General features: G+C 72.1%; 60 protein-coding genes (2 of these 60 only partly in view). 42 read left to right on the top strand and 18 right to left on the bottom strand.

What is annotated here, in order from left to right; all coding sequences use genetic code 11:
- The 13 genes from ABZ342_RS23445 to ABZ342_RS23385 form a co-directional block, all read left to right on the top strand.
- A protein-coding gene (locus tag ABZ342_RS23445) for a sugar transferase (RefSeq protein ID WP_360476571.1) crosses the window boundary here: on the top strand, positions 1-291 show its end. Its footprint begins 1,236 nt before the window's first position; only the last 291 of its 1,527 coding nucleotides appear in the window; the start codon falls outside the window, past its left edge; its stop codon occupies positions 289-291.
- Between the two features lie 203 nt (positions 292-494).
- Complete coding sequence (locus tag ABZ342_RS23440) at positions 495-1,109, top strand: malonic semialdehyde reductase (RefSeq protein WP_360476568.1); 615 nt, start codon at positions 495-497, stop codon at positions 1,107-1,109.
- A 141-nt stretch (positions 1,110-1,250) separates the two neighbouring features.
- The gene (thrS, locus tag ABZ342_RS23435) at positions 1,251-3,278 is read left to right on the top strand and encodes a threonine--tRNA ligase (RefSeq protein ID WP_360476565.1); all 2,028 of its coding nucleotides are present in this window, start codon (positions 1,251-1,253) and stop codon (positions 3,276-3,278) included.
- Complete coding sequence (locus ABZ342_RS23430; protein ID WP_155549589.1) at positions 3,275-3,817, top strand: HIT domain-containing protein; 543 nt, start codon at positions 3,275-3,277, stop codon at positions 3,815-3,817. The genes thrS and ABZ342_RS23430 overlap by 4 nt, the downstream gene beginning before the upstream one ends.
- 63 nt (positions 3,818-3,880) lie before the next feature.
- Positions 3,881-4,411 carry a MarR family transcriptional regulator gene (locus tag ABZ342_RS23425; RefSeq protein WP_360476561.1) on the top strand — a complete coding sequence of 177 codons (531 nt, stop codon included), beginning with the start codon at positions 3,881-3,883 and terminating at the stop codon, positions 4,409-4,411.
- An 89-nt stretch (positions 4,412-4,500) separates the two neighbouring features.
- A complete protein-coding gene (gene pgsA, locus ABZ342_RS23420; RefSeq protein ID WP_360476558.1) occupies positions 4,501-5,127 on the top strand; it encodes a phosphatidylinositol phosphate synthase in 627 nt (208 codons plus the stop codon).
- Entirely contained in the window at positions 5,124-6,041 is a 918-nt protein-coding gene (locus ABZ342_RS23415) for a phosphatidylinositol mannoside acyltransferase (protein ID WP_360476555.1), read from the top strand. The genes pgsA and ABZ342_RS23415 overlap by 4 nt, the downstream gene beginning before the upstream one ends.
- An 18-nt stretch (positions 6,042-6,059) precedes the next feature.
- The gene (locus ABZ342_RS23410; RefSeq protein WP_360476583.1) at positions 6,060-7,205 is read left to right on the top strand and encodes a glycosyltransferase family 4 protein; all 1,146 of its coding nucleotides are present in this window, start codon (positions 6,060-6,062) and stop codon (positions 7,203-7,205) included.
- The gene (locus ABZ342_RS23405) at positions 7,202-7,684 is read left to right on the top strand and encodes an NUDIX hydrolase (protein ID WP_155549593.1); all 483 of its coding nucleotides are present in this window, start codon (positions 7,202-7,204) and stop codon (positions 7,682-7,684) included. The genes ABZ342_RS23410 and ABZ342_RS23405 overlap by 4 nt, the downstream gene beginning before the upstream one ends.
- 1 nt (position 7,685) lies before the next feature.
- A complete protein-coding gene (locus ABZ342_RS23400; RefSeq protein WP_360476551.1) occupies positions 7,686-7,955 on the top strand; it encodes a hypothetical protein in 270 nt (89 codons plus the stop codon).
- Complete coding sequence (locus ABZ342_RS23395; RefSeq protein WP_360476548.1) at positions 7,952-8,209, top strand: hypothetical protein; 258 nt, start codon at positions 7,952-7,954, stop codon at positions 8,207-8,209. The genes ABZ342_RS23400 and ABZ342_RS23395 overlap by 4 nt, the downstream gene beginning before the upstream one ends.
- 32 nt (positions 8,210-8,241) lie before the next feature.
- Positions 8,242-8,505, top strand: coding sequence for a hypothetical protein (locus ABZ342_RS23390; protein ID WP_360476545.1), 264 nt, complete (start codon positions 8,242-8,244; stop codon positions 8,503-8,505).
- A 12-nt stretch (positions 8,506-8,517) separates the two neighbouring features.
- A complete protein-coding gene (locus ABZ342_RS23385) occupies positions 8,518-9,027 on the top strand; it encodes an XdhC family protein (RefSeq protein ID WP_360476542.1) in 510 nt (169 codons plus the stop codon).
- A gap of 276 nt (positions 9,028-9,303) precedes the next feature.
- On the opposite strand, the gene ABZ342_RS23380 is transcribed toward ABZ342_RS23385, so the two are convergent.
- A complete protein-coding gene (locus ABZ342_RS23380) occupies positions 9,304-11,412 on the bottom strand; it encodes an elongation factor G-like protein EF-G2 (RefSeq protein ID WP_360476539.1) in 2,109 nt (702 codons plus the stop codon).
- Between the two features lie 129 nt (positions 11,413-11,541).
- Here ABZ342_RS23380 and ABZ342_RS23375 point away from each other — a divergent pair, with 129 nt between their 5' ends.
- From ABZ342_RS23375 to pdxS, 3 genes are all read left to right on the top strand, one after another.
- A complete protein-coding gene (locus ABZ342_RS23375; protein WP_360476536.1) occupies positions 11,542-12,984 on the top strand; it encodes an FAD-binding oxidoreductase in 1,443 nt (480 codons plus the stop codon).
- Between the two features lie 32 nt (positions 12,985-13,016).
- Positions 13,017-14,000, top strand: a complete 984-nt coding sequence (locus ABZ342_RS23370; protein WP_360476533.1) for a DUF5937 family protein — start codon at positions 13,017-13,019, stop codon at positions 13,998-14,000.
- Positions 14,001-14,090: 90 nt separating this feature from the next.
- A complete protein-coding gene (gene pdxS / locus ABZ342_RS23365; protein WP_196425944.1) occupies positions 14,091-15,011 on the top strand; it encodes a pyridoxal 5'-phosphate synthase lyase subunit PdxS in 921 nt (306 codons plus the stop codon).
- Positions 15,012-15,075: 64 nt separating this feature from the next.
- Here the strand turns inward: pdxS and ABZ342_RS23360 are convergent, their stop codons facing one another.
- Positions 15,076-16,113 (bottom strand): DUF2235 domain-containing protein, encoded by a 1,038-nt coding sequence (locus ABZ342_RS23360; RefSeq protein ID WP_360476529.1) that lies wholly within the window; start codon positions 16,111-16,113, stop codon positions 15,076-15,078.
- A 183-nt stretch (positions 16,114-16,296) separates the two neighbouring features.
- Between ABZ342_RS23360 and ABZ342_RS23355 the strand changes: the two genes are divergently transcribed.
- On the top strand, positions 16,297-16,578 hold the full coding sequence (locus tag ABZ342_RS23355) for a holin (RefSeq protein WP_360476526.1): 282 nt from the start codon (positions 16,297-16,299) through the stop codon (positions 16,576-16,578).
- Here the strand turns inward: ABZ342_RS23355 and ABZ342_RS23350 are convergent.
- From ABZ342_RS23350 to ABZ342_RS23340, 3 genes are all read right to left on the bottom strand, one after another.
- Positions 16,478-17,626 (bottom strand): NAD(P)/FAD-dependent oxidoreductase, encoded by a 1,149-nt coding sequence (locus ABZ342_RS23350; RefSeq protein WP_360476523.1) that lies wholly within the window; start codon positions 17,624-17,626, stop codon positions 16,478-16,480. The two genes, ABZ342_RS23355 and ABZ342_RS23350, sit on opposite strands and share 101 nt — an antisense overlap.
- Complete coding sequence (locus ABZ342_RS23345; protein WP_360476520.1) at positions 17,623-19,089, bottom strand: LodA/GoxA family CTQ-dependent oxidase; 1,467 nt, start codon at positions 19,087-19,089, stop codon at positions 17,623-17,625. Before ABZ342_RS23345 ends, ABZ342_RS23350 begins: the two co-directional genes overlap by 4 nt.
- A 96-nt stretch (positions 19,090-19,185) precedes the next feature.
- Positions 19,186-21,807 (bottom strand): CHAT domain-containing protein, encoded by a 2,622-nt coding sequence (locus ABZ342_RS23340; RefSeq protein WP_360476517.1) that lies wholly within the window; start codon positions 21,805-21,807, stop codon positions 19,186-19,188.
- A 235-nt stretch (positions 21,808-22,042) separates the two neighbouring features.
- On the opposite strand from ABZ342_RS23340, the gene ABZ342_RS23335 reads away from it, so the two are divergent.
- From ABZ342_RS23335 to ABZ342_RS23320, 4 genes are all read left to right on the top strand, one after another.
- A complete protein-coding gene (locus tag ABZ342_RS23335; protein WP_360476514.1) occupies positions 22,043-23,017 on the top strand; it encodes a S8/S53 family peptidase in 975 nt (324 codons plus the stop codon).
- Positions 23,018-23,043: 26 nt separating this feature from the next.
- Complete coding sequence (locus ABZ342_RS23330; protein WP_360476511.1) at positions 23,044-23,613, top strand: sigma-70 family RNA polymerase sigma factor; 570 nt, start codon at positions 23,044-23,046, stop codon at positions 23,611-23,613.
- Positions 23,614-23,618: 5 nt separating this feature from the next.
- The gene (locus ABZ342_RS23325) at positions 23,619-24,074 is read left to right on the top strand and encodes a hypothetical protein (RefSeq protein WP_360476508.1); all 456 of its coding nucleotides are present in this window, start codon (positions 23,619-23,621) and stop codon (positions 24,072-24,074) included.
- A gap of 81 nt (positions 24,075-24,155) precedes the next feature.
- Positions 24,156-25,244 carry a hypothetical protein gene (locus ABZ342_RS23320; protein WP_360476505.1) on the top strand — a complete coding sequence of 363 codons (1,089 nt, stop codon included), beginning with the start codon at positions 24,156-24,158 and terminating at the stop codon, positions 25,242-25,244.
- Between the two features lie 40 nt (positions 25,245-25,284).
- Here ABZ342_RS23320 and ABZ342_RS23315 read toward each other — a convergent pair whose 3' ends face one another.
- Positions 25,285-25,848, bottom strand: coding sequence for an XRE family transcriptional regulator (locus ABZ342_RS23315; protein ID WP_155549608.1), 564 nt, complete (start codon positions 25,846-25,848; stop codon positions 25,285-25,287).
- Positions 25,849-25,917: 69 nt separating this feature from the next.
- Between ABZ342_RS23315 and ABZ342_RS23310 the strand changes: the two genes are divergently transcribed.
- From ABZ342_RS23310 to ABZ342_RS23290, 5 genes are all read left to right on the top strand, one after another.
- Positions 25,918-26,610 carry an AzlC family ABC transporter permease gene (locus tag ABZ342_RS23310; RefSeq protein ID WP_360476502.1) on the top strand — a complete coding sequence of 231 codons (693 nt, stop codon included), beginning with the start codon at positions 25,918-25,920 and terminating at the stop codon, positions 26,608-26,610.
- Complete coding sequence (locus tag ABZ342_RS23305) at positions 26,610-26,930, top strand: AzlD domain-containing protein (RefSeq protein ID WP_155549610.1); 321 nt, start codon at positions 26,610-26,612, stop codon at positions 26,928-26,930. The genes ABZ342_RS23310 and ABZ342_RS23305 overlap by 1 nt, the downstream gene beginning before the upstream one ends.
- A gap of 250 nt (positions 26,931-27,180) precedes the next feature.
- Positions 27,181-27,801 (top strand): pyridoxal 5'-phosphate synthase glutaminase subunit PdxT, encoded by a 621-nt coding sequence (gene pdxT, locus ABZ342_RS23300; RefSeq protein WP_360476498.1) that lies wholly within the window; start codon positions 27,181-27,183, stop codon positions 27,799-27,801.
- Positions 27,802-27,842: 41 nt separating this feature from the next.
- On the top strand, positions 27,843-28,598 hold the full coding sequence (locus tag ABZ342_RS23295) for a YebC/PmpR family DNA-binding transcriptional regulator (RefSeq protein ID WP_155549612.1): 756 nt from the start codon (positions 27,843-27,845) through the stop codon (positions 28,596-28,598).
- A gap of 191 nt (positions 28,599-28,789) precedes the next feature.
- Complete coding sequence (locus ABZ342_RS23290) at positions 28,790-29,341, top strand: DUF4262 domain-containing protein (protein WP_196425947.1); 552 nt, start codon at positions 28,790-28,792, stop codon at positions 29,339-29,341.
- Here ABZ342_RS23290 and ABZ342_RS23285 read toward each other — a convergent pair.
- Positions 29,338-29,778 carry a cupin domain-containing protein gene (locus ABZ342_RS23285; RefSeq protein WP_360476494.1) on the bottom strand — a complete coding sequence of 147 codons (441 nt, stop codon included), beginning with the start codon at positions 29,776-29,778 and terminating at the stop codon, positions 29,338-29,340. The genes ABZ342_RS23290 and ABZ342_RS23285 overlap by 4 nt on opposite strands.
- 74 nt (positions 29,779-29,852) lie before the next feature.
- Here ABZ342_RS23285 and ruvC point away from each other — a divergent pair, with 74 nt between their 5' ends.
- The 8 genes from ruvC to ABZ342_RS23245 all read left to right on the top strand — a co-directional run bounded on the left by ruvC (position 29,853) and on the right by ABZ342_RS23245 (position 38,993).
- Entirely contained in the window at positions 29,853-30,470 is a 618-nt protein-coding gene (ruvC, locus tag ABZ342_RS23280; RefSeq protein ID WP_360476491.1) for a crossover junction endodeoxyribonuclease RuvC, read from the top strand.
- Positions 30,467-31,060: a Holliday junction branch migration protein RuvA gene (ruvA, locus tag ABZ342_RS23275; protein WP_360476487.1), complete on the top strand. Its 594-nt coding sequence runs from the start codon at positions 30,467-30,469 to the stop codon at positions 31,058-31,060. Before ruvC ends, ruvA begins: the two co-directional genes overlap by 4 nt.
- Positions 31,061-31,068: 8 nt before the next feature.
- Positions 31,069-32,136 carry a Holliday junction branch migration DNA helicase RuvB gene (gene ruvB / locus ABZ342_RS23270; protein ID WP_196425948.1) on the top strand — a complete coding sequence of 356 codons (1,068 nt, stop codon included), beginning with the start codon at positions 31,069-31,071 and terminating at the stop codon, positions 32,134-32,136.
- Positions 32,137-32,256: 120 nt separating this feature from the next.
- The gene (yajC, locus tag ABZ342_RS23265) at positions 32,257-32,664 is read left to right on the top strand and encodes a preprotein translocase subunit YajC (RefSeq protein ID WP_196425949.1); all 408 of its coding nucleotides are present in this window, start codon (positions 32,257-32,259) and stop codon (positions 32,662-32,664) included.
- A 218-nt stretch (positions 32,665-32,882) separates the two neighbouring features.
- Positions 32,883-34,694, top strand: coding sequence for a protein translocase subunit SecD (gene secD / locus ABZ342_RS23260; RefSeq protein WP_196425950.1), 1,812 nt, complete (start codon positions 32,883-32,885; stop codon positions 34,692-34,694).
- A gap of 1 nt (position 34,695) precedes the next feature.
- Positions 34,696-35,925 carry a protein translocase subunit SecF gene (secF, locus tag ABZ342_RS23255; protein ID WP_360476477.1) on the top strand — a complete coding sequence of 410 codons (1,230 nt, stop codon included), beginning with the start codon at positions 34,696-34,698 and terminating at the stop codon, positions 35,923-35,925.
- Between the two features lies 1 nt (position 35,926).
- A complete protein-coding gene (locus ABZ342_RS23250; protein WP_360476474.1) occupies positions 35,927-36,445 on the top strand; it encodes an adenine phosphoribosyltransferase in 519 nt (172 codons plus the stop codon).
- Positions 36,446-36,644: 199 nt separating this feature from the next.
- Positions 36,645-38,993 (top strand): bifunctional (p)ppGpp synthetase/guanosine-3',5'-bis(diphosphate) 3'-pyrophosphohydrolase, encoded by a 2,349-nt coding sequence (locus ABZ342_RS23245; protein ID WP_155549620.1) that lies wholly within the window; start codon positions 36,645-36,647, stop codon positions 38,991-38,993.
- Here ABZ342_RS23245 and ABZ342_RS23240 read toward each other — a convergent pair.
- A complete protein-coding gene (locus ABZ342_RS23240; protein ID WP_360476470.1) occupies positions 38,990-40,258 on the bottom strand; it encodes an amidohydrolase family protein in 1,269 nt (422 codons plus the stop codon). The two genes, ABZ342_RS23245 and ABZ342_RS23240, sit on opposite strands and share 4 nt — an antisense overlap.
- Before the next feature lie 45 nt (positions 40,259-40,303).
- Here ABZ342_RS23240 and ABZ342_RS23235 point away from each other — a divergent pair, with 45 nt between their 5' ends.
- Positions 40,304-40,726 carry a MarR family winged helix-turn-helix transcriptional regulator gene (locus tag ABZ342_RS23235; RefSeq protein ID WP_155549622.1) on the top strand — a complete coding sequence of 141 codons (423 nt, stop codon included), beginning with the start codon at positions 40,304-40,306 and terminating at the stop codon, positions 40,724-40,726.
- Here the strand turns inward: ABZ342_RS23235 and ABZ342_RS23230 are convergent.
- Complete coding sequence (locus ABZ342_RS23230; RefSeq protein WP_360476466.1) at positions 40,723-41,124, bottom strand: DUF1304 domain-containing protein; 402 nt, start codon at positions 41,122-41,124, stop codon at positions 40,723-40,725. The two genes, ABZ342_RS23235 and ABZ342_RS23230, sit on opposite strands and share 4 nt — an antisense overlap.
- Positions 41,121-41,537 carry a cupin domain-containing protein gene (locus ABZ342_RS23225; protein ID WP_360476463.1) on the bottom strand — a complete coding sequence of 139 codons (417 nt, stop codon included), beginning with the start codon at positions 41,535-41,537 and terminating at the stop codon, positions 41,121-41,123. Before ABZ342_RS23225 ends, ABZ342_RS23230 begins: the two co-directional genes overlap by 4 nt.
- 87 nt (positions 41,538-41,624) lie before the next feature.
- On the opposite strand from ABZ342_RS23225, the gene ABZ342_RS23220 reads away from it, so the two are divergent.
- The 3 genes from ABZ342_RS23220 to ABZ342_RS23210 all read left to right on the top strand — a co-directional run bounded on the left by ABZ342_RS23220 (position 41,625) and on the right by ABZ342_RS23210 (position 44,763).
- Positions 41,625-42,647, top strand: coding sequence for a helix-turn-helix transcriptional regulator (locus ABZ342_RS23220; protein WP_360476460.1), 1,023 nt, complete (start codon positions 41,625-41,627; stop codon positions 42,645-42,647).
- A 95-nt stretch (positions 42,648-42,742) separates the two neighbouring features.
- Positions 42,743-44,422 (top strand): hypothetical protein, encoded by a 1,680-nt coding sequence (locus ABZ342_RS23215; protein WP_360476457.1) that lies wholly within the window; start codon positions 42,743-42,745, stop codon positions 44,420-44,422.
- Positions 44,422-44,763 carry a hypothetical protein gene (locus tag ABZ342_RS23210; RefSeq protein ID WP_155549627.1) on the top strand — a complete coding sequence of 114 codons (342 nt, stop codon included), beginning with the start codon at positions 44,422-44,424 and terminating at the stop codon, positions 44,761-44,763. The genes ABZ342_RS23215 and ABZ342_RS23210 overlap by 1 nt, the downstream gene beginning before the upstream one ends.
- Here ABZ342_RS23210 and ABZ342_RS23205 read toward each other — a convergent pair.
- A complete protein-coding gene (locus ABZ342_RS23205; RefSeq protein WP_360476454.1) occupies positions 44,756-45,592 on the bottom strand; it encodes an alpha/beta fold hydrolase in 837 nt (278 codons plus the stop codon). The two genes, ABZ342_RS23210 and ABZ342_RS23205, sit on opposite strands and share 8 nt — an antisense overlap.
- 73 nt (positions 45,593-45,665) lie before the next feature.
- Between ABZ342_RS23205 and ABZ342_RS23200 the strand changes: the two genes are divergently transcribed.
- Positions 45,666-46,445 (top strand): enoyl-CoA hydratase-related protein, encoded by a 780-nt coding sequence (locus tag ABZ342_RS23200; protein WP_360476451.1) that lies wholly within the window; start codon positions 45,666-45,668, stop codon positions 46,443-46,445.
- 46 nt (positions 46,446-46,491) lie between these two features.
- Here ABZ342_RS23200 and ABZ342_RS23195 read toward each other — a convergent pair whose 3' ends face one another.
- From ABZ342_RS23195 to ABZ342_RS23180, 4 genes are all read right to left on the bottom strand, one after another.
- Positions 46,492-47,055, bottom strand: a complete 564-nt coding sequence (locus tag ABZ342_RS23195) for a hypothetical protein (RefSeq protein WP_360476448.1) — start codon at positions 47,053-47,055, stop codon at positions 46,492-46,494.
- Between the two features lie 106 nt (positions 47,056-47,161).
- Positions 47,162-47,971 (bottom strand): hypothetical protein, encoded by an 810-nt coding sequence (locus ABZ342_RS23190; RefSeq protein WP_360476445.1) that lies wholly within the window; start codon positions 47,969-47,971, stop codon positions 47,162-47,164.
- A gap of 111 nt (positions 47,972-48,082) precedes the next feature.
- A complete protein-coding gene (locus tag ABZ342_RS23185) occupies positions 48,083-48,862 on the bottom strand; it encodes an aminotransferase class IV (protein ID WP_155549632.1) in 780 nt (259 codons plus the stop codon).
- The gene (locus ABZ342_RS23180) at positions 48,862-49,737 is read right to left on the bottom strand and encodes a peptidylprolyl isomerase (protein ID WP_155549633.1); all 876 of its coding nucleotides are present in this window, start codon (positions 49,735-49,737) and stop codon (positions 48,862-48,864) included. Before ABZ342_RS23180 ends, ABZ342_RS23185 begins: the two co-directional genes overlap by 1 nt.
- Before the next feature lie 148 nt (positions 49,738-49,885).
- Here ABZ342_RS23180 and ABZ342_RS23175 point away from each other — a divergent pair, with 148 nt between their 5' ends.
- Together ABZ342_RS23175 and ABZ342_RS23170 are read left to right on the top strand one after the other, a co-directional pair.
- Positions 49,886-50,452: an MBL fold metallo-hydrolase gene (locus ABZ342_RS23175; RefSeq protein ID WP_360476580.1), complete on the top strand. Its 567-nt coding sequence runs from the start codon at positions 49,886-49,888 to the stop codon at positions 50,450-50,452.
- Positions 50,453-50,454: 2 nt separating this feature from the next.
- Complete coding sequence (locus ABZ342_RS23170) at positions 50,455-51,105, top strand: hypothetical protein (protein WP_360476441.1); 651 nt, start codon at positions 50,455-50,457, stop codon at positions 51,103-51,105.
- Here the strand turns inward: ABZ342_RS23170 and ABZ342_RS23165 are convergent.
- From ABZ342_RS23165 to ABZ342_RS23155, 3 genes are all read right to left on the bottom strand, one after another.
- Positions 51,077-51,322: a hypothetical protein gene (locus tag ABZ342_RS23165; protein ID WP_155549635.1), complete on the bottom strand. Its 246-nt coding sequence runs from the start codon at positions 51,320-51,322 to the stop codon at positions 51,077-51,079. The genes ABZ342_RS23170 and ABZ342_RS23165 overlap by 29 nt on opposite strands.
- Positions 51,323-51,395: 73 nt before the next feature.
- A complete protein-coding gene (locus ABZ342_RS23160) occupies positions 51,396-52,997 on the bottom strand; it encodes a YibE/F family protein (RefSeq protein ID WP_360476438.1) in 1,602 nt (533 codons plus the stop codon).
- 221 nt (positions 52,998-53,218) lie between these two features.
- Positions 53,219-54,196: a GlxA family transcriptional regulator gene (locus ABZ342_RS23155; protein ID WP_155549637.1), complete on the bottom strand. Its 978-nt coding sequence runs from the start codon at positions 54,194-54,196 to the stop codon at positions 53,219-53,221.
- Positions 54,197-54,293: 97 nt separating this feature from the next.
- On the opposite strand from ABZ342_RS23155, the gene ABZ342_RS23150 reads away from it, so the two are divergent.
- Positions 54,294-54,805, top strand: the 5' portion of a protein-coding gene (locus ABZ342_RS23150) for a DJ-1/PfpI family protein (protein ID WP_360476435.1). It continues 193 nt past the right edge of the window; only the first 512 of its 705 coding nucleotides appear in the window; its start codon is at positions 54,294-54,296; its stop codon lies beyond the right edge, outside the window.

Here is a 54,805-nt window from a genome sequence, read left to right as displayed (position 1 = left end):
CTCGACGAGGTGCCCCAGCTGTTCAACGTCGTGTCCGGGAAGATGTCGCTCGTCGGCCCGCGGCCGCCGCTGCCGGAGGAGACCGCGCAGTACGCGCCGGACGCCCGCCGCCGGCTGCTGGTGAAGCCGGGCCTGACCGGGCTCTGGCAGGTGAGCGGACGCAGCGACCTCACGTGGGCGGAGAGCATCCGGCTCGACCTGCGCTACGTGGAGGACTGGTCGCTGGCGCTCGACCTGGTGATCCTCTGGAAGACCTTCCGCGCGGTGATGGGCGGTCAGGGCGCCTACTGACCCGTCCGACGAGCCGCGCACGCGCACCGCGGCCGCCGATCCCCGTCGAGGGGGTCGGCGGCCGTGTTCGTGTACCCGGTCGGGTGAGGGTCCGTCGCGACTCGTGTGCGGCGCTGTGATCCACACAACTGGTTGAACGCGAAATAGTTCAACGCTCAACTGGGTTGGACCGGGTACCTGACCAACGGAAGGAACCCAGCCCGATGACCACCTTTGCCGAGCAGACCGAAGGCCTCCAGGTTCCCGCGGACGTCCAGAACCTCCTGTTCCGCGAGGCGCGCACGGCCAACAGTTTCAGCTCCGAGCCGGTGACCGAGGAACAGGTCCGCGCGATCTACGACCTCGTCAAGTGGGCCCCGACGTCGATGAACACCCAGCCGCTGCGCGCGCTGGTGCTCCGGACCGCCGAGGCGAAGGCCCGCCTGCTGCCGCACATGGCCCCGGGCAACCGGGACAAGACCGAGGCCGCGCCGCTGACCGTCGTGCTCGCCGCCGACGTCGACTTCCACGAGAACATCCCCCAGGTGTTCCCGCACGCCCCGCAGGTGAAGGACAACTTCTCCGACGAGCAGGGCCGCGTCGAGTTCAGCAAGCTCAACTCGCTGCTGCAGGTCGGCTACTTCATCATCGGCGTCCGCGCCGCCGGCCTGGCCGCCGGGCCGATGACCGGCTTCGACGCCCAGGGCGTCGACGACGAGTTCTTCGCGGACAAGAAGTGGCGCTCGCTGGTCGTCGTCAACGTCGGCAAGCCGGGCGAGAACCCCTGGTTCGACCGCCTGCCGCGGCTGGACTTCGAGCAGGTCGTCGAAACCCTCTGACGTCCTGGTCCCCGATCGGGCAGGCCGCTTCCGGACCCGGAGGCGGCCTGCCCGATCGTTCGCGGACGCGCGTGAGGCCCGCGCGAGCCGACGACTAGCATCGTCGGAGTCATCTCCGTCACCCCAGTCCGAGGAGCCATCGTGTCGCAGTCGCCCCCCGTTTCCCCCGTGGCCACCTCCCGCGTGGTGGTACCGGCGGGCACTACGGCGGGCGCGGCGGTCCGCGAGGCCGGCCTGCCGACCAAGGGGCCGGACACGGTCGTCGTCGTGCGCGACGCCGAGGGCAAGCTGCGCGACCTCGCCTGGGCGCCGGAAACCGACGCCGAGGTCGAGCCGGTCGCCGCGAACACCGAAGACGGCCGCAGCGTCATCCGCCATTCGGCGGCCCACGTGCTCGCCCAGGCCGTGCAGCAGCAGTTCCCGGACGCCAAGCTGGGCATCGGCCCGCCGGTGAAAGACGGTTTCTACTACGACTTCGCCGTCGACACTCCGTTCACCCCGGAGGACCTGCAGGCGCTCGAAAAGCGCATGAAGCAGATCGTGAAGGGCGCCCAGCAGTTCTCGCGGCGCGTTTTCGACTCCGTCGACGAGGCGAAGAAGGAACTGGCGGACGAGCCGTTCAAGCTCGAGCTGGTCGACCTCAAGTCCGAAGTGGACACCGCCGAGGTGATGGAGGTCGGCGAGGGCGAGCTGACCATCTACGACAATCTCGACCCGCGCACCAAGGAACGTGTCTGGAGTGACCTCTGCCGCGGTCCGCACGTGCCGACCACGAAGTTCATCCCCGCGTTCAAGCTGACCCGCGTCGCCGCCGCGTACTGGCGGGGGAGCGAGAAGAACCCGCAGCTGCAGCGGATCTACGGCACCGCGTGGGAGTCGGCCGAGGCGCAGGACGCCTACCTGGAGCGCATCGCCGAGGCCGAGCGCCGCGACCACCGCAAGCTCGGCGCCGAGCTGGACCTGTTCTCCTTCCCCGAGGAGATCGGCTCCGGCCTGCCCGTGTTCCACCCCAAGGGCGGCATCATCCGCCGGGAGCTGGAGAACTACTCGCGCCGCCGCCACGAGGAGGCGGGCTACGAGTTCGTGAACACCCCGCACATCAGCAAGGGCGAGCTGTTCCACACCTCCGGCCACCTGCCCTACTACGCGGACACGATGTTCCCGCCGGTGCAGTTCGACGAGGAGAACTACTACCTCAAGGCCATGAACTGCCCGATGCACAACCTGATCTTCCGCTCTCGCGGGCGGTCCTACCGGGAGCTGCCGCTGCGGCTGTTCGAGTTCGGCACCGTCTACCGCTACGAGAAGTCGGGCGTGGTGCACGGCCTCACCCGCGTGCGCGGCCTGACGATGGACGACTCGCACATCTACTGCACCAAGGAGCAGATGCCGGGCGAGCTCCGGTCGCTGCTGAAGTTCGTGCTCGACCTGCTGGCCGACTACGGCCTTTCCGACTTCTACCTCGAGCTGTCCACCCGCGGGGACTCCGAGAAGTTCATCGGCGAGGACTGGGAGTGGGAGGAGGCCACCGAGACGCTGCGGCAGGCCGCCGTCGACTCCGGCCTCGAGCTGGTCCCGGACCCGGGTGGCGCGGCCTTCTACGGCCCCAAGATCTCGGTCCAGGCCAAGGACGCCATCGGCCGCACCTGGCAGATGTCGACCATCCAGCTGGACTTCAACCAGAACAAGCGGTTCGAGCTCGAATACACCGCGCCCGACGGCACGCGCCAGACGCCGGTGATGATCCACCGCGCGCTGTTCGGCTCGATCGAGCGGTTCTTCGGCGTGCTGACCGAGCACTACGCGGGCGCGTTCCCGGCGTGGCTCGCGCCGGTGCAGGTGGTCGGCATCCCGATCACCGCCGACCAGGTCGGGTTCCTGCAGGACGTCGAGAAGGCGTTGCGCGCCCAGGGGATCCGCGCGGAGGTCGACGCCAGCGACGACCGGATGCAGAAGAAGATCCGCACGCACACGACGCAGAAGGTGCCCTTCATGCTGCTGGCCGGTGCGAAGGACGTCGAGGCGGGCGCGGTGTCGTTCCGCTTCCGCGACGGCGGGCAGATCAACGGCGTCCCGGTGGCCGACGCCGTCGCCGCCATCGCCGGCTGGATCGAGCGCCGCGAAAACGCGTCGCCGTCGGCCGAAGCGCTGGAGACGGTCGTTCGGTGAGTGAAGGTCCCGAGCTCGTCGAGCAGCAGGGCGCCGGGGTCCAGGACGCGTTCCACCGCCTCTGGACCCCGCACCGGATGGCCTACATCAAGGGCCAGGACAAGCCGGACGACGACGAGGACACCGGCTGCCCGTTCTGCCGGATCCCGTCCCTGGACGACAAAACGGGGCTGATCGTCGCGCGCGGCGAGACGGTGTACGCGGTGCTGAACCTGTACCCGTACAACCCCGGGCACCTGATGGTGGTGCCGTACCGGCACGTCGCGGACTACACCGAGCTGACCGTCGAAGAGACGCGCGAGGTCGCGGAGTTCACCCAGCACGCGATGAAGGTGATCCGCGCGGTGTCCGGTGCGCACGGGTTCAACATCGGCCTCAACCAGGGCGTGATCGCGGGCGCGGGCATCGCGGCGCACCTGCACCAGCACCTGGTGCCGCGCTGGGGCGGCGACGCGAACTTCATGCCGGTGATCGGCCAGACGAAGGTGCTGCCGCAATTGCTGGGCGAAACGCGGGACCTGCTGTCCGACGCTTGGTGAAACGCTCGAATGCCGTAACCGGCAAACCGTAATTGAGTGTTCAACCGAGGGTATGATGGGCGTATGTCCGAAACCCGATGGCTCAGCGACGACGAGCAGCGCGTCTGGCGTGAGTTCAACGCGGCCACCCGCATGCTCAGCGCGCACCTCGAGGGTCAGCTGCAGCACGACTCGGGCATGCCGCACACCTACTACGAAGTCCTCGTCGCGCTCTCGGAAGCGCCCGGCCGGCGGCTGCGGATGAGTGAGCTCGCCGACGCGCGCCAGGCGTCCCGCAGCCGCCTCTCGCACGCCGTCGCGCGCCTGGAAGCCAACGGCTGGGTGCGCCGCGAAGCCTGCCCGACCGACAAGCGCGGCGCCTGGGCGGTGCTGACGGACGCCGGCTTCACCGCGCTCGAGGCGGCCGCACCCGGGCACGTCGAGGCCGTCCGCGAGAGCCTCTTCGACCCGCTGACGCCGGAGCAGGTCGCCGCGCTCGGTGAGATCAGCGCCGCGATCCGGCAGCGCCTCTCGCCCAAGTGCGCCGCCGCGCAGGCCGCCGAAGAGGCGCGGGAGTACCCCGGCGAGGTCGTCCGGCTGCCGAAATCGGGCTGACCCGGGGCGGCGCGTCGGGTTCACCGGAGCGGGTCGATAGGCTGCCCTCGCCCACCCGATCCTCGTAGCCAGGTGTCTCAGACGAACCGATGCTCAATATCTTCGCGCGTGCCTCCGTTTCCCGCGTCACCGATCCGATCGGCCAGGCGCTGGTCCGCGTCGGGCTGACCCCGAACGCGATGACCGTGATCGGCACCGCCGGCGCGGTCATCAGCGCTCTCGCCTTCTTCCCGAACGGCTACCTGCTCTGGGGCACCTTCACGGTGTGGGGCTTCGCCATGCTCGACCTCCTCGACGGCGCCATGGCCCGCGCCCGCGGCTACGGCACCCCGTTCGGCGCGGTGCTCGACGCCACCTGCGACAGGCTGGTCGACGGCGCGCTGTTCGCCGCGATCGCGTGGTGGTGCTTCGTCGTCGACGACAACCACCCGGCGGCCGCCGCGGCACTGCTGTGCCTGGTCCTCGCCCAGGTCATCTCCTACGTCAAGGCCCGCGCCGACGCCTCCGGCCTGCCGGTGGACGGCGGGCTCGTCGAACGCGCCGAGCGGCTGATCATCGCCCTGGTCGGCACCGGCCTGCACGGCTTCGGCATCCCGTACACCGTGGACGTGACGCTCTGGCTGCTGGCCGTGCTGTCGGTCATCACCCTGCTGCAGCGCTTCGCCGGCGTCGCGAAGGCGGCCCGCGAGGCCGCCGCCGGGGAGCAACCCGCATGAGCGCGCTGTCGGAACGGCTGAGCGCCTTCGGCTACGCCGCCGGGTGGCGGCTGGCCGGCTGGCTGCCCGCCGGGTTCGGCAGCACGGTGTTCTCGCTCGGCGCCGACCTCGCCGTCCGCCGCGACGCCGGGGGCGTGCGGCAGCTGCGCACCAACCTCGCCCGCGTCGTCCCGCAGGCGGACGAGGTCGAGATGGACGAGCTGACCCGGCGGGCGATGCGCTCGTACGCCCGGTACTGGCACGAGACCTTCCGGCTGCCGTCGATGGACCAGAAGGCGGTCAGCGAGAAGGTCGCGGCCTCCATCACCGGCGTCGAGAACCTCGACGCCGCGCTGGCCGAGGGCAACGGCGCGGTGATGGCGCTGCCGCACAGCGGCAACTGGGACATCGCCGGCGTCTGGCTGGCCGACTACCTCGGCGGGTTCACCACCGTCGCCGAGCGCCTGAAGCCCGAGTCGCTCTACCGCCGGTTCGTCGAGTACCGCGAGTCGCTCGGGTTCGAGATCGTGCCGCTGACCGGCGACAGCTCGGCGATGCGCGTGCTGCTGAAGCGGCTGCGGGAGAACAAGGCCGTCTGCCTGGTCGGCGACCGCGACCTCACCACCAGCGGCATCCCGGTGAAGTTCTTCGGCGAGCAGGCCCGCTTCCCGGGCGGCCCGGCGCGGCTGGCCGCCACGACCGGCGCGGCGCTGATCCCGGCCGGCTGCTGGTTCACCGAGGACGGCTGGCAGATCCGCCTGCACCCGCGCATCCGCGTCACCGCGCGCGCCGAGGTCGCGGCCGCCACCCAGGCCCTCGCGGACATCTTCGCCGGCGACATCGCCGCGCACCCGGCCGACTGGCACATGGTCCAGAAGTTCTGGCCGGCCGACCTCGAGGGCGACGAGCGGGTCGACCTGGAAGAAGCGAGCTGAGACGTGGCCACGCGTCCGATGCGGGTCGGGATCGTCTGCCCCTACTCCTTCGACGTGCCCGGCGGGGTCCAGGGGCACGTGATCGACCTGACGAAGGCGCTGCTCGCGCGCGAGCACCAGGTGTCCGTGCTCGCCCCCGCCGACGACGACGCCGACCTGCCGGAGTTCGTGCACCCGGCCGGCAAGGCGCTCGGCATCCGATACAACGGCTCGGTCGCGCGGCTGCAGTTCGGCCCGGTGTCCTACGCCCGGGTGCGCCGCTGGATCCGCGACGGCGACTTCGACGTCCTGCACCTGCACGAGCCCGCCGCGCCGAGCCTTTCGCTGCTGGCGCTGCTCATCGCGGACGGCCCGATCGTCGCGACGTTCCACACCGCGACCACGCGCTCGCGCACGCTGTCGGCGTTCCAGCCGGTGCTGCGGCCGCTGCTGGAGAAGATCACCGCGCGGATCGCGGTGTCCGCGCTGGCCCGCCGGGTGCAGGTGGAGCACGCCGGCGGGGACGCCGTGGAGATCCCCAACGGCGTCGACGTCGAGTTCTTCTCCTCGGCGACGCCGCTGCCGGGCTACCCGCGGGCCGGCGGGACGGTCGGCTTCGTCGGCCGGTTCGGCGAGCCGCGCAAGGGGATGGGCGTCCTCCTGGAGGCACTGCGGCGGATCCTGCCGGAGTTCGAGGACCTGCGGCTGGTCGTGGTCGGCCGCGGTGACGAGGACCAGCTGCGCCGCGACGCCGGTCCCGCGCTGGCGCCGCACCTGGAGCTGCTCGGGCAGGCCGACGACCACGTGAAGGCCCAGGCGCTGCGCAGCGTCGACGTCTACTGCGCGCCCAACACCGGCGGCGAGAGCTTCGGGATGATCCTCACCGAGGCGATGGCGGCGGGGACCCCGGTGCTGGCCAGCGGCCTCGACTCGTTCCGGCGGGTGCTCGACGACGGTCACGCCGGGATGCTCGTCGACACCGGTGACCCGGCGGCGCTCGCGGACGGGCTGCGCGAGCTGCTCGGCGACCCGGCGCGACGGGCGTCGCTGGCCGCGGCGGCGGGGGAGCGGGTGACGATGTTCGACTGGTCGGTGGTGGCCACGCAGGTGCTGCGCGTCTACGAGACGGCCGTCGCCGCCGACCCGCGGCGCGTCGCGGCGCCGGAACGGGAGCCGGCCCGGTGAGCGTGCTCGGCTGGCTGCTCCCGGTGCTGGCGCTGGTCGTCGTGCTGGGCGGGCTCTTCCTGGTGGCGACGGCGAACCGGCTCGACCGGCTGCACGTCCGGATGGACGCGGGCTGGGCGGCGCTCGACGCGGCGCTGGCCCGCCGCGCGGTCGTGGCTCGCGCCGTCGCGGTGGTGCTGGGCGACACCGGACTGCGGACGCTCGCCGAGCGTGCCGAAGCGGCCCCGCGGCCCGACCGCGAGGGCGAGGAGAACGAGCTGACGCTGCGGCTGAGCCGCGTCGACCGGGCGGGTCTGCCGGCCGAGCTGGCCGAGGAGCTGACCGACGCCGAGCACCGGGTGGTGATCGCCCGGCGCGTCCACAACGACGCCGTGCGCGACACGCTGCGGCTGCGTCGGCGGCGGAAGGTGCGGTACTTCCGGCTCGCGGGCACCGCGCCGCTGCCGGAGTACTTCGAGTTCGCCGAACCGGAGGTCTGACGTGTGGTGGGTGATCGTCGAGGAGCAGAGCGGCGGTGGTGACGCGCGCACCTGGAACGTCACCAAGACGAAGCCGGCGGGCGGGGACCGGGAGCACGCCGACGAGGTGGCGCGGCGGGTGGCGTTCGAGCACCGGCCGGTGCACCCTTCGTCGGTCAAGGAGCGGAAGGTCCTGCGGGTCGGCGACGGCTACCTCGTGATCGCGACCGGCCGCACCGCGACGTTCCACTTCCGCGTCACGCTCGGCGAGACCGTGGCGGAGCCGGCATGAGCTGGTGGGTGGTCGTCGAAGAGCAGCGCGGGAGCGGTGACGGCCGGAACTGGTCGCTGTCGGAGACGTTCCGCTACGACGACCAGGCGACCGCCGAGGCCGAGGCGCTGCGGCTCGCGCGGGAGTACGAGCCCGCCCACCCGTGGTCCCCGAAGGGGCGGAGGGTCCTGCGCGGCCCCGGCGGCTACGTGGTGATCGTGGAAGGCCAGATGTCGACGTTCCACTTCCGGCTGAGCGTGCTCGAAGAGATCTGAAACCTTTTGCCGGCCGCCCGCGTCGGACCGGCATGAGCGCGACGTGGTGGGTGGTCATCGAAGAGCAGGGCGGCATGGGCGACGGCCGGGGCTGGGGCGTCGCGGAGGCGACGCCGTACCCGGACCGCGACAGCGCGTACGACGACGCCTACCTGCTCGCCAAGCAGCACCGGCCGCCACGGCCGTCGTCGCCGCAGAACCGGCTCGTGCTGCGCGTGACCGACGGGTACCTGGTGCTCGTGAAGGGCAAGACCGACCTGTGGCAGTTCCGCGTGACTGTCGGCGAGCAGGCCTGACAGACTGGGCGCATGACGGAGCCCGATGCTTGCGAGGTCGCCCACGGCACGGTCGCGGTCGATCCGGCCGTGCGGACGCTGGTCGCCGTGTTCGCGTCGCCGGTGTCGCGGTACCTGCTGAAGTTCGCGAAGGACCTCGGCTACCACGTCGCGCTGTTCGAACCGGACGCCGCGCGCGCCACCGACGGGCCCGACGGGATCGAGGCGGACACCACGCTGCCGCCGCTGGACGCCTCGGCGGACGTCGTCGTCACCGACCACCACCGGCCCGAACTGGGCGAGGTGCTGAAGGCCGCGCTCGACGGGAACCCGCGCTGGATCGGCGTGCTCGGCAACCCGCGGCACCCGGGCCCGCACGTGACGGCGCTGCGCGGGCTCGGCGTCGCGGAGGCCGACATCGCCCGGGTGCACCGGCCGGTGGGGCTCAACATCGGCTCCCGCACGCCGCCGGAGATCGCGATCGCGACCCTGGCGGGCCTGCTCGCCGACCGCAACGACCGTCCGGGCGGCTTCGACTTCTGACCGGCTCGACCCACCGGCGGTCCCTCGCCGCACGAGTCACCAGCCTCGCGCACTCCGGCCGGGCTGACACCCACCCGGACGACTCGCGTACGCAGGCGGACGACTCGCGTACGCAGGTGGACGACACGCGTACGCAGGTGGACGACACCCGTACGCAGGGGGACGACACGCGTACACAGGCGGACGACACGGGACGCCGGGCCGGCCTTCGCCGTGTCGTCCATCCAGGTACGGGTGTCGTCCGCCCGGGTACGCGTGTCGTCCGTTCCGGTGCGGCTAGTGGACCGCCATCCCTTCCGGCATCGGCTCGAACCTCGCGTGGCGGCGGGTGAACGTCGCTGTCCCGGAGCTCATCGAGCGCAGGTCGATCAGGTAGCGCAGCAGTTCCGTCGCCGGGACCTCCGCCCGGATCACCGTCCGCCCGCCTTCGCCGGCTTCGGTGCCCAGGACGCGGCCGCGGCGCGAGGACAGGTCGCCCAGCACCGTGCCGAGGTGCTCGTCCGGCAGCCGGATCGCCACTTCCTCCAACGGCTCCAGCATCGTGATGTGCCCGTTCGCCGCGGCCTCCCGCAGCGCGAGCGCGCCCGCGGTCTGGAACGCCGCGTCCGACGAGTCGACGCTGTGGGCCTTGCCGTCGACCAGCGTCACCTTCACGTCGACGACCGGGTGGCCGTCGGCCAGCCCGCGCTGGAGCTGGGCCCGCACGCCCTTCTCCACGCTCGGGATGAACTGGTGTGGCACCGAGCCGCCGACGACCTTGTCGACGAACTGGAACCCGCTGCCGCGGGGCAGCGGCTCGACCTCGATGTCGCAGACCGCGAACTGGCCGTGCCCGCCGGACTGCTTGACGTGCCGCCCGTGTCCCTTGGCCGGCTTGGCGAAGGTCGCGCGCAGGCTGATCTTCACGGGTTCGGTGTCGACGTCCGCGCCGCCCGCCCGCAGCCGCGAGAGGACGACGTCCGCGTGGGCCTCGCCCATGCACCACAGCACCAGCTGGTTGGTCTCGGCGTTGCGGTCCAGCCGCAGCGTCGGGTCGCCGGCGACCAGGCGGGAAAGGTTGCGGGCGAGGGTGTCCTCGTCGCTGCGGGTCTTCGCGACGACCGCCACCGGCAGCAGCGGCTCGGGCATCGCCCACGGTTCCATCAGCAGCGGTTCCTCCGGGGAGGAGACGGTGTCGCCGGTCTCCGCCGAGCCGACTTTCGTCAGCGCGCAGAGGTCGCCCGCGACGCAGTAGGGCACTTCGCGCAGGTTCGCGCCGAGCGGGGAGTAGAGGTGGGCGACGCGCTCGTCGGCGTCGTGGTCCTCGTGCCCGCGTTCGGTGAGGCCGTGCCCGGACACGTGCACCGGCCGCTCCGGCCGCAGCGTCCCGGAGAAGACCCGGACGAGCGACACCCGGCCGACGTAGGAGTCGACGGCCGTCCGGACGACCTCCGCGGCGAGGGGGCCCTCGGGGTCGGCGGTGATGGCGGTGTGCGCCTCACCGTCCGGCGTCGTGACGTCGGGGGGCTCGTGCTCGAGGGGGGAGGGGAACGCCCGGACGATCCCGTCGAGCACCTCGGCCAGGCCGATCCCGCTGGTCGCGCAGACCGGGATGACCGGGTGGAACGACCCGCGCGCGACGGCGGTCTCGAGATCGGCGATCAGGGTCTCCTCGGCGATCTCCTCGCCGCCGAGGTAGCGCTCCATCAGGGACTCGTCCTCGCTCTCGGCGATGATCCCTTCGATGAGCTCGTTGCGGGCCTCGGCCATCCGCTCGAGGTCGGCCGGGTCGGGCGCGCCGATCTTCGGCGGGTGCCCGCCGGAGTAGTCGAAGTACCGCTGGGTGATCAGCCCGACGAGGCCGTCGCCGGCGGGCAGGTACAGCGGCAGGACGCCGGCGCCGAACGCGGCCTGGCAGGCGGCGATCTCGGCCATCGCGTCGGCCCGGTGGTGGTCGAGCCGCGAGACGACGACCGCGCGCGGCATCCCGACCGCCGCGCACTCTTCCCACACCGCGACCGTCGCCGCGTCGACGCCTTCGGCGGCGCAGACGACGAACAGTGCCGCGTCGGCCGCGCGCAGCCCCGCCCGCAGCTCCCCGACGAAGTCGGCGTACCCGGGCGTGTCGATCAGGTTGATCTTGTGGCCCTGGTGCAGCACCGGCGCGACCGAGAGGCCGACCGAACGCTGCTGGCGGACCGCCGCGGGGTCGTGGTCGCACACCGTCGTCCCCTCGACCACCGAACCCGCGCGCGGGACGGTGCCGGACGCCGCGAGGAGGGCCTCCGTGAGGGTCGTCTTCCCGGAGCCGGATGGGCCGACGAGCACGACGTTGCGGACCTTCGCGGGGTCGTTCACAGCGACGGCGGCCCCGGTGTCGGCGTTCTTGGCCTGTTTGTCTGCCATGACGACTCCTCGGCGAACGGCTCGTGTACGGGATGTGTCCTCGATCACACACCCGCTACCCTGGTCACGGCAAGGCAGGGCTTCCCGGACCAGCCGAATGCCCGGGGGAGCACGGGGCAGGGGGAGAGCGTGGACAGGCGGACTTTCTTGCGGGTTTCCGGAGCGGTGCCGGTGGCGGGGCTGGCGGGGTGGCCTCCGCCGGACGATTGGGAGCGGCTGCGACGACGGCTTTCCGGGCCGCTGTTCCGGCCGGGCGACCCCGGTTATCCGGAGGTCAAGCAGGGCTTCTTCACGATGTACGACGATCGGATGCCGGCGGCCGTCGTCGGCGCCGCGCGCGTCGAGGACATCCAGGCGGCCGTCGCTTTCGCCGCGCGGCACCGCTTGCCGGTGGCGGCCCGCAGCGGCGGGCACAGCTATCCCGGCTACTCCACTGTGGACGGCGGGATCGTCGTGGACCTGAACCGGTTCTCGGGCATCGAAGCGCGGCCGGACGGCCGGGCGGTGATCGGGGCCGGCGCCCGGCTGGGCCCGATCGCGACGACGCTCGCCGCGGCCGGGCGGGTGCTGCCGGCGGGCAGCTGCGGCACGGTCGGCATCGCCGGGCTCGCCCTCGGCGGCGGCGTCGGCGTCCTCGACCGGAAGTACGGGCTGACGTGCGACCACCTGGAGGCGGCGCGGATCGTCACGGCCGACGGCCGGGTGCGTACGGTGTCGGCCACCGCCGAGCCGGACCTCTTCTGGGCGCTGCGCGGCGGCGGTGGCGGGAACTTCGGGATCGTCACGGGCTTCACCTTCCGGACGGTGCCGGTCGCCGACGTCGCCACCTTCGCCCTCGAGTTCCCGCCTGCCGCCGGAGCCGCGTTGCTCGCCGCCTGGCAGGAGTGGCAGCCGGTGGCGCCGGACGAGCTGTGGTCGGGGATGGGACTGGCCTGGAACGAAGCCACGCTCGGCGGTACCTTCCTCGGCCCGCGGGCGCGGATGCACGCGCTCCTCGAAGACCTCGTCCGCCGCGTCGGCACCGCGCCGACGGTGTGGAACGAGGGTGTCCAGGACCACCTGAGCGCGATGCGGTCGTTCGACGACCAGGAGTCCCGGCCGTCGGCGGCCGCGAACCGGGGGACCTACATCGGCACGTCGCGGATGCTCACCCGGCCGCTCGCCGACCCGGGCGCGGTCGTCGGCGTGCTCACCCGCGACCGGGGCGTGCGCACGATCGGCGACTCGGGCGGAGGCGCCATCGCGCGGGTGGGCGCCCGCGAGACCGCCTTCCCGCACCGGACGGCGCTCGCCAGCCTCCAGTTCCTGCACGGCGCGGCACCGGAGGAAGGCGGCGAGGCCGGCGCGCGGCGCTCGCTCGCGGCCGTGCGCGACGGGCTCGGACCGGAGTTCGGCACCACCGGCTACGTCAACTACCTCGACCCCGAGATGCCGGACTGGGCCGAGGCGTACTACGGACCGAACCTGCCGAGGCTGCGCGCTGTCGCCCGAAAGTATGACCCGCGAGGAATTTTCGCCTTCCCGCAAGGACTTTCGGTGCCCCACTCGACTGTCCACATCGGAAAGACTTAGACTGGGCGGAACCCGGAGCGGAGAGGCGGCGCGTGCTCGACCTGGCATTCTCCACAGAGGACCTGGCGCACACCCGGTTCGCGTTCTCCCCGGCGTGGGAGGTCGTGGCGAGCGTCCGCGTCCTGAACCAGCCGGGGGAGCACGCCCTGCACCTGCCGTGGGTCAAGCGCGCTACCGCGGCGATCCGGGAAGCCGGGCTGGACATCGGGCTGCTGCGCGACCTCGTCCCGCTGCGGCACCTGCCCGGGTTCCTGGCCGGCACGCCGTCGACGCCGCTGCCGGAGCTCGCCGACGAGCTCGCCGACCTGCGTGACGTGCCCGCCCGGCTCGTCCGGCGCGAGCTGGACGCGATGGCCGGGCCGCGCACGCCCGCGCTGCACCGCTTCCACCGCGACCCCGAAACCGGTCTCGACCGGCTCGCGACGCTGATGGAGACGTACTGGGGCCTGGTGCTCGCCCCGGACTGGCCGCGGATCCGCGCGCTGCTCGAGGCCGACGTGCTGCACCGGTCGCGGCTGCTGGCCCAGGGCGGTGCCGCCGAGCTGTTCAACGACCTCACCCCGCTGGTCCGCTGGCAGGGCGGGACGCTCACGGTCGCCCACCGCCACCTGCACGCGGCGGTGCCGCTCGACGGGCGCGGCCTGGTGCTGGTGCCTTCGGCGTTCGTCTGGCCGCGGGTGTTCTCCAAGACCGACCCGCGGTGGCAGCCGGTGCTGCGCTACCCGCCGCGCGGGATCGCCACGCTCTGGGAGACCGGCACCGCCGTCGCGCCCGGCGCGCTGGCCGCCGTGGTGGGCCGCGGCCGGGCCATGCTGCTGACCGAGCTGACCGCGCCGGCGTCCACCGCCGAGCTGGCTCGCCGGACCCGGCTCAGCGCCGGGGCCGTGTCGCAGCACCTCGGCATCCTGAAGGCCGCGGGCCTGGTCAGCGGGCATCGTGCCGGACGTCACGTGCTGTACGCACGCACCCGCGCTGCGGAAGTCCTGGTCGCGGGGGTGCCGGAAGTGGACTCCTGAGATAGCCGCGAACTGGCCTGCTTGAAGGGTCCACCGCCGACCTACGCTCGGAGTCGTCACCCCCTGTTCTCCTTGTGGAAAGGCCCCGTCGTGTCCGAGCAGCAGACCACCTCCAGTGGCACCGTCCAGTCCGTCACCGGCACCGCCAAGGTGAAGCGCGGCATGGCCGAGATGCTCAAGGGCGGCGTGATCATGGACGTGGTCACCGCCGAGCAGGCCAAGATCGCCGAAGACGCCGGCGCGGTCGCGGTGATGGCGCTGGAGCGCGTGCCCGCCGACATCCGCGCCCAGGGCGGCGTGGCGCGGATGAGCGACCCCGACCTGATCGACGGCATCATCGAAGCCGTTTCGATCCCGGTGATGGCGAAGGCCCGCATCGGCCACTTCGTCGAGGCGCAGGTGCTGCAGTCCCTCGGGGTCGACTACGTGGACGAGTCCGAGGTGCTCACCCCGGCCGACTACGCCAACCACATCGACAAGTGGGCGTTCACCGTCCCCTTCGTCTGCGGCGCGACCAACCTCGGCGAGGCCCTGCGCCGCATCACCGAGGGCGCGGCGATGATCCGCTCCAAGGGCGAGGCCGGCACCGGTGACGTCTCCAACGCCACCACGCACATGCGGCAGATCCGCGGCGAGATCCGGAAGCTGACCTCGCTGCCCGAGGACGAGCTGTTCGTCGCGGCCAAGGAGCTGCAGGCGCCGTACGAGCTGGTCCGCGAGGTGGCCCAGGCCGGCAAGCTGCCGGTGGTGCTGTTCACCGCGGGCGGCATCGCCACCCCGGCCGACGCCGCGATGATGATGCAGCTCGGCGCCGAGGGCGTGTTCGTCGGCTCCGGCATCTTCAAGTCCGGCAACCCGGCCCAGCGCGCGGCGGCGATCGTCAAGGCGACGACGTTCCACGACGACCCCGACGTCCTCGCGAAGATCTCGCGCGGCTTGGGCGAGGCCATGGTCGGCATCAACGTCGAAGAGCTCCCGGAGCCGCACCGCCTCGCCGAGCGCGGCTGGTAACGCCACCTCGATCGCACGAGAGAGGCGCCGTTCACGGGGCCACTCTCGTGCGACGGAATGCGGCCTACACCGTCATGGTGTGGTGCGCCGCGAGGTAGGTGACGAGGTTGCCGGGCTGGTACGGCGGCTGCTTGTACTTGTGGCGGTCCACCGCGGTGGACGCGGCGAACTCGGACCGCGGATCCACCGTGCCGATGGGGCGAACCATCGAGCCGAACAAGCCGAAGAACCCGGTGAGCGAATCGTGCAGGTCGCCGAGGGGTTTGCCGGGGTACAAGCTGGTGAAGGCACCCGGTTCGAATTCGAGGCCGCAGTGGTGCGCCCGGTCGGTCATCCAGCGCAGGGCGAGGTCGGAGAGGTCGGACACCGGATGCCCGCCGCCGATGTCGGAGTGATCCCCGGCGAACCAGACTTGTTCGCGCTCCTGGTTGGCCTCCGACGGCTTCCAGACCGCCGGTTCGAACGACGGCCGATGCTCGTCCACGGCCAGGGCCTGGAAGGCCGACTGCACGATCGAGGACAGCTGCGTGTCGTGGAACTGCCACCGCCGGTTCAGCAGGTTGAGCAGGCGGCCGCCGCTGAGCGGGATGCCCAGCGCGCCGACGGTGTCCCAGACCCCGATGAACCGGATGGGCGTCCGGTCTTCGTGGGCGTGTTCCCGGCGGAACTTCTTGGGCTCCGGGCTGTCCGGGGTGGTCGAGGGATCCCGGTCGCGATAAAGCCGGTAGGCCTCTTTGATGAGGCCTACATTCTCGAGGCGCAGAACGCCGCAGTTCCGGATGAATCCCACGGTACTGCGCGCGGTGAACGCGCCGCGGCTGAAGCCGAAGAAGAAGAGTTCGTCACCGGGTTCGTAGTTCCTGACGACGAACTCGTAGGCGGCCCGCACCTTGGCCGAGAGTCCCGCGCCGAACGCGCCGCCGGTGAGGTGGTCCCACAGGTTCGTCCCGGTGCCGACGCCGTCGCCGTGGTAGGCGATCTGGCGTGTGCCAACGGAGTCCGTCGCGGCGATGAGGTTCTTGACTTTCCCCACGTTCGTGGGATGCGGCTGGCCGAGTTTGTTCCAGGTGCCGTCGCAGCAGATCACCAGACGTTTCGCCATGTTTCCTCCCGGCGCCGGATCATCTTGAGTCGCACCTGAACAGTGGGTGTCGCGCGCGGGAAAATACAAAGCCCGCCGTGGTTTCCCGATTTCCGAAATGACGTCCGGGCGGTGATTTCTCCTCGCCGGGCAAGTCCGTATCACGGCCGCCGGCGGGCGCTCCGTCCTGGCGGAGGTGTCATCATGTGGACTGTCGGATTTTGGAAAGACGCGTTCGAACGGTCGGTCCGGACCGCCGCACAGGCGGGGGCGTCGATGTTCGTCGCGGCCGGGTCGGGGCTGCTCGACATGCACTGGCTCACGTTCTTCTCCACCGTGGGCACGGCGACGGTGCTGTCGCTGCTGATGTCGATCGGCGGCGTGATCAAGACTCCGGACGGGACCGCGGCCCTGTACCCGAAGAACAAGAGCGACGAGAAGCCGCCGGCGGCCGACGTGGTTCCGGCGACGTCGTCGAGTTCGTGACGCCGGGCAGGCGAGCCCGCCAGAACTCCGACCCGGGGAACCGGCGCTCCCAGCCGTAGATCTCCGAATAGCGGGCGAAGTAGTCGGCCGCCATGCCGTCGACGAGCGCGACGTAGTGCGCTCGGTCGCCGGCGGTCAAGGCGTCCGCCGCGGCCGTCGCCATGCGCAACGCGGAAGTCACCCCGCCGGACGAAAGCGGATCCGTCGCGAAGGCGGCGTCCCCGACCGCCAGCCAGCCCGGTCCGGCCGCGCCGGGCCGCAGCCGATGGCCGGCGGCGGTGACGACCCGGACGGGGCTCCCCGCCCGGCCGCGGACGAACTGCCGGACGTGGGTCGTGGCCGCCAGCGCCGCGAGCCAGCCGGCGGGCGTCGCCAGCCCGGCCCGCGCCGCGATGGGCGCGTCGGTGAAGCAGGCCACGATCCGGTGCCCGTCCGGCAGGGGCGCCGAGTACCACCAGCCGTCCGCCACGGCCTCCACGAAGGTGTCGCAGAACGGCTCGTCGCCGCGGCGGGGGACTATCCGGGCCGCGCAGACCAGCCGGTCGTGCCGGGCCGGCCGGGCGCCGAGCTCGCGGGAGATCCGGGCCGCCCGGCCGGTGGCGTCCACCACCGCGTCCGCGTGGGCGGGGATCGCCGCGTCGACGGCGAAGCCACCCACGATCCGGTGCACCCGACGGACCCGCGACGGGAACACCGTCGCGCCCGCCCGTGCCGCGGCGGTCGTGAGCATCTCGTCGAAGCGGGTCCGGTCGACGTGCCAGCCGGTGCCGTGGGGACTGAACAGGAACGACTGCGACGACACCTCGCCGGTGCCCCAAGCGCCGGACGTCCCGTACGACGGCAGCGCGCCGAGCGCGGCGAAGCCGGCTGCGACACCGAGCTCGTGCAGCACGGGGTTGACGGCGGGCGGCAGGGACTCGCCCAGCCGCGGCCGCTCGTGACCGGGGGCTGCGTACAACCCGACGTCGGCCCCCCGGCGCGCCAGCAGGAGCGCGGTCGCCGAGCCGGCCGGGCCGCCGCCGAGCACCGCGACGTCGAGGTGCTTCACCGGTTCTGCGTTTCGCCGTCGGTCTCGACGAGTCCTTCGTCCTGCCGCGTGACGAACCCCATCCTGGTCCAGCCGCCGGCCACGAACACGGGCCTGCTGTATCCCCGGTTCCACTGAACCGGCTCGGCGCCGGGCGGGGAGCCGGCCGGCACGACCTGGCCGGGCCGGGGCGCCGGCCACCAGAGCGGGTTGCAGGCGTGGAAGTCGGCCTGCCACGGCAGCGACATGCCCGCGGTCACCTCACCGGGTTCGACCCGGGCGTGGTCGAGCCGGAACGACGGCTGCCCGTTGGGCGTCTCGATCGGCCCGTACCGCGCGGGGTCGAGGAGGAGCTCCCCGGCCTCGATGCCGGGGCGGAGCGCCCCGCCGACGCAGTTTTCCAGTGCGGCCTTGTCCATTCCGTCGGGAGTGACCGCGTCGGCCACCGGTGGTCCGTCCACCCATGCCGCATCCCAGGCGGGGTCCGGTTTCCTGGCCACCCACGCCTGCATCCTCTGTTTCTGGGTCGGGGTCAGTGGCAGGTCCAGCGCGTCGCCCCGGCCGGACGCGAGCCGCGGCATGTGCCACCTTCCGTCGAGTTGCTCGACGAACCTGAGGATCTGCCCCGCGGTCTGCCCCGAGGGTGGCACGGGGTGCCGGAAGCGGTGGTGCCGCCGGGCGACCGCGGCGACCGCGCCGGAGTCGATCGCGGCCTGCAGGATGGGGTAGATGTCGTCCACATAGGACGGCGGCGCGGATTTCTGCTGCCCGGTCGCGAGCGCGTCGAACAGCGCGTCCCAGAGCCGGATCGCGTTGCCGACCGGCGGCGCGAACTTCGGGGGTGCGGAGATCACCCAGGAGCCTGCCACCGGATGCTCCGTGCCGTTGATGCGCACGGTCGCCTCGACCGGGCCGTCGGCGATGTCGTCGTACCAGTCGTCGCTGTCGTCCTGGACGGACAGCGGCGTGCCGGCGGGGGACCCGGCGGCACCGGCCCCGCCGAAGACCAGCAGCCGCCCTTCGTCGTCCAGCCGGATTTCCCCCAGCGGAACCCGCTGGGGCCGGCGCCCCCTAAGGGTGAACTCCCCGGTGTCGAACTCGGCGCGACGACGGCGCCGGTCGACGGTGCGCGGTCCGGGATCGATCACCAGGTCGCCGAGCGCGTCTCTGGAATAGCTCCGGTTCCGCGTCGAATCGGGCCGGAACAGCCGGGCGGCCGCTTTCGCGTTCACGAGGTGGACGGTCCAGGTGATCTCGACGCCGGGCCCTTCGACCAGTTCCGAGGGGACGCCGCGTTCGTCGTAGGCGAACAACCGGAACCGCGCGACCTGGCGCTTGATCCGGCCCGAGCCATCCTTGTAGGAACCGTCCTCCGGTGCCGAACGATCCCACCGCCGCTCGGGACCGATGAAATGACCTTCCGGGCTGTTCCCCACGCGCGCGATACCGATCGCCGGGTGAATGCGTACTTCGACCACGCCCATTCGATCTCACCTCGACAGAGAATCACGAGAACCGCGGTTTCGCGCCGTATCGACCTCTTGAGTCGCGGCCGGGAAAAGAACGTTACAAGAGCGATTTCAATGCCCGGCGCCGAAACAGCCGAATCCCGCGGCGGCGACGAGCGCTTCGAGCCCGTTGCCGCGCAACGACTTCTGGGCGTCCGCCAGCGCGGCCGCCGGCGCGGCGCCGTGCGCGAGCGCCCGGTGGAATTCGACCATCAGCGGCCGGGTTTCCGCGTCGGGCACGGGCACCACCGACGCGATGAGGTGGACCGTGCCCGATCCCATGAACGTGGCGCTGAGGCCGAGGAGCTCGTCCCCCGTGCACACCACCGACCGGCCACTGTCGCAGGAAGCGAGCACGACGGTCTGCGGCACCCGGTCGAGCCGTTCCAGGTCGTGCACGACGAGCGGGCCGTCGTGCAGCCGCAGGTCGGAGAACAGCGGCTGGTCCACGGCGAGCCTGCCGTGCGCGGCCAGGTGCACGGTGTCGGCCGTGCTGACGGCTTTCAGCACGGCCTCGACGGTGGCGGCTTCGCCCACGAGCGGGGTGACGCCGTGCAACGCCGCCACGGCCTGTGCTTCGTCGTGGGCGCCGGCCAGGCCGGGCCCGGCGGCGACCGCGACCGTGCCGGGGACCTCGTCGCGGCGTTCGGCGGCCGCGTGCCACAGCGTGGCCGATGGCGATACCGTAACCGGGCGCCCCGAGCAGGACGGCAGCACCGACCACGGCACGCTGTGCAGCGACCCGGTCGGCACCAGGATTAGCGGCCGGTCACCGATCTCCGGCAGCAACCCGAAGAGGGTCCGGTCCAGCACCTCCGCGGTCCGCTGCAGCAACATCAGCGCGGCGGCCCGTGACTGCGCGCTGCCGGTGCGGTGCGCGAGGCGCCGGAGGGCGAACGCCAGCCGGGCCACCCGGTCGGCGACGTCTTCGTCGGCGCCCAGCGCCCGGAGCCGCAGCCGCCCGTTGACCAGGCTCAGTGCGTGCAGCGCGCCGTCCACCTGCGCGAACTCGACGAGCGCGCGGTCGCCGAGGTCGAGGTCGCCGACCTTGACCGGGGTGGTCGGCGGCTGTCCGGGCGCGCCGGGGTAGAGCCGCGTCCGGTCCCGGATCCGGCGTTCGAGCACGGACTGCCGGTGCCGCAGTTCCGGCGCCGTGTGCCCGGGCTGGTCGATCTCCCGGACCGTCGCGCGCAGCTCGGCGAGCAGGGCGGCGAGCTCCGGGTCGTCGGGCGGGCGCACCGGCGGGTGGGCGAGCCGGCCGGCCCGGCCGCGCTCGGCCCACTCGAAGACCCGTTCCGGCGCGCCGGAACGGAGGGCGAGCCGCAGCCCGAGCTCGCTCAGGTCGCTGCGGTGCGCGGCGGAATGGGCCCGCAGGTCGGTCGCCCCAAGCGCCGCGGCGTGCTCGTCGAGGATGCGCAGCCCGGCCCGCACGGCCCGGTCCGTGGCCTGTGCGTTCCCGTCGTCCCAAGCCAGCCGGGCCCGCGCGTACCAGCCGCGCGCACGGAGCGCGGCCGGCCCGCGCCGGGCCGCGGCGCCGGCGCGGTGGAGGTGAAACCGGCTTCGCTTGGCTTCGGCCCGGGAGCCGGCCAGGATCGCGGCGGCGAGGTGGGCTTCGAGGGCCGCGGCGGGCCAGCCCGCCGAGCTCAAGGTGGCCACCATGGTCTCGGCGTCCGCACCGGAGATCGGCGTGTCGAGACCCAGCGCCAACTGGGCCCGCAGTACGCCCAGGCGCGCCAGGGCCGCCCATTCCGCGCGCTGCTGGCCGACGAAGTCCTGGTGGGCCTGGCTCGCCTGGTCCAGCGCGGTCGTCCAGTCGCGGCCGAGCGCGGCCGCCTGGGCGAGCAACAACCGCGCGGCCGGCACGAGCAGGTGCCGCTGGTCCTGTTCGAAGGCGAGGACGGCTCGCTGGGCGGCGTCGGCGGCCTCGCCCCGCGCGCCCACCGACAGCAGCAGTTCGGCCTGGTCGGAGAACACCGGGCCGAGCTGGCCGCCCAGTTCGCCGATCGCCTGCTCGGCCTGGCCGAGCCGGGCGAGCGCGGCGGGCACGTCGCCGCGCAAGGTCTCGAGGAAGCCGAGGTTCTCGTCGATGATCGCGGTGGCCAGTTTCCGGCCGAGCCGCTCGGCCAGCTCGCGGGCCTCTTCCAGGTCGGCCTCGGCGGCGGCGAAGACGTACCGCTCGGTGTGCAGGATGCCGCGGTTGACCAGCGCGCGTTGCAGGTTCAGGAGGTCCTCGCCGTCGCGCAGCAGCGAAATGGCGGACTCGTACTCGGCGTGGGCCTCGGTCAGCCTGCCGATCTGGTGCAGGATGTCGGCGCGCTGGGCGCGTGCCCTTGCGTGCCCGGCGCCGGTGAGCGAAGCGACGGCGTCGTCGATGTTCCGCACCGCGTCGTCGGGTTTTCCGCGCTGGAGCAGCGCCGCCGCGAGCGGGATCCGCGTTTCGCCGGCGAGCGACGGCGAGCCGGATTTCTCCGCGAGCTCCACAGAATTTCGCAGGTGATCGATCGCGCTGTCGACGTTCCCGCATTGCAGCAACGCGCGGCCCCACGCCCGCTCGGCGATCGAAGCCGCGGCGTCGTCACCATCGGCTTCGGCCTGGCGTTTGGCCCGTTCCGCGACCGGCGCCGCGCGACCGGCGTCGACGTCGGCGCGGCGCAACGCCTCGAGTGCCTGATCCAGGGCGGCGGTCGGGTCCATGCCTGAAAGCATGAACCGTCTTGGCGGTACCCGGAACTGTTTTTCCGATGTTGGAATCAAATGGGTGAGGGACGCCTCCGTCGAACAGGGATCGAGGACGAGCGGAAGGCAGATCATGACTGTGCAGACCGAGCTGATTGTCGACTCCCGATACGTCGAAGACGTGGGAAACAAACTGAAGGAACTCAGGGTCTGGGCGGGGGCAACGGAACCCGAGTCCGACGAAGTGCTGCAGTTGTCATTGATCAGGGACCTCGCCGGAATTCCGGAGTTCGCGACGAAGACCCGTGCGAAGTATTGGCACGAGATCTCCGCGCTCGAGCGTCGCAGCGGCCGCCGGTTCACCGATCTCGACGTGCTGTTGTACGAGGTGCGCAACCAGTTCGCGTACGAAGACGGAGCCGTTCCGGCGATCGGGAAGAACCGGGACACGCTGATCGGCTACCCGCAGCACAAGGGGGTCGGTGACCCCGACTTCGGTGACCCGATCGGCTCGCCCGGCGGCAGCTACGAATCGACGGTCGAGAACCCGGTCCGGGTCGGCATCGTGGACACACCGCTGTACTGGCACCCCGAATTCCCGAAAGGCCGGATCATCCCCGAACCCGACGTCGAGGCGGAGCCCGACCGGAAGGGCGTCTATTCGGTCTGGGCCGGGCACGCCACCTTCGTCGCCGGGCGGATCTGGCAGTGCGCGCCGCACGCGCAGATCATCGTCAAGGCCGCGCTGAACGACCGGACGGGCGACGGCACGTCCTGGGACACGGCGCGGAAGATCGCCGCGTTCCGGGACGAAGGGATCCAGGTCCTCAACCTGTCCTTCGGCACGGCGACGGCGGACGGGGAACCGCCGATGGCGCTCCGCCGGGCCATCGACGTGCTCACCGCGGCCAACAAGGACCTGCAGATCGTGGCCGCCGCGGGCAACCTCGGCCACATCGCCCGGCCGCCGTGGCAGATCTGGCCCGCGGCGATGAACGGTGTCCTCGCCGTGGGAGCGACCGGCGCGGACTTCAGCATGAAGCGGGACTGGGTCGACACCGAGGACGACGGCCTGCGGGTCAACGGCTACTACCTCGACAAGCCGGTCCGGCTGTCCGATGCGTCGGAGCAGAACTTCGAGGGCTACGCGCGGTGGAGCGGGACGTCGTTCGCCGCGGCCGCCGTCACGGGAAAGATCGCCCGCGAGCTGGCGTCCGTCAAATCCTGACCGGCCCTTCGACCCGAGGTGGTGCCATGCGGGACGACCCTGCCGTGATCGCGCTGGTCAAGCGGGCGCGCGACGGTGACAGCCGGGCCTGGGACCAGCTCGTCGAGCGGTACGCGCCGCTGGTCTGGTCGATCTGCCGCCGGTACCGGCTGTCCCCGGCCGACTGCGACGACGTCGGCGCGAGCGTGTGGCTCAGGCTCGTCGAAGGCCTGCCGTCGTTGCGTGAGCCGGCGGCGCTGCCGGGCTGGGTCGCGACCGTCACCCGCCGGGAATGCCTGCGGTTCCTGCGGGAGCAGCAGCGGACGCAGCTCGTGCCCGACGACGGCGGGCTCGCCGACGAGGCGGCTCCGGATGCCGATGCCGAGCTGCTGAAGCAGGAGCGGTTCATCGCGCTGCGCCAAGCGTTCGCCGAGCTGCCGTCCCGCTGCCGGGAGCTGCTTACCCTCCTGTTCCACGATCCGCGGCTGCCCTACGCCGAGATTTCGGAGAGACTGGACATGCCGGTCGGGGGGATCGGCCCGTCCCGCTCGCGGTGCATCGCCGCACTCCGCCGGAGCCGGGCATTGGCGTCGTTCGTCGGTCCCGAGGAAGCGTGAAGGCCATGGCGGATCACTGGAGTGGCGAGGAAGAGCTGCTCGCCGAGCTGGGCGAGGCGGTCCGTTCCGCGCGGGAGGTGCCTGCCCGGTTCGTCGAGGCGGGCAAGGCCGCGTTCTCGTGGCGCGATCTCGACGCCGAATTCGCCGCTCTTTCCTACGACTCCGTCGCCGCCGCGGGGCCGACGGGGGTGCGCGCCGATGCGGCACCCTTGCGAGCGCTCACCTTTTCCGGCCGCGACTTCACGATCGAGCTCGAGGTCGGCTCCAGCGATCTGCACGGACAGGTCGTCCCCGCGCAGCCGGGTGAGCTCGACGTCGAAACCCGGGACGGGACCGTCCTGACCGTGCCGGTCGACGACGTCGGCTGGTTCGCCGTCCGGCCCAAGCCGGCGGGACGGTTCCGGCTGCGCCTGCGCACCGGGTCGGGACACGTCGTGCTCACGGACTGGACGACGGTCTAGCCGTTCCGCCACGTATCACGGCCGCGGTTCCTCCCACCGTTCGACAACGGCGTGAACAGTGCCGGAAACGGAGGAGGAAACGTGACTGTGGAAGAGAAGAAGCACCCGGCCGAGGGGGAGAAGCGGAAAGACCGCGGTGATTGTTCCGGCTGTGGCGGCGGATGCGAGGAGCCGATCCCGGGCGAATGCGGCGGCCCGGCACCGGTTCCCTGGCTGCCCTACGACCGGGCGCAGTACTTCTACGAGGGCCGGGTGTTCGCCCTCGACCGGTTCGACCAGGGCCGGCTGGAGATCAGGATCACCTACCAGCACTCGCTCAGCCTGATCGGCAGGCAGCAGGGGCCGCTGCTGTACACGGTCACCCTGCTGCCCGGTGAATCGGTGGAGGTTTCCGAATTCGACCGGTATCGCCGGGTGCGAGCCGCGGAGCAGCGGCTGTCGGTGCATTCGTCGTTCCGGCAGACGATGAGCGCGCTGTCCGAGACCAGCAGGTTCTCGTCGGCCTCGGCGTACACGAACAGCCTGGTGGACATCCGCACGCGGGCCGACACGTCGGTCTCCGCGGGCGGCGGGCTCGCCGGCTTCTTCGGCGCACCGCAGGTACGCGGGGAATTCGGGGTCGCCACCGAGACGACTGTCGCGAGTGGAGCGTCGGTGCGGACGGCGAGTTCCCAGTTCACCCAGAACGCGATCACCGCGGCCCAGTCCACCGAGGCGGAGCGGTCGGTCGTGGTCTCCACCTTCGACGAAGCCGACAACCAGACCATGACGCGCCGGACCCTCCGCAACGAGAACCCGTGCTACGCGGTCACTTACTACGTGCGGCGGGTCTTGGAGGTGTACTCCGCGTCGAGCCGGGTCGAGTCGATCGAGTGGCGCATCGGCGACACGCCGTGGCGGTCCATCGAGGACAGGGCGGCGGAAGTCGAGCGCGCGCTGAAGGGCCTCGGCGACGTTCTGCCGCGGCCGTTCGAGGAGGCCACGGACGCCCGGCAGGTGACCCTCCCGACGGACGGCCTGCTGTACGAGGCGGAACTGGCTCACTGCTCCTCGTGCGATCCGATGCGCGAGGCGCGACTGCGGATCGAGACGGAGGAGTTCCGGATCCGGAACCGCAGGGCCTGCCTGGAGGCGGAACTGCTGACGCATCCGGCGCAGGAGCCCGCCTGACGGTCCGGCCGGGTGGTCGCGGGTGGCGGGCGGCCCGGAGCTAGATGTACTCGGAGATCTCGACGCCGTAGGTACCCGGCTCGAGGGCTTCGAAGATGTGCGGGACGTCGCCCGGGTAGGAGATGTAGTCGCCGGGGTTCAGCTCCTCCGGCGCCTCCAGGACGCCCACCCGGGCGCGTCCCGCGCACAGCACGATGTGCTCCATCACGCCGGTCATGTGCGGGTCGGACCGTCGCGGCGTGCCGGGTTCCGCCCGGATGAGGTACATGTCCCGCCGCGCGGACGGGGGACAGGCCGACAGCAGCGTGCACGCGTAGTCGGCGTGCTCGGCGAAGACGGTCGGGCCCTTGCCGGCCCGGATGACGCGGACCTTCGGCCGCTCCGGCTCCACCAGCCGGGAGAACGGCACGTCGAGGGCGACACCGAGCGCCCACAGCGTCTCGACGCTGGGGTTGCCGGTGCCGGACTCGAGCTGGGACAGCGTCGACTTGGCCAGGCCCGCCCGGCGCGCGACCTCGGTCAGGGACAAGCCCGCGCGGGTGCGTTCCCGGCGCAGGGACGCCGCGATGATCTCCAGCGGCGCGCCGGTCGTTTCCTGCGACATAGCCGTTCGCTCCATCGGTCGTTCCGTTCGCCTTGACGAACACGGGTGCCTGTGTTCACCATAGAACACATGCGTTCGATATGGCGAACACTCGATCGGGGCCTCGCCCGCGACATCGGCCTGGTCTGCCTGGCCGATTGTCTCGTGGGGGTCTCCTACGGGGCCATCGCGGTGAGCTCGGGCTTCCCGTTCTGGCTGCCGATGCTGATGTCGTTGCTGGTCTTCGCCGGCGCGTCGCAGTTCATGTTCATCGGGATCGTCGCCGCGGGCGGCAACCCGTTCGCGGCGGTGCTGGCCGGGCTGCTGGCCAACGCGCGGCACCTGCCGTTCGGCTTCGCGATCGGTGACGTCCTGGGCAAGCGGTGGCCCGCCCGGCTGGCCGGCAGCCACCTGATGATCGACGAGTCGGTGGCGTTCGCGCTGGCCCAGCGCGAGGCCGGCCGCCGCCGCGCGGCGTACTGGGCGTGCGGGATCGGGCTGTTCGCCTGCTGGAACGTCGGCGTGGTCGCCGGCGCGTTCGCGGGGACGGCGATCAGCGACACCGACGTGTTCGGTCTCGACGCGGCGTTCCCGGCGGTGCTGTTGGCCCTGGTGCTGCCGTCCCTGCGTGACCGGTCGGCCCGGCTGCCGGTGCTGGTGGGGGTGGTGGTCGCCCTGGCCGCGACGCCGTTCCTGCCCGCCGGGCTCCCGGTGCTGCTGGCGCTGACGGGCGTCGTCGTGGGTGTCCTGGCGAAGGAACCCGAACTGGCGGAGGTGCGCTGATGGACGGGGTGGAGCTGCTGGTCGGCACGGCGGTCCTGGCGCTGGGGACGTTCGCGTTCCGGTTCGCCGGCCCGGTGCTGCGCAGCCGGGTGAAGCTTTCTCCGCGCGCGGAGAAGCTGATGGCGCTGGCGGCGGTGGTGCTGCTGGCGGCGCTGGTGGCGGTGAGCGCGTTGACGGAGGGCCACGGGTTCGCCGGCTTCGCGCGGCCGGCGGGGGTGCTGGTCGCGGGGGTGCTGGCGTGGCGGAAGGCACCGTTCGTGCTGGTGGTGGTGGCCGCCGCGGCGACGGCTGCGCTGCTGAGGCTGGCCGGGGTGCCCTGACGGCTCGGCTCCGGACCGCGCCGACGTGCACAAGGAGGCATCACGCGTGACCCGGCGGGCATCACGCGTGACCCGGCGGGCATCACGCGTGACCCGGCGGGCATCACCTGTGATTGAGGGGGCATCGCGGTGATGCCCCCTGGATCACGCGTGATGCCTCTCGGCGCACGGGTGCTGACCGGGGCTGACCTGCCGGGACGGCGGCGGGGGAGTGCGTCTAGGCTGGTGGGAAGGTCTTTCGGGAGGTCGGGTGTCGTCGGAGCCGGTCATCGGTGTGCTCGCCATGCAGGGTGCCGTGCGCGAGCACGTCGCCATGCTGGCCGAAGCCGGCGCGCGGGCCGTGCCGGTGCGGCGCGCCGCCGAGCTGTCCGAAGTGGACGGTTTGGTGCTGCCCGGTGGCGAATCGACCGCGATGTCGAAGCTGCTCGAGACGTTCGAGCTGCTGGAACCGCTCAGAGCGCGGATCGCCGGTGGCATGCCCGCCTTCGGCTCGTGCGCCGGGATGATCCTGCTCGCGCGGCAGACCCTCGACGGGCGGCCGGACCAGCAGCAGCTCGGCGGGCTCGACGTCGTCGTCCGGCGCAACGCCTTCGGCAGGCAGGTCGACTCCTTCGAGGCCGACCTCGACTTCGCCGAGGTGGACGACGGGCCGGTGCACGCGGTGTTCATCCGGGCCCCGTGGGTCGAGAAGGCCGGTGACGGCGTCGAGGTGCTGGCCACGGTCAGCGGCGTGCCCGGCGTGGAGGACGACACCGCTAGGATCGTCGCGGTCCGGCAGGGGGCGGTGCTGGCGACCGCGTTCCACCCGGAGCTGACGCCCGACGTGCGGGTGCACCGGTTGTTCGTCGACCTCGTGCGACAGGCTGCTTGATACGCGGTGCCCGGCCGGGGTACGGAACAGATGGAGGAGAGATGAGCGGCCACTCCAAGTGGGCCACCACGAAGCACAAGAAGGCCAACCTCGACGCGAAGCGCGGCAAGCTCTTCGCGCGGTTGATCAAGAACATCGAGGTGGCCGCGCGGACGGGCACCGGTGGTGGCGACCCGGATGGCAACCCCACGCTCTACGACGCCATCCAGAAGGCGAAGAAGAACTCCGTCCCGCAGGACAACATCGAGCGCGCCCGCAAGCGCGGCGCCGGTGAAGAGGCGGGCGGCGCCGACTGGCAGAACATCACGTACGAGGGCTACGGCCCCAACGGCGTGGCGGTGCTGATCGAGTGCCTCACCGACAACAAGAACCGCGCCGCGATGGAGGTCCGCACCGCGCTCACGCGCAACAACGGCTCCCTCGCCGACCCGGGGTCGGTCGCCTACATGTTCACCCGCAAGGGCGTCGTGATCATGCCGAAGGGCGACGCCAGCGAGGACGACGTCCTCATGGCGGTCCTCGACGCGGGCGCCGAGGAGGTCAACGACCTCGACGAGAGCTTCGAGATCGTCTCGGAGGGCGGCGACCTGGTGCCGGTGCGCAAGGCGCTGCAGGAGGCCGGGTTCGAGTACGAGTCGGCGGAGCTGACGTTCCTCCCGTCGGTCAGCGTCCCCCTGGACGCGGACGGCGCGAAGAAGGTCTTCAAGCTGATCGACGCCCTCGAAGACTGCGACGACGTCCAGAACGTCTACGCGAACTTCGACGTGTCGGACGAGGTGCTCGCCGAAGTCGGCTGACGCCGGGTTCGGATTCGCGCGAAGGCCGCCAGGGGGCATGGTCCCCGTGGCGGCCTTCGCGCTGTCCGGCTGCGGCGAACGTCCGCGCTCGCCGAAGTCGGTCGAGTTTTCCCCGTCACCGCAACGCTTTCGGGCCCGGGCCGGAAATTTTCCGGCCCGGGCACTGGGCTCTCGCGGAGTCGTCAGGCAGAATGTGCGCCGTGACCTCGACGACCCCCGCCACCTCCGCCGACCTCGCCGCCGATCTGACGGAGGAAGAACAGCGCCTGGTCGCCTGGATCGAGGGGCAGGCCAAGGAACGCGGCAACGCGGTCATCACGGTCGCGGGCGACGACGAGGGCGCCGGCTACTGCTTCACCGCCTGCGCGTGGGCGCTGCACAACGTGCCCGAGGCCGTCGTGGTCGGGCTGCCCGACCAGATGGGCTCCGTCCTGCTCGACGCCTACGTCGACCGCGCGGCCAACGGCGAGATCTTCGAGGTCGGCAAGCGCTACGACGACTTCTTCGAAGGCGTCCCGGTCGTCCTCGAGCGCGTGCACAAGGGGCACTACCCCGAGTACTTCGGCACGGCGTTCCTCATCTACCCCGACGGCGACTTCCCGGCGCTGCAGCTGATCGTCGCGACGCCGGAGGGCAAGTTCCCGTGGCACCCGGACGCCCCCGAGGGCTTCGCCAGGTGGCAGCTGGTGCTCACCGGCAGCGGCGACCCCGAAAGCTGGACCCCCGGCGTCGACGGCCCCTAGAACTTCCGCAGGTCGGCGGCCGCTTCCGGGTAGTGCGAGGCAAGGTCCGACGCGGGCGCGAACTCCACGCAGCCGTCCGTGTAGGGCGGCACCACGACCGTGCCCAGCAGGCTCCAGGCACCGAGGGTGACCGTGGCCTGCCAGGTCCCCGCGGGCACGACGACCTGCGGCCGCTCGCCGGCCGCGACGTCGGTGCCGAGCACCGGCCGCTCGACCGAGCCGTCCGGGTGCAGCAGGAGCATCGCGGCGGGCGCGCCCGCGTGGTGGGCGTAGACCTCGACGCGGTCCAGCCGGTGCGGCGCGGAGGACTCCGGCGCGACGAGCAGGTAGTAGATCGCCGACCCCTCTTCGGAGCGCCAGCTCTGCGCCCACCGCCCGCCCTCGACGGGGAGCGGCTCGAGGCCCAGGTGGGTGACGAAATCCGACGGCTCCGGCATGTCACCCATCCTGCCGCAGGTGCGCCCAGTAGCCTGCTAGCTCGAACTGGTGTTCGCGGCGGGAAGGAAAACGGGTGCGGGTGCTCGGGGTCGACCCCGGTCTGACCAGGTGCGGCCTGGGGGTGGTCGACGGCGGCAAGGGCCGCGCTGTCCGCTGCGTCGCCGTCGGCGTCGTGCGGACGCCGCCCGACGCGGAACTGGCGCACCGGCTGCTCGGCATCTCCGACGAGGTCGAGCGGTGGATGGACAAGTACCGGCCGGAGGCCGTGGCGGTCGAGCGCGTCTTCGCCCAGCACAACGTCCGGACGGCGATGGGCACCGCGCAGGCGGGCGGGGTCGTCGCGCTGGCCGCCGCGCGCCGGGGACTGCCCGTCGTCTTCCACACGCCGAGCGAGGTGAAGGCCGCGGTCAGCGGGTCGGGCCGGGCGGACAAGGCGCAGGTCACCGCCATGGTGATGCGCCTGCTCAACCTCGAGGTCGCCCCGCACCCCGCCGACGCCGCGGACGCGCTGGCCCTGGCCATCTGCCACCTCTGGCGCGAGCCGATGCGCGCTCGGCTCGCCGAAGCCGAGGCGCGCGCGGCCGAGATGGCCCGCACCCACAAGGCCCGCCTGGCCGCGGCCGCGAAGCAGGCTTCGGCGAACAAGCAAGCCACGATGACCAAGACGAAGAAGCCTGGAGCAGCACGATGATCTCGTCGGTACGCGGGGAAGTCCTTTCGGTCGCTTTGGACCACGTCGTGGTCGAGGTCGGCGGAGTGGGCTTCGCCGTGCAGGCCACCCCGGCGACGCTGGCCACGCTGCGCCGCGGTGAGGAGGTGCGGCTGCACACCGCGCTGGTCGTGCGCGAGGACTCGCTGACGCTGTTCGGGTTCGCCGACGCCGACGCGCGGGAGCTGTTCGGCCTGCTGCAGACCGTGTCCGGGATCGGCCCGCGGCTCGCGCTCGCCACCCTCGCCGTGCTCGACCCGGACAAGCTGCGGGCCGCGCTGGTCGAAGGCAACATCACCGTGCTCACCTCGGTGCCGGGCATCGGCCGCAAGGGCGCCGAGCGGCTCACCCTCGAGCTGCGCGACAAGGTCACCGCGCTCGGCTCCGGCGACGCGCCGTCGGTCACCGCGCCCGGCGCGCTGCGGGCCGAGGTCGTCGAAGCGCTGGCCGGGCTCGGGTTCCCGGCCAAGCAGGCCGAGCAGGCCGTCGACAAGGTCCTCGCCGACGGTGACGGCCACACGACGGCGAGCGTGCTGCGGGCTTCGCTGACCACCCTCGGCCGGAAGCGGTAGGCGCGGCCGTGGAGTATGAAGCCGTGGAGGAAGACGAAGCCCTCTCGGCGTGGGCCCAGACCGGCGACGGGGACGTCGAAGGCACGCTGCGGCCCCGCAAGCTCGACGAGTTCGTCGGCCAGCCGCGCGTGCGCGAGCAGCTGGAGCTGGTGCTGGAGAGCGCGCGCCGCCGCGGCGTGCCGCCCGACCACGTCCTGCTGTCCGGGCCGCCGGGGCTCGGCAAGACGTCGATGGCGATGATCGTCGCCGCCGAGCTGGGCGCGGCCATCCGGATCACCTCCGGCCCGGCGCTCGAACGGGCCGGCGACCTCGCCGCGATGCTGTCCAACCTCGCGCCCGGCGACGTCCTGTTCATCGACGAGATCCACCGGATCGCCCGCCCCGCCGAGGAGATGCTCTACCTGGCGATGGAGGACTTCCGGGTCGACGTCGTCGTCGGCAAGGGGCCGGGCGCGACCAGCATCCCGCTGGAGATCGCGCCGTTCACGCTGGTCGGGGCGACCACGCGCTCGGGGTCGCTGACCGGGCCGCTGCGCGACCGGTTCGGCTTCACCGGCCAGATGGAGTTCTACACCGACACCGAGCTGGAGCTGGTCGTCCGCCGCGCCGCGACGATCCTCGACATCCCGATCGACCGCGACGGCTGCCAGGAGATCGCCGGCCGCTCGCGCGGCACGCCCCGGATCGCGAACCGGCTGCTGCGGCGTGTCCGCGACTACGCCGAGGTCCGCGCGGACGGCAAGGTGACGGTCGAGGTCGCCCGCGCCGCGCTGGCCGTCTACGACGTCGACGAGCTGGGCCTCGACCGGCTCGACCGGGCCGTGCTCACCGCGCTGACCAGGTCGTTCGGCGGCGGGCCGGTCGGCATCTCGACATTGGCGGTCGCGGTGGGGGAGGAAGCGACCACGGTGGAAGAGGTGTGCGAGCCCTACCTGGTGCGCGCCGGTATGCTCGCCCGCACCCCGCGGGGCCGGGTCGCCACGGCGGCCGCCTGGGAGCACCTCGGCATGGTGCCGCCCGCCGACCACCCGGGGCGCCCCGACCCGGGCGGGCTCTCGCCGTTCGAGCAGGACTGAGCGGCCGGAACCGGCGGGTGGGTGCTGGCGTCCGCGCTGGTACCTGGCACACTTGACAGGAGCACATACCCAAAAACCGGACATTTCGGCTGGGCCCGAGAGTCCGTCGAACGGAGAATCATGCAACAGCTATTGCTGCCCCTGCTGCTCGTGCTCGTCCTCGCCGTGCCGCTGGTGATGAGCACGCGCAAGCAGAAGAAGCAGCAGGCCGCGCAGCAGGACCTGCAGAGCAGCCTGTCGGCCGGTGACCGCGTGATGACCACGTCGGGTCTTTACGGCACCGTCGCCGACGCCTCCGGCGACAACACGATCGACATCGAGATCGCCCCCGGCGTCGTCACCACCTGGCTGCGGCTCGCGGTCCGCGAGAAGGTCGAGCCGGTCGTCGAGACCGAAGAGGACTCCGCCGACGAGGTCGTCGAAGCGCCCGCCGAGGAGTCGATCATCGAGTCGGGCTCGGGCATCAAGGACGACGAGCCGCAGACCACCGCTCAGGTGGCGCCGCCGTTGGAGCACGGCAAGAAGTAACCCCCGCGGCACCCTGGGCGGGCCGCGGAAACGCCCGACGAAAGTCGGTGTGGCCTCGCACGCCGGGCTCACGCAGCACCGAGTAGTGTCTCGGTGCTGCGTGCGTGTCCGCCGTCATACCCGTGCCCGGGAGTGAATCGCACACAGTCCCTCCCGGTAACCCTCCGGGCGGGCACCGCAACTTTGGGGTCCACCCCGTCCGAGGAGACCGAAGCACCGTGGCAGCTTCAGCCGGGCATCTCCGCCCGGGACGCTATCTCGCCCTGTTCGCCTTGATCGTGATCGTGCTGTACGCGCTGGTGTTCCTCACCGGCAACCACAAGCCGACCCCGAAGCTGGGCATCGACCTGCAGGGCGGCACCCGCGTCACGCTCACCGCCCGCACCCCCGACGGCGGTCAGCCGACCCGGGAGTCCCTGAACCAGGCCCGCCAGATCATCGAACGGCGCGTCAACGGGATCGGCGTCGGCGGTACCGAGGTCCTCTTGGACGGCAACAACGTCGTCATCACCGTCCCCGGCGAGCAGGGCGACCAGGCGAAGAACCTGGGCAAGACCGCGAAGCTGGGCTTCCGGAAGGTCGTCGCGAACGCGACGCAGCCGGTCGTGCCGCCGCAGGCCACGCCGCCGCCGGCCACCGGCGCGCCGACGGGAACACCGACGGGGGCCCCGAGCAGCTCGGCCCCGCCGTCCTCCGGCGCTCCGAAGGCCAGCTCCAGCGCCCCGCCGTCGAGCCCGGCCGCCGGTGGTGGCGGTGCCCCCGCCGCGGCGCCCGCGCAGCAGCAGAGCACCACGCCGGCCCCGCCGACCAGCAGCACCACGCCGCCGCCCGCGTCGAGCCAGGCTCCCGCGCCGTCGGACGGCTCGGTGGACGCGGAGACGGCGAAGGAGATCCAGGCCGCGAAGGCGCTGCGCCAGGACCCGAAGCTGATCGGCGCCGACGGCCAGCCGAACCAGGAGCTCGTCACGAAGGCGATGGCGGCGCTGACCTGCGCGCCCAACGCCAAGGACCCCCTCGAGGGCAACGACGACCCGAAGCTGCCGCTGGTCGCCTGCGGTGACCACGACACGTACAAGTACCTGCTGGAGCCGGAGTTCCTGCCGGGCACCGAGATCGCCGACGCGAACTCGGCCTACGACTCGCAGCGCGGCCAGTGGACGGTGAACCTCAGCTTCAAGAGCGAGGGCACCAAGATCTGGGCCGACTTCACGTCGAAGAACGTCAACCAGCAGGCCGCGTTCGTCCTCGACACGCAGGTCGTGTCCGCGCCGAACATCCAGGTCGCGATCCTGGACGGCAACACCCAGATCACCGGCAAGTTCACGCAGTCCGAGGCGAAGGACCTCTCGGACATCCTGAAGTACGGCTCGCTGCCGCTGTCGTTCGCTTCCTCGGACGCGACCACGGTGTCGGCGACCCTCGGCCTGGCCTCACTGCAGGCCGGCCTGATCGCCGGCGGCATCGGCCTGCTGGTGGTCTTCATCTACTGCCTGTTCTACTACCGGCTGCTCGGCGTGCTGACCATCCTTTCGCTGGTCCTGTCCGGCGCGCTGGTGTTCGCGGTGCTGGTGCTGCTCGGCCGCTGGATCGGCTACACGCTGGACCTCGCGGGCATCGCCGGCCTGATCATCGCCATCGGGATCACGGCGGACTCGTTCGTCATCTACTTCGAACGGCTCAAAGACGAGATCCGGGAGGGGCGGACGTTCCGGTCCGCGGTGCCACGCGGCTGGGTCCGCGCCCGGCGCACCATCCTGGCCTCCGACGGCGTGAGCTTCCTGGCCGCCGCCATCCTGTACATCATCGCGGTCGGCGACGTGCAGGGCTTCGCGTTCACCCTCGGCATGTCCACGGTGCTCGACCTCGTCGTCGTGTACCTGGTGACGCACCCGCTGGTGGCCATCGTGTCCACGTCGAAATCGACGTTCCTGTCCAATCCGAAGAACCTGGGGCTCGGCGCCGTGCAGCAAGTGGGTTCGCAGCGTAAGAAGTCGACCACGGTCGGCCGCGCGAACGTGAAGGAGGCCTGACGTGGGGGTCGAAGAACTGGGCACGGACGCCGACGGCGACGCCAAGGTGGCGGCCAAGCCCGGCAAGAAGGAAAGCATCTTCCACCGGCTCTACGTCGGCACGGGTGCGTTCGACGTCGTCGGCAAGCGCAAGCGCTGGTACCTCTTCTTCGGTGCGCTGGTGCTGGTGTGCCTCGCGTCGATGGTCTTCCGCGGCTTCAACATCGGCATCGAGTTCGAGGGCGGCACGCAGATCCAGATGCCCGCCACCGGCGTCCACGGCGTGATCACCGAGGACCAGGCCAAGGAGTCGTTCCAGAAGGCTCTCGGCCGCCCGGCCGCCGAGACGCAGAAGGTCGGCAGCGGAGCGTCGTCGACGATCCAGATCCGCACCGACACGCTGGACGCGGCCGATGTCGCGAAGGTCAAGCAGGGCCTGTTCCAGGACCTGGGCCCGATCGGCAGCAACAAGCAGCCGAGCGTGCAGGCCATCAGTGACAGCGCGGTGAGCGCGTCGTGGGGCGGGGAGATCTCGCAGAAGGCACTGCTCGCGCTCGCGGTGTTCCTCGTCGCGGTCGTCATCTTCCTGGCGATCTACTTCGACCCGCGGATGGCCGTGGCGGCGCTGGTTTCGCTGCTGCACGACATCCTGGTCACCGCCGGCGTGTACTCGCTGGTCGGCTTCGAGGTCACCCCGGCGACCGTGATCGGCCTGCTGACGATCCTCGGGTTCTCGCTGTACGACACGGTGGTGGTGTTCGACAAGGTCCGCGAGAACACGCGCGGCCTGCTCGGCCTGACCCGCCGTACGTACGCCGAAGCGGCGAACCTGGCGCTGAACCAGACCCTGATGCGGTCGTTCAACACGGCGTTCATCGCGCTGTTGCCGATCCTGGGCCTGCTGATCGTCGGGTACGTCCTGCTCGGCTCGGGCACGCTGCAGGACCTGGCGCTGGTGCAGCTGACCGGCACCCTGGTCGGCGTCCTGTCGTCGGTGGCCTTGGCGACGCCGCTGCTGGTCGACTTCAAGATGCGCGACCCGAAGTACGCACAGCAGGCGGAGCGCGTCCGCCAGCGTCGCGTCACCCAGGAGCGCAAGGCGGCCGCGGGCGAGGACTTCGACGCCTCGGACGACGACGCCCTGGCGAAGGAGCTGCGCAAGGAAAAGGCGTACGCGGCCGCGGCCAGCGTCCCCGCCCGGATCCAGAAGCAGCGCCCGTCCGGCAAGCCCGCGGGCAAGCGGAGGCGCTGACGTGCACCTGGACGACGCCCTCGGCCTGATCGCCGAGGTGCCGGACTTCCCCGAGCCCGGCGTGCTGTTCCGCGACCTGAGCCCGCTGTTCGCGGACGCGGGCGCGTTCAAGGCGGTGACCGACGCGCTGGCGGGCACCCTCGACGACGGCGTCGAGGCGCTCGCCGGCGTGGAGGCTCGCGGGTTCCTCCTCGCCGCGGCCGTCGGGTACGCTCGCGGCCTCGGCGTGGTGCTGATCCGCAAGCCCGGCAAGCTCCCGCAGGTGGCGGGCCGGGTGGACTACGCGCTGGAGTACGGCACGGCGACGGTCGAGCTCCCGGCGGGCGTGGTCCGGCCGGGCCAGCGCATCGCGATCCTCGACGACGTCCTGGCGACGGGCGGCACGGTCGCGGCGACGGGCAAGCTCCTGGAGGACGTGGGAGCCGTCGTCGACAGCGTGTCGGTGGTCCTGGAACTGGCGGCGCTGCGAGGCCGTGACGTGCTGGCGAACCGGAAGATCCACTCGCTCCAGGTCTGCTGACCGGGTTTCGCTTCCTCGAGGGCACCGTCGTGACCGCAAAGTCACGACGGTGCCCTCAAGACTTGCAACACGCCGGGCGAATGGGTGAACCCGCTGGTCGGAGCCCTGACATCCCCCTGAACGGGCGCACCCGAGAGGGCCGCGAGGCGCAACGGCTACCCTGGTGGTTCGAAGGCCGCACGAGCAGCAGGAGGTGCGGGTGAGCCAGGAGCTCGACGCCGCGGTGCCCCCGAAAGAGGGCGCCCCGCAGAACGGGCAGGCGGCGGCCCAGCCGCCGAGGCCGAACGGTGCGGCGCCGAACCCGTCCGCGACCCGGCGGGTCCGGGCGCGTCTCGCCCGGCGGATCACCGCGCAGCGCGCCGCCCCGGTCAAGCAGGTCCTCGAACCCCTGGCCGTCATCCACCGCGAGCTCCACCCCAACGCCGACCTCGGGCTGCTGCAGCGCGCCTACGACGTCGCCGAGGAACTGCACCGGAACCAGCGGCGCAAGTCCGGCGACCCCTACATCACCCACCCGCTCGCCGTCGCGACCATCCTCGCCGAGCTGGGCATGGACACCACGACCCTCGTCGCCGCGCTCCTGCACGACACGGTCGAGGACACCGGCTACGCCGTCGAGAGCCTGAAGGCCGACTTCGGCGAGAAGGTCGCCGAGCTCGTCGACGGCGTCACGAAGCTGGACAAGGTCAAGCTCGGCACCTCCGCCGAGGCCGAGACCATCCGCAAGATGGTCATCGCGATGGCCAAGGACCCGCGGGTGCTGGTCATCAAGCTCGCCGACCGGCTGCACAACATGCGCACCATGCGCTTCCTGCCGCCGGAGAAGCAGGCCCGCAAGGCCCGCGAAACGCTCGAAGTGCTCGCCCCGCTCGCACACCGGCTCGGCATGGCCACGGTCAAGTGGGAGCTCGAAGACCTCGCGTTCGCCATCCTGCAGCCCAAGAAGTACGACGAGATCGTGCGCCTGGTCGCCGACCGCGCGCCCTCGCGCGACATCTACCTGCGCTCGGTCATCACCGACCTGACCAGCAACCTCGTGTCGTCGCGGATCACCGCGAAGGTCGAGGGCCGGCCGAAGCACTACTACTCGATCCACCAGAAGATGATCGTCCGCGGCCGCGACCTGGACGACATCCACGACCTCGTCGGCGTCCGGATCCTGGTCGAGGACGTCCGCGACTGCTACGCCGCGATGGGTGTCGTGCACGCACTGTGGCAGCCGGTTCCCGGCCGCTTCAAGGACTACATCGCGCAGCCGCGGTTCGGCGTCTACCAGTCGTTGCACACCACGGTGATCGGCCCGGACGGCAAGCCCCTCGAGGTGCAGATCCGCACCTACGAGATGCACCGCACCGCCGAGTACGGCATCGCGGCGCACTGGCGCTACAAGGAAACCAAGGGCACGCACAACGGCAACGCCGTGGACGTCGACGAGATGGCGTGGATGCGCCAGCTCCTCGACTGGCAGCGCGAGGCGGCGGACCCGGGCGACTTCCTCGAGTCCCTGCGCTACGAGCTGGCCTCGCGCGAGATCTTCGTGTTCACGCCGAAGGGCGACGTGATCACGCTGCCGGTGGAGTCGACGCCGGTCGACTTCGCCTACGCCGTGCACACCGAGGTCGGGCACCGCTGCATCGGGGCCCGCGTCAACGGCCGCCTGGTCGCGCTGGAACGCAAGCTCGAGAACGGCGAAGTCGTCGAGATCTTCACCTCGAAGGCGGAGAACGCGGGGCCGTCGCGGGACTGGCTGCAGTTCGCCGGCTCGCCGAAGGCCCGCGCGAAGATCCGGCAGTGGTTCGCCAAGGAACGTCGCGACGAGGCGATCGAAGGCGGCAAGGAAGCCATCACCAAGGAGATCCGCAAGGTCGGCCTGCCGATCCAGCGGCTCGTCTCCGCGGAGTCGATGGGCGCCGTCGCCACCGAACTGCGCCACGCCGACATCTCGTCGTTGTACGCGGCGGTCGGCGAGGGCCACACCAGCGCGAAGCACGTCGTGCAGCGGCTGGTGGCGCTCATCGGCGGGGTCGACGCGGCGGAGGAGGAGCTCGCCGAGCGCGCGACGCCGTCCACCGTCACCCGGCGCCGCGGCTCCAACGACGTCGGCGTGGTGGTCAAGGGCGCCAGCGACGTCTGGGCCAAGCTCGCCCGCTGCTGCACCCCGGTGCCGGGCGACGAGATCCTCGGCTTCGTGACCCGCGGCGGCGGCGTTTCGGTGCACCGCACCGACTGCACGAACGCGGGCGACCTGCAGTCCCAGCCCGAGCGGCTGGTCGAGGTCGAGTGGGCGCCGTCGGCGTCCTCGGTGTTCCTGGTGGCCATCCAGGTCGAGGCGCTCGACCGGCACCGGCTGCTCTCGGACGTGACCAAGGTGCTGGCCGACGAAAAGGTCAACATCCTCTCGGCGTCGGTGACGACCTCGCGCGACCGCGTCGCGGTCAGCCGGTTCTCGTTCGAGATGGGCGACCCGAAGCACCTCGGCCACGTCCTCAAGGTGGTCCGCGGCGTGGAAGGCGTCTACGACGTCTACCGCGTGACGTCGGCTTCTTAAGGCGTCCACGAACCGTCGACCGCGACGCCGGCGGCACCGGCGATCCGGTCGCGCGACTCCAGCAGCCGGGCGCGCAGGGCCGGCAGGTCGACGCCGAGCAGCTTCCCGTCGCGCTTGACCGCCCGGCCGGCGACGAAGACGCTGTCCACCAGGCCGGGATGACCGGCGGCGACGATCGTGCGGACGGGGTCGCCGACGGGGAAGACCGAGAGGTCCTCGGCGTCGAGCAGGACGACGTCGGCGTCGCGGCCGACGGCGAGGCGGCCGCCGTTGCGCCCGCAGGCCCGGGCGCCGTCCACCGTGGCGAACTCGAGGACGTCGCGAGCCGTGACGCCGCCGCGCTCGACGGCCAGTGCCGTGCGCATGGCGCCGAACAGGTCGCCGCCGGCGGACAGGCAGTCGTCGACCGACAGCGTCGGGCGGAGGCCGGCGGCGAGCGCCCGGCCGGTCACCGGCGGCGCGAAGCCCATCTTCAGCTCGACGTCCGGGCTGACCGACACCGAACACCCCGCCTCGGCGAGCATCACGAGCTGGTCGTCGGACAGGTCGTTGCCGTGCACGACGGTCGTGCGCTCGTCGAGCAGCCCGCGGTCTCGCATCCCGGCGATCGGCCGGTCGCCGTGCGGCCAGCCGCCGGTGCCGTGGACGTGCGTGCTCACCCGCAGCCCGAGTTCCCGCGCCAGCGCGACATCCGCGGCGGTCTCGTCCATTGTGGACATCACCGGGCCGCGCAGGCCGAGTGCCATGTCGTCGCCCGGCAGCAGGGCCCGCACCCGCCGGATCTCCGGCGCGATGTCCGGCCCGTCGGCGCCGTAGCAGAAGATCGAGTGGCCGGGCGCGTCGTGCAGCCCGGCGATCGCGGCGTCGGCGTTCTCCGGGTGGAGGGCGCAGTGGAACCAGTCGAGCATGGTCGTGACGCCGGAGTTCAGCGCTTCGAGGCGGCCGAGGAGATTGCCCAGGTAGACGTCGTCGGTCCGGTAGTGCGGTTTGAGCGTGCCGTGCGCGCCGACGCGGTACTGGTCGAACGTCCAGTCCGCGCCGAGGCCGCGGAACGCCGTCTGCCAGGTGTGCCGGTGCGTGTCGACGAACCCGGGCAGCACGATCTTCCCCGTCGCGTCGACGATCTCGGCGTCGGCGATCTCGGTGTCGAGCGTGGCGCCGATGGCGGCGATCCGGCCGTCCTCGATGAGCACGTCGCCACGGGGAAGGTCCCCGAGCGCCGGATCCATGCTGACCACCATGCCGCCGCGCAGCAGTGTCTTCATCGGTCTCCTCCAAGAGTTGACGCGTCAACTCTGTATGCTACTCCCATGTTGGAGCCGGCGGAGTGGGCGTTCTGGGACACCTGGATGCGCGCGCAGCGGCTGCTCGCCCGGGAGCTCGACCGAGGCCTGCAGCGCGACTGCGGCATTTCGAAGGCCGAGTTCAGCGTCCTGATGACGCTGCGGAAGCCGATGCGCGTCGGCGAACTGGCCGACGCGCTCGACTGGGAGAAGAGCCGCGTCGCACACCTGCTGACCCGGATGGAGAACCGCGGCCTGGTGGCGCGGACCGAGGACGGCGCGACCGGCCGTCGCACCGGCGTCGAGCTGACCGCCGAAGGACGCCGGACCGCGGAGAGCGCCACCCGGGCTCACGGCGCCAACATCCGCCGGCTCGTCCTCGACCGCCTCGCGCCCGAGCAGGCCGCGGCCATCCGGGCCTGGAGCGAGCAGCTGATCGAGCCCGGCTAGAACAGCGCCGCGACCAGGGCGACGAGTGGCGGTACGGCCTGCGCGAGCGCGCCGCCGCGGCCGCTGCCCCGGGGACGGCTGAGCGCGAGCAGGTCGGACACGCCGAGGGCGACCCCGGCCAGCGCCATGAACGCGCAGCAGTAGAGCACCAGCGCACGCCCGGCATCGACGTCGCCCGTGTGCAGCAGGACCAGCCCGGTGATCGGGCCGGCGGCCAGGAACAGGTTGTAGAACCCGACGTTGAACGACCACAGCCGGGTGGCCGGCAGGTTCTCCGTCGGGATGCGGAAGATTTCCCGGTGCACGCCCGGCCGTTCGAACAGCACGACCTCCCACGTGAACGCGAGCAGGTGCACGAGCGCCGCGATCCCGGCGAAGACCTGGACGACGGCGTTCACGGCCGCACCAGCTCGACGCCGTGCCGGCTCGCGACTTCCGGGACCTGGTCCGGCGCGGCCCGGTCGACGTCGCGGAAGAAGCGCCCCATCGCGGCGGTGAGGCTGACGGCGAGGAACTGCGCCGACGGCGTGTGCACGGTGAAGGTGTTGAGCGCGCCCGCCGGGATGCTGATCGACGCGCCGGGGCCGAGGTCGTGCAGCTCGCCGTCGACGTAGACCGTGATGCGCCCGTGCAGCACGTAGAAGCTCTTCGCCCACGGCTCGGCGTGCGGCGGGACCGACGGCCCGCGGGACGCGTCGACCTCGAACAGCTCGTAGGCGCCGCCGGTGTGCTCGGCGTCCACCTTGACGGTGATCCTCGCGTCCTTCGCATCGAGTTCCGGGCCTTCGCCCGGCGCACTGAAATGGGTCATGCCGCCGAGGCTAGGAACGCGCCGCGGGCCGGACCATCCCGGGAATGTGGGATACCCGGGACGCCGGGCGCGGCGCATACTGCGTCCATGTGGGAGGGCCGGGCGCAGGGCGTGCGGCGGGACATCGCCGCGCTCGCGACGGCGGGCCTCGGGGTCGCCGAGCTGCACGCCGCCGCCATCGAGCTGGTCGAGCGCGTGGTGCCGACGGAGCTGACGTGCTGGGCGTCGCTGGACCCGGACACCGCCGTGATCAGCTCGATGACCAGCGGGCGGGCCCGGATCCCGGGGGAGTACGAGCCGCTGCTGGCGACCTACGAGTACGACGGCGCCCAGCCCCACACGTTCGCCGAGCTGACCGCCCGGCCGGTGCCGGTGGCCCGGCTCTCGGACCTGCCACGCCGCGACGTCGAGCGCAGCGGGCGGCTCAACGAGGTCTGGCGGCCGCTGGGCCTGCGCCACGAGCTGCGCGTGGTGTTCCGGGTCGACGGGACGTCGTGGGGCGCGGCCGGCCTGGTGCGGCGCGGCGAGTTCGGCGACCGCGAGGTCGAGTTCCTGACGGCGATCGCACCGGCGGTGGCGGCGGCGACACGGGTGGCCGCGCGCACGCGGGACGCGGGGGAGCGGGCGGACCCGGCGATCGTGGTGGCCGGCCCGGACGGCGGGCAGCGGGCGGCCACCGGCGCGGCCGCGGCGTGGCGGTCCGAACTGGACGCGATCGCCCCCGGCCGGTTCGCGGTGCTGCTGCGCGCGGTGGTGACCGGCGCGCGGGCGGCCGCGACGGGAACCTTCCGCGCGCGGGTCCGCGACGCCCGCGGTGGCTGGATCGTGCTGCACGCGAGCCGGCTGGTCACCGGGTCCGCCGACGACGAGACGGTGGTGACGATCGGCCGCGCGTCGGGGGCCGAACTGCTGAGCGTGCGGCTCGCGGCCTACGGGCTGACCGCGCGCGAAAGCGACGTCTGCCGCGAGGTACTGGCGGGCCGGTCCACTTCGGACATCGCCGGCCGGCTCGGCATCTCGGCGCACACCGTGCAGGACCACCTCAAGGCCGTGTTCGGGAAGGTGGACGTCCGCAGCCGCGGGGAACTGACGGCGGAACTGCTGGCGTGACCGGTGCCCGAAATACCGTCCCCCGTCCCCAATGTGCATGCTACGGTCGGCAACTTGCTGAGTGGGTCTTTCCGGAGTTCCCCGAGGGAGCGAGCATGTCCCCAGGCTCGGCCGACGACACCACGCGCTACCTGTGCGCGGCCTCCTACCTCGATCCCCGCTTCGGCACGCGGGCGATCACCGAGTTCCTCGTCGAGCCGACCCGGCCGGTCCCGCCGTCGCCCGGCCTCGACGCGGGCCGCGTGCTCACCGAGGCGGTGCGGGCACGGGCGCGCCGGAAGAACTACGACGGCCTGCTGGTGCTGCTGATGGCCGTCGTCATCGGGCTGTCGTGGGACAACCCGCTGCTGTACGGCTGGATCGTGCTCTCGATCGTGCTCGTGATCGCCCGGTCGGGGAAGAACGTCCGGGTGACCGAGCGGCCGCTCAGCCCGAAGACGCTCGCACTGGTGGGCGGCGCCGTCGTGATCGTCTGGCTGCTGCTGACCTACTCCGGCGAAATCTTCGACTCCGGCCGGAGCTATTCGTCGCGCTACTACGACGACGTCCAGTTCGACGACTCCTCGGGCGGCGACACCGCCCGGTACGTCATCGGCATCGTGCTCGCCGTGGTCGTCCTGATGGTCGTGACCTTCGAACGCTGGTCGCTGTGGAACCTGCTGACGACGCGCTTCAAGCGCTTCGCCCCGCCCGCTCCCGACACCGGCACCCTCGCCGGGCTGTTCACCGAAGACTTCCGCGCGCAGCTCGGGCGCTACCGGCAGATCGACGAGTTCGCCGGTGCGCCGGGCGCGCCGCTGGTGGTGTACCGCGGCTACAAACCTTTCGTGGGCGCGGGTTTCCGGCGCGACGCCTGGTCCATGGCGATCCCGCTCGAGCGCGTCGAGGACGACGGGACCGATCCGGCGGACCGCCGCGAGCTCACCACCGAGACGTTGTACGAGGAGATCCGCGGGGCCATCGCGGACCTCCGCCGCTCGGCGCCGCTGTCGCCGGACCGCCGGCTGGGCGGGCTGACGGTGACGGAGGCGGTGTTCACCCCGGCCGCCGAGCTCGTCGACCACCTGGGGGAGAGCGAAGCCGCCGCCTACCTGCCGGACATCGAGTACCCGCCGCGCACCCGGCTGCCCGAGGCCGAAGTCGAGCGGATCCGGCGGGAACCGAAGGAATGGGCGCGCTACTACCTGTGCTTCCAGGTGGAGACCTGGGACCGGGAGCTGGTGCTCACGACGTTCCTGCACGTGGCGGTGGACGAGACGACGCTGTACGTCGAGTGGACGCCGTTCATGCTGCCGCCGATCCGCGCCGAGTACCGCGCGGTGGACAAGATGCGGCAGGAGTCGTTGCGCCCGTTCGGCCAGGGGCTGGCCGGCTGGCTGGAGCTGCCGGCGAGCCTGCCCGGCCGGATCGCGAACCTGGCGTCGTGGATCCGTCAGCCGAGGCGCGAAGCCGGCGTCCTCGACCCGGAGCGCTACGGCGCCGCCAGCACCTTGCGCGAGCTAGCGTCGGCGAACCTCTTCACCGACTACTTCCAGCTCGTCGACATCGAGCGGTACGAGAAGATCATCGGGAGCCGGCTCCTGCCGACGATCGGCAAGCTGCTCGGCGACGCCGGGTTCTCGACGGCGAACTTCGACGAGCAGGCGGCGGTCGTCGTCACCAACGACATCACCATCGGCGGCGACAACAGCGCCCCGATCACCCAGACCGGACAGCGCGGGCCGCGGCCCCGCCCGTCCAGGATGACCGGGCGGCAGACCGGAGCGGAGGCCTGATGGGACACCGGATCACGAACAAGGTCAGCATCGGCGGCGACAACTCGGGCCGGATCACCCAGACCGGCATCGAGGGGGGCGACGCCGACGCCACGGTCTCGTCGCTGCTGGAGCTGATCGAGCGGCTGACGACCGAGGTGCGCGGCAAGGACCTCGCGAAGCAGGAGGTGCTGGAGGACACCCTGACCGACCTGGCCGGCGACCTGCGCGCGGGCGACGCCGCGGAGCCGGCGGTGGTGCGCAGCCGCTGGGAGAAGGTCAAGGGCCTGCTGGGCGGGGCGGTGCAGTTCTCCGAGCTGGTCGCGAAGATCTCCGATCAGGTGCAGAAGATCTTCAGCTGAGGACCTTCCGCAGCACCGCGTCGACCTCGTCGGGCCGTTCCATCGACGGCAGGTGACCGGTGTCGGGCAGCTCGACGAGCTCCGCGTCCGGCAGCGACGCCGCGAGGTGGTGGGACAGCTCGACGAGACCGGGCGCGTCCGCCGTCCCGATCACCACCAGGGCGGGCGTGGTGATCTCGCCCAGCCGGTGCCGGGTGTCCGGGACCTTCTCCGTCCACTGTGGAGCCGTCCAGTCGCGCCGGTGGACCTGCTCGCACATTTCCCCGACCAGCGCGACCATTTCCGGCGGCAGCACCGAGACGTCCCGCTCCGGGCCGGCGACCAGGTAGCGGATGTTCGCGTCGGCCATCGCCCGTACGTCCGCCGGGTCGACCTCGGCTTCGCGGGCGGCGTACCGGGCGAGCCGCCCGGCGGGGAGCGCTTCCGCGGCCAGCCGCTCGATGTCCGCCAGCATGTGGTCCGGCCAGGTGTGCCCGGTCAGGCCCGAGCCGAGCAGCGCGAGCCGGGTGATCCGCTCCGGCGCGGCCAGGGCGGCGTCCAGCGCGCACGCCCCGCCCATCGACGCCCCGACCAGCGCGGCCCGCTCGATCCCCCGGGCATCGAGCAAGGCCAGCAGGTCCTCGTAATGGGCGTACTCGCCGGGGCCGTCGGCGGTTTCGCCGAAGCCGCGGCGGTCGTAGCGGATCACCCGGTGCGTGGCGGCGAGCGCGGTGAACTGGGCGCCCCACATCCGGCGGTCGCCGATCGCGGCGTGCAGCAGCACGACCGCGGGCCCCTCGCCCGCTTCGTCGTAGCCGAACGCCGTGCCGTCCACCTCGGTCGTCGCCACGGCCCCAAGCTAGCGACCCGACCGTGTCACACACCGCAGTTTTCGCTCAGGGCGAGCAGCTATCGTGCGGTTCATGACCGACGGATTCGACCTGACGCGCGACGGCGAAGTCGCCCTGCTCACGCTGACCCGCCCGGAGAAGATGAACGCGATCACCTACGGCATGTGGTCGGCGATCCCCGACGTGGTGGCCGAGGTGGAGGCCGACCCGGGGCTGAAGGTGCTCGTGATCGCGGGCGCGGGAAAGCACTTCTCGGCGGGCGCGGACATCAGCGAGTTCGGCGAGCTGCGGACGACGGCCGAGGGCGCGGCGAGCTACGACAAGGCGGTCGAAGGCGCGGTGGCGGCGCTGACCGCGATGCGCAAGCCGTCGGTGGCGATGATCCAGGGCAACTGCATCGGCGGCGGCTGCCAGGTGTCGGTCGCGTGCGACTTCCGCTTCGCGGCCGAGGGGTCCCGGTTCGGCATCACCCCGGCGAAGCTCGGCATCGTCTACCACTTCGACTCGACGCGCCAGCTGGTCTCGCTCGTCGGACCGGCGCACGCCAAGTACTTCCTGCTCTCGGGCGAGCTGATCACGGCGGACCGGGCCCGCGAAATCGGGCTGCTCAACGACGTCTTCCCGGCGTCGGATCTGGAGACCTCGACGCGGGAGTTCGTCTCGACGCTCTGCTCGCGCTCGCAGGCGTCGATCCGCGGGATGAACCGGATCATCGAGAAGATCGTGGCGGGGCAGGAATCCTCGGACGCCGAGGTCGAGGAGATCCGGTCCGCGGCACTGCACGGCGTGGACTACGCGGAGGGCGTCGCCGCGTTCCTCGAGCGGCGCCCGCCGCGCTTCACCCACCGCTGACCGGCCCGGACCGCGGCCGTCCACATCGGACTCGGCCGCCGGAGCCTCAGGCGTCCAGGTAGGCGCGGAAGTGCTCGGCGACCAAGTCGGTGACCCCGGCCGGGTCGAGCCGGCCGTCGATCTCGATGACGCGGATGCCGGCCTCCCGCGCCGAGCGCACGGCCTGCGCGGCGAGCATCCGGTCGCGCGTCAGGCGGGTGCGCTGCCGCGGGATCGTGGGCTCGTCCGGCCGGTGCCGCAGCTGGTGCTGGCGGAACAGCTCGGTCGGCACCAGCACGACCATCCGGCTCGGCGAGTCCACGAGCGGGGCGACCAGCTCCGGGCGCAGGCTCCGGCCCTCCGCGACGATCGGCCGCGGTGACTCCCACGCGCGCAGCTCGTCCAGCGCGGACTCGAACCGCCGCCGGAACTCGGCCAGCACCGCGGTCAGCTGGTCGCCGGCGGGGACGTCGTCGGCGGGGGCGGCGGCGGGCCGGGTCCGGTCGTCGTGGTGGTAGGCCGCCAGCCCGTGCCGCGCGGCCAGCAGCCGGGCGACGGTGGACTTGCCCGTCCACGGGGCCCCACCGATCCAGAGCGTCTTCCGCAGCGTCCCGAACGGATCCGAGGTCATCGTTCGACTATTGCGGCACCGGCGGGCCGAAGCCAGTGTTCCGGCACCGGTTGAGCCGTTCAGCGCAGAGTGACCCGGCACGCACGGGGGGCCACGAGCGGATCGGTCACGATCTGTCGCCTTCGTCGTCGACGACCAGGACGGTGGAGCCGTCGACGAAGCCCGGTTCCTTGTCGAAGCGGAACCGGAACTGCGCGCCCGGCCGGATCGCGGCGATCACCTGCGTGTCGGCGGTGTCGAGCACGATGATCGAGTGCTCGGCGGTGATCGGTTCCTGGCGCAGCAGCACCTCCGGCGTCGCGTCGGGACGGGGTTCGGGGACCACGACCGGGATCGGCAGGGTCCCGCTGACCGAGCCGGAGCCGTCGACGTCCTCGTGGTGCTCCGGCTCGAAGGGCGGCGGCGGGAGGAGCTGGGGACGGCGTCGCCACCAGAGCCCGGCGATCAGGCCGGTCAGCAGACCGCCGGTGCCGCTGACCGCCGAGGCGAGCCCGACGCCGAGCCCGGAGGACTCCTCGACGGGTTTCGCCTGCGGAACGACCGGGGGAGCGGCCGGCAGCGGGCCGAACTGCACGGCGGGGTCCCGGGCGTCCTCGGGCAGCTGCAGCACCTGGCCGGGCTCGATGGCGGTGGCGTCGGTGAACGGTGTCCCGTCCGGGCGCGGGCGGCCCTGGTTGAGCCGGAAGATCTCGGGGAACCGGTTTCCGTCGCCGAGGGCGCGCTCGGCGATCTTGAACAGCGTGATGTCGTCGGGGTTGTCGGCGTGCGGGACGATGTAGTACTTGACCGGAGGCGGCGGCGTGGCCTGCGCCAGCGCGGGCCCGCCCACGAGCACGGCGAAGAGGACACCGGCGGCGCCGGCCTGCCCGGTCCGCCCGAGGACGCGGCGCACCGCGGGAACCCGGTTTCCGGCCATGGCTCTCCCACCCTCTCCCCGGCGACCCCGGCGGGTCCCGGTGTTGCCCTTGACACGGGGCCGGAGCGGGCGCGGTTCAGATCTTGCGGTCGGGAGGGGGCGAGCCGTGGTTCAGATCTCGTCCCAGGGCACGGTTTCGTACGCCTTCGCGAGCAGCTCCACCGCGCGGTCCGCGGGCGGCAGCACGAGGTCGTCGACGGACGCCACCGCGCGTCCCGGCGTCTCGGAGTTCGTCACGAACATCGCGTCGAAGCCGCGGAGGTCGGCGGGCCGGACCTCGCGCGTCTCCTGCGGGACACCCAGGCGGCGCAAGGCTTCCTTCTGGACCAGCATCGTGATCCCCGGCAGCACCGCGGCTTCCGGCCAGACGACCGTGTCGCCGGCCAGGAACCCGGCATTCCAGACCGATGCTTCGCTGATCCGCCCCGCGGGGTCGACGAACAACGCGTCGTCGTAGCCGGCCAGCTCGGCCTGGCGGGCGTGGTAGATCAAGCCGAACGTGCCGAGGTGCTTCACCTGCGGCAGATCCCGTTGGTAGCGCACCGTCCCGAGGCGCAGCGGCGCCGGCTCGGGCGGGTGCGGCGGGAGCGTCCGGACCAGGATCTCCGGCGTCATCGGTTCGGCGAACGAGCGCGTGAGCACCAGGACCCGCACCGAAAGCTCGGGTTCACCGGCGATCGCCCGGCGGACGTAGGACCGCACCAGGTCGACGTCGAGATCGGTGCCGAACAGCAGGCGGGTGCTCGTGGCCAGCCGTTCGAGGTGGTACGCGAGCCCGCGGACCCGCCCGTCCCGGACCTGCATCGCGGTGAAGTGACCGTAGGAGGTCATTCCCGCGACGAAGGCGTCCGGGCCGAGCGGGTCCCCGTTCAGCTCGATGCGCCGCGTCACTACTGGACGGTGACGCCCGTGAACTTGACCTGCTTCGTCGGCGCCCCGGTGCCGTCCTGCGGGTTCGGGTTCGCGATGCCCGCCTTGGCGACCGCGTCGAGCACCTTCAGGCCCTCGTCGCCGATGGTGCCGAACACCGAGTAGTCGGGCGGGAGGCCCTCGGCGTTGCCGTAGACCATGAAGAACTGGCTGCCGCCGGAGTTCGGGGCGGACGTCTTCGCCATCGCGAGGATGCCGCGGCCGTACTTGATCTCCGGGAACGCCTCGTCCGGCATCGTGTAGCCGGGGCCGCCCTGACCGTCCTGGGTCGGGTCGCCGGTGGCCGACGGGTCACCGCACTGCAGCATCTGCAGGCCCTCGGTGCCCAGCCGGTGGCACATGGTGTCGTTGTAGAAGTTCTGCTTCGCGAGGCTGATGAAGCTCTGCACCGCGCAGGGCGCGAGCGCCCGGTCGAGCGTCAGCGGGATGTCGCCCGCCGTGCTCTTCAGCGTCACGTTCACCGTGCCGGTCGACGGGACGTTCTTGCCGTCGGGCAGGTTCACCTTCTTCGGCGCCTTGCCCGTCGTGTCGGCCTTGAAGTCGCACGTCGTCGGGTTCGGCAGCGCCGTGGTCCGCTTCGCCGCCGCGGTGCGCTGCGTCGGGATCTGGACCTCGGTGGGCGTCGGGGCGGCCGAGGAGGAGGACGCCGCGGCGTCGGTGGTGTCCGCGCCGTTGGAGCTGACGATCCAGACCACGATGCCGGCGATGACGAGCACCGACACGGCCGTCACGCCGATGCCGATCTGCTGACGCCGCTTCCGCTGCTCCTTACGGCGATCGAGCTGTCGCTCGAGTTTGCGCTTCGCAGCTTCGCGGCGCTGCTGGTTGGTCGCCACCCCGTACCCTCCCAGGTTTCCGCTCGTGTCACACGTCTGAGGTAGCGGCAGTGTATGGGCACAGCCTGTGAGGACCATGTACAGGGCCCGCTAGTCTCAACCCGATCGTGATCGGCGCCATCCGGCGCGGATGTCCGGGAGGCGTTCGGTGCTCGTCGTCGGGTTCGGCAGCGGCCCGCTGCAGGCCAACTGCTACCTGCTGGCGGAGGCCGCCGGCGGGCCGTGCGTGGTCGTGGATCCGGGGCCGGAGGTGGCCGCGCCGCTGACCGCCGCGCTCGCGGAGCACCGGCTGGTCCCGGCGGCGCTCGTGGCGACCCACGGCCACCCGGACCACGTCGCGTCGGCCGCGTCGCTGTCGGCCGAGCACGGCGTCCCGCTGCACCTGCACCCCGGCGACGCGGAGCTCCACGACGGTGACAGCGTGCCGCTCGAGGCCGGGATCTTCGCCGGGTTGGCCATCGACGTCCGGCACCTGCCGGGGCACACGCCCGGATCGGTGGTGCTGGGCCTGGGGACGGCCGAGGGCGGGCGGCTCGCGCTGACCGGCGACACGCTGTTCGCCGGCTCGGTCGGCCGCGGCGCCGACCCGGCGGCGGTGCGGACCCTGCTGGAGAGCCTGCCGGACGACACGGTGGTGCTGCCGGGCCACGGCCCGGCGACGACGATCGGGCGGGAACGCGCGGGCAACCCGTTCCTCGCCGGGACGGGGGCGTGAGCATGGCCGAGGAGACAGAGAAGTCGACGGAACGGGTGGCGCTGTTCGAGGAGGACCCGCGCGGACGTCGTCGCCGCGGGATCTCGGGGCTGATCGGCGTGGTGATCGTCGCCGCGGCGTTCGGCGGCGTCGCGGGCCTGATCGGCGGCACGGTGATCGGGCTGGTCGTCGCGCTGGTGATCGCGCTGCCGCTGCTGTACGTGATGGCCGTGAGCATCCGGCGCCGCGTGTGGCTGGAGGGCTCGACGCTGCTCGTGCGCACGTGGGGGCTGCGCCGGGTCGACCTGGTCACCGCCACGCGCCTCGACCTGGTCATCGGCGACGTCCGCGGCTCCCGGACGGTGAGCCTGCTGGTCAACGCCGGCCAGCGCGGCAAGGTCGCGAAGGTCGACCTCGCGGTGTTCTCCGGGACGGGCGGGCGCGAGCTGGGCATCCTGCAGCTGCGGAAGCTGGCGAACGCGCTGATGAACAACGTCGAGGCGAACGGCCTCGTGTTCGGGGAGCTGCTGGTCGCCGAGCTGAAGGCCGAGGCGCGCGGCTCCGGCGTGGCCGACCGGCCGCTCTACCGGCTGGCGTCGGTGGCGCCGTCGGGCAAGTACGTGCAGCGGTTCACGATGGAGGCCGTCAGCCGGTTCGTGGCGACTCTCGACTGAGCTCTTCGTCCGCTTCGCGCAGCTGCTCGAGCTGGTAGACGAGCTCCGGCACCTCCTGCGCGATGTACGCGGCGAGGCGCTCCACGTGGTGCAGGGTGGCCCGGACGTCCTCGAGGGCGGCCGCGATGCGCGGCAGCGACTCCACGGCCTGGACGGTGGCCGTGACGACCCGCAGCGCGCCGCGCACGAAGTATCGCGGACCGGCGAGCAGGAACATGGCGCCTCCCGGGGTCGGCTGCCGCCTTCCTACCGCGTTCCCGCCGGTCCGGCGCGGCCGGGGTGCGCCGGTGTTACGGGTGGGACGGAACGGCCTTCGTGGTGCTGCTGAGGTACCCGGCGGGCTCACGGGAGGCGATCAGCGCGGCCAGGACCGTCGTCACCGGGACGGCCGCCACGATGCCGACGCTGCCGGCGAGCGTCCGGATGATCTCCTGCGCGATCTCCTCGCTGCCGAGCAGCGAGCCCAGCCCGACGCCGGAGATGGACGAGTACAGCAGCACCGGCAGCGCGGCCCCGGCGTACGCCATGACGAGCGTGTTGACCGCCGAACCGACGTGGTCGCGGCCGATCCGCAGGCCCGAGCGGTACAGCTCCTGCCAGCTCAGGTCGGGGTTGGCGCGGCGCAGCTCCCAGACGGCGCTGGTCTGCGTGACGGTGACGTCGTCGAGCACGCCGAGCGCGCCGATGACGACGCCGGCGAGCAGCAGCCCGCGCGAGTCGATGCCGTGGCCCAGTGAGCCGATCAGGGTCGACGTGCTGTCGTCGAGCCCGGTCAGCGAAGCCGCGGCGGAGAAGATCGCCGACAGGACGCCGATGAGGGCGAGGCTGGCGAGCGTGCCGAGCACGGCCGCGGACGTTCTCGCCGTCAGCCCGTGGGTGAGGTAGAGCGCGATGAACATGATCGCGCCGGACCCGGCGATGGCCACGACCAGCGGGTTCTCGCCGGCGAGGATGGCCGGGAGGATGAACAGCGCGATCACCAGGAAGGACAGGCCGAGCGCGACGAGCGCGGCCAGGCCCTGCCAGCGGCCGAGCACCAGCACCGCGACCGCGAAGAGCGCGGCGAGCACGAGCAGCGGGGTGCCGCGCTGGAAGTCGACCAGCTGGAAGCTCGCGGGGTCGCCGGCGTTCCCGCCGTTGTAGGCGAGCACGACGGCGTCGCCCGCGCTGAACCGCGGCGTGCTGGGCTCGATCGGCACGGTCAGCTTGAGCTGCTTCCCGCTCGCCGGGCCGTCGGTCATGGTGAGGTCGGCGGTCAGGCAGGGTTTCGCGTTCGGGTCGGTCTGGTCGCCGACCTGGACCTGGCCCTGGGCGAGGCAGGGGCCGGTGTTCGTGGCGGTGATGTTCGCGGCCACGGGCGTCCCCTGCGGGACGACGCTGGTCGGGTCCGGCTTGCCCCAGGGGTACAGCACGATCATGCCGACGACGGTGGCCAGCGCGAGCGGGGCGAGCATCCAGATCAGGAGCAGCCGGACGCGTTTCGACGCCGGGGCGGCGGGACCGTGGCCATGTCCGTGCCCGTGCCCGTGGCCGGCTTCGGGCTCGGGTTTCTTCGCGGTGCGCGGCTTGGCCGGGACCGCCTGCGGGCCCGTGTCGCCGCGGCGGACGGCGCGTTGGGGGCCGGTGTCCGGCCGCCGGGCGGTGCGCTGCGGGCCGGTGTCGGTCCGCTTGTCCGCGCCGGGAACGCGGTGAGCGCCGGTGTTCGGAACCCGCTGCGGTCCGGTGTCGGCGCGGCGGCGGGCGCCTTCGGGCGGCGCCGGGCGGGCGGGCTTGCGGGGCGTTCCCGGCGTTCCCGGCTTTACGGACGCGCCACGGGCCGGCGAAGGGGACACCTCGTCCGTGATCCGGCGAATCGGGCCGGTTTCGTCGTCGTCCAGGTCGGGGCGGTCCACGCGCACATCCTGACAGCGGGATTCCCCGCCCCGCGCAAGGGGCCGCCGACGGCCCGGTTCGTCCCGATGCGCCGTGTCGTCCCGTCAATCACGCGTGTCGTCCCTCCAATCACGCGTGTCGACCGTTCAAGCACGCGAGCCGGCCGCGGCCCCGGCGTGATCCGGAGGTCGACACGCGTGATCGGGGAGTCGACACGCGTGATTGCGAGGTCGACACGGCGTCAGCCGTTGGCCTGGCGGACGTGGACGCGCCGGTAGGCCGACGGCGGGGTGTCGAAGTGGTCGAGGAAGGCCTGCCGCAGCGTCTCCGTCGAACCGAAGCCGCAACGGCGGGCGATGGTCGCCAGGGGGAGGTCGGAGCCGGACAGGAGCCGGGCCGCCTGCTCGGTGCGGATCGTGCGGACGTACTTGCCTGGCGTCGTGCCCAGGTGCGCGTCGAACAGGCGGGTCAGCTGACGGGTGCTGATGCCCGCCCGGAGCGCCAGGGCCGGCGTGCCGAGGTCCTCGTCGAGGTGCTCGGCGATGTACGCGGTGAGGTCGCGGACCTCGCGGTGCTCCGGTGGCGGGCCGGCCAGGAACAGGCTGACCTGGGCCTGGTTTCCCGGCCGCTGCAGGTACGTCACCAGGGAACGGGCCACCTCGCGGGCCAGCGTGGGGCCGTGGTCGGCCTCCACGAGCGCCATGGTCAGGTCGAGCCCGCTGGTCACCCCGGCGGCCGTGTAGACGTTGCCGTGCCGGATGTACAGCGGCACCGGATCCACCGTCACCGCCGGGTAGTTCTCGGCGAGCTGAGCCGCCCAGCGCCAGTGGGTCGTCGCGCGACGGCCGTTGAGCAGGCCCGCCGCGGCGAGCACCTCCGCGCCCGTGCAGACCGACGCCACCCGCCGGCTGGTCTGGGCCAGCCGCCGGATGTGGGCCAGCACGCGCTCGTCGGACGCCGCCGTCGTGCTGCCCCAGCCGCCCGCGACGACCAGCGTGTCGAGGTCGCCCGCCACCTGGTCGAGCCGCAGGTGGGGTTGCAGGATCAGGCCGGAGCAGGTGCGGACGGCCTGGCCGTCGATCGTGGCCAGCCGGATCTCGTACGGCGGGCGCGCGCCGTGGCGGTTCGCCGCGTCGAGGACGTCGGCCGGGCAGGCGACGTCCAGCAGCTCCACGTCGGGAAATCCGACGATGGTTACCCGTCTGGGTGAACCTGCCATGATCGCACGCTAGCAGCCGGACCGGCCTTCGGACGCGGTTCGCAGGATTTCGGACATCCGCGCCCGCCGCGTCGGCGACCCCGCCAGGGTGAGGGCCATGACCGCTGAGCAGAAGACCCTCGCTTTCGTCGTCTACCCGGGGCTGACTCCACTGGACCTGGTGGGCCCGCTCCAGGTGCTGAGCGCCCTCGCGCAGATGGATCGCGGCTACCGGACCGTCGTCGTGGGCGCCACGAAGGACACCATCGGCACCGACACGCCGCTGAGCGTCGCGCCGAGCCACACCTTCGACGAGGTGCCGTCGCCCTACGCCGTGCTGGTGCCCGGCGGCACCGTGCCGACCCTGAAGGCCATGTCGGACGAGCGCCTCCTCGCCTGGCTGCGCACCGCGGCCGCCGGCGCCGAGCTGGTGACGTCGGTCTGCACCGGCTCGATGATCCTCGGCGCGGCCGGGCTCCTGGACGGCAAGCGGGCGACGACGCACTGGATGTTCCGCGACCTGCTGACCGGGCTGGGCGCGACACCGGTCGCCGAACGCTGGGTCGAGGACGGCCGGGTGATCACCGCGGCGGGCGTCTCGGCCGGGATCGACCTGGCGCTGCACCTGGT

Origin of the sequence: Amycolatopsis sp. NPDC005961, from assembly GCF_040629235.1 — a bacterium.
GTDB lineage: Bacteria > Actinomycetota > Actinomycetes > Mycobacteriales > Pseudonocardiaceae > Amycolatopsis > Amycolatopsis camponoti.
Note: the sequence above shows the minus strand (reverse complement) of the source record. Positions and strands in the feature narration are given on the sequence as shown.

What these genes read in the sequence shown, in the direction of transcription:
- ABZ342_RS23440 (WP_360476568.1), top strand. Translation starts at nt 495, where the DNA reads ATGACCACCTTTGCCGAGCAGACCGAAGGCCTCCAGGTTCCCGCGGAC.
- ABZ342_RS23425 (WP_360476561.1), top strand. Translation starts at nt 3,881, where the DNA reads ATGTCCGAAACCCGATGGCTCAGCGACGACGAGCAGCGCGTCTGGCGT.
- pgsA (WP_360476558.1), top strand. Translation starts at nt 4,501, where the DNA reads ATGCTCAATATCTTCGCGCGTGCCTCCGTTTCCCGCGTCACCGATCCG.
- ABZ342_RS23415 (WP_360476555.1), top strand. Translation starts at nt 5,124, where the DNA reads ATGAGCGCGCTGTCGGAACGGCTGAGCGCCTTCGGCTACGCCGCCGGG.
- ABZ342_RS23410 (WP_360476583.1), top strand. Translation starts at nt 6,060, where the DNA reads ATGCGGGTCGGGATCGTCTGCCCCTACTCCTTCGACGTGCCCGGCGGG.
- ABZ342_RS23395 (WP_360476548.1), top strand. Translation starts at nt 7,952, where the DNA reads ATGAGCTGGTGGGTGGTCGTCGAAGAGCAGCGCGGGAGCGGTGACGGC.
- ABZ342_RS23390 (WP_360476545.1), top strand. Translation starts at nt 8,242, where the DNA reads ATGAGCGCGACGTGGTGGGTGGTCATCGAAGAGCAGGGCGGCATGGGC.
- ABZ342_RS23385 (WP_360476542.1), top strand. Translation starts at nt 8,518, where the DNA reads ATGACGGAGCCCGATGCTTGCGAGGTCGCCCACGGCACGGTCGCGGTC.
- ABZ342_RS23380 (WP_360476539.1), bottom strand. Translation starts at nt 11,412, where the DNA reads ATGGCAGACAAACAGGCCAAGAACGCCGACACCGGGGCCGCCGTCGCT.
- ABZ342_RS23360 (WP_360476529.1), bottom strand. Translation starts at nt 16,113, where the DNA reads ATGGCGAAACGTCTGGTGATCTGCTGCGACGGCACCTGGAACAAACTC.
- ABZ342_RS23355 (WP_360476526.1), top strand. Translation starts at nt 16,297, where the DNA reads ATGTGGACTGTCGGATTTTGGAAAGACGCGTTCGAACGGTCGGTCCGG.
- ABZ342_RS23345 (WP_360476520.1), bottom strand. Translation starts at nt 19,089, where the DNA reads ATGGGCGTGGTCGAAGTACGCATTCACCCGGCGATCGGTATCGCGCGC.
- ABZ342_RS23340 (WP_360476517.1), bottom strand. Translation starts at nt 21,807, where the DNA reads ATGGACCCGACCGCCGCCCTGGATCAGGCACTCGAGGCGTTGCGCCGC.
- ABZ342_RS23330 (WP_360476511.1), top strand. Translation starts at nt 23,044, where the DNA reads ATGCGGGACGACCCTGCCGTGATCGCGCTGGTCAAGCGGGCGCGCGAC.
- ABZ342_RS23325 (WP_360476508.1), top strand. Translation starts at nt 23,619, where the DNA reads ATGGCGGATCACTGGAGTGGCGAGGAAGAGCTGCTCGCCGAGCTGGGC.
- ABZ342_RS23315 (WP_155549608.1), bottom strand. Translation starts at nt 25,848, where the DNA reads ATGTCGCAGGAAACGACCGGCGCGCCGCTGGAGATCATCGCGGCGTCC.
- ABZ342_RS23310 (WP_360476502.1), top strand. Translation starts at nt 25,918, where the DNA reads ATGCGTTCGATATGGCGAACACTCGATCGGGGCCTCGCCCGCGACATC.
- ABZ342_RS23305 (WP_155549610.1), top strand. Translation starts at nt 26,610, where the DNA reads ATGGACGGGGTGGAGCTGCTGGTCGGCACGGCGGTCCTGGCGCTGGGG.
- ABZ342_RS23295 (WP_155549612.1), top strand. Translation starts at nt 27,843, where the DNA reads ATGAGCGGCCACTCCAAGTGGGCCACCACGAAGCACAAGAAGGCCAAC.
- ABZ342_RS23290 (WP_196425947.1), top strand. Translation starts at nt 28,790, where the DNA reads ATGTGCGCCGTGACCTCGACGACCCCCGCCACCTCCGCCGACCTCGCC.
- ABZ342_RS23285 (WP_360476494.1), bottom strand. Translation starts at nt 29,778, where the DNA reads ATGCCGGAGCCGTCGGATTTCGTCACCCACCTGGGCCTCGAGCCGCTC.
- ruvA (WP_360476487.1), top strand. Translation starts at nt 30,467, where the DNA reads ATGATCTCGTCGGTACGCGGGGAAGTCCTTTCGGTCGCTTTGGACCAC.
- yajC (WP_196425949.1), top strand. Translation starts at nt 32,257, where the DNA reads ATGCAACAGCTATTGCTGCCCCTGCTGCTCGTGCTCGTCCTCGCCGTG.
- ABZ342_RS23240 (WP_360476470.1), bottom strand. Translation starts at nt 40,258, where the DNA reads ATGAAGACACTGCTGCGCGGCGGCATGGTGGTCAGCATGGATCCGGCG.
- ABZ342_RS23235 (WP_155549622.1), top strand. Translation starts at nt 40,304, where the DNA reads ATGTTGGAGCCGGCGGAGTGGGCGTTCTGGGACACCTGGATGCGCGCG.
- ABZ342_RS23225 (WP_360476463.1), bottom strand. Translation starts at nt 41,537, where the DNA reads ATGACCCATTTCAGTGCGCCGGGCGAAGGCCCGGAACTCGATGCGAAG.
- ABZ342_RS23220 (WP_360476460.1), top strand. Translation starts at nt 41,625, where the DNA reads ATGTGGGAGGGCCGGGCGCAGGGCGTGCGGCGGGACATCGCCGCGCTC.
- ABZ342_RS23215 (WP_360476457.1), top strand. Translation starts at nt 42,743, where the DNA reads ATGTCCCCAGGCTCGGCCGACGACACCACGCGCTACCTGTGCGCGGCC.
- ABZ342_RS23210 (WP_155549627.1), top strand. Translation starts at nt 44,422, where the DNA reads ATGGGACACCGGATCACGAACAAGGTCAGCATCGGCGGCGACAACTCG.
- ABZ342_RS23200 (WP_360476451.1), top strand. Translation starts at nt 45,666, where the DNA reads ATGACCGACGGATTCGACCTGACGCGCGACGGCGAAGTCGCCCTGCTC.
- ABZ342_RS23195 (WP_360476448.1), bottom strand. Translation starts at nt 47,055, where the DNA reads ATGACCTCGGATCCGTTCGGGACGCTGCGGAAGACGCTCTGGATCGGT.
- ABZ342_RS23190 (WP_360476445.1), bottom strand. Translation starts at nt 47,971, where the DNA reads ATGGCCGGAAACCGGGTTCCCGCGGTGCGCCGCGTCCTCGGGCGGACC.
- ABZ342_RS23170 (WP_360476441.1), top strand. Translation starts at nt 50,455, where the DNA reads ATGGCCGAGGAGACAGAGAAGTCGACGGAACGGGTGGCGCTGTTCGAG.
- ABZ342_RS23165 (WP_155549635.1), bottom strand. Translation starts at nt 51,322, where the DNA reads ATGTTCCTGCTCGCCGGTCCGCGATACTTCGTGCGCGGCGCGCTGCGG.
- ABZ342_RS23155 (WP_155549637.1), bottom strand. Translation starts at nt 54,196, where the DNA reads ATGGCAGGTTCACCCAGACGGGTAACCATCGTCGGATTTCCCGACGTG.